Genomic DNA, 55,995 nt, shown 5'->3' with positions numbered 1-55,995 from the left:
TTTCCTTGCCCTGCTTGCTGGTTTCGATGATGCGGTAGGTCGGCGCCTGCCAGCCGTCGGCGCTGATCAGATAGGCGTCGTCCTGCATGGTCGCCACCCAATAGTCCAACAGGTGCTGGTAGAGGTCGTAGGCATCGACCAGCGGCTTGTCTTGGTAGTGGGCGAGCAGGCTTTCGCCCAGTTCGACGATCAGTTCCTTGGGGTGAAAGCCGGCTTGCAGGGCTTTCAGGCGCGGCGCCCAGGCTTGCCGCCAGGCGGCGAAGTGGGCGTTCATGCCGGCGAGGAAGGCGGCGAACTGCGGGTGTTCCTGGATGCGCCGCTTGATCTCGGCGGGCGTTCCCCGGAGTTGCAGGTAGCCGGGGCGCAGTTCGGAAAAGAGGGCGTCGCGCAGTTGTGGGCAGACCGCCCAGTAGGCGGCGAGCGCGTCGATGTCGGCGGTCGGGATGCCGCCCTTGAGGTGGGCTTCGATGTCCTGCCGGTCTTCGGTCTGGCTTGCGTCGATGTAGCGCGGCAGGTTGAGGTTGTAGTCGTTCTTCTCGATCTCGTCGAAGCCGACCAGGCGGGCGTAGCGGGGATCGCTGCCGTCCTGGCGGGTGAAGGTATCGACGATGCGGTGGATGTCCTGCTCGCGCAGCCGGTTCTTGGGGCCGTCCTTGGCGTAGCCCTGACTGGCGTCGATCATGAAGATGCCCTTCCTGGCAGCGGCGTCTTCCTTGTCGATGAGCAGGATGCAGGCGGGAATGCCGGTCCCGTAGAAGAGGTTGGCCGGCAGGCCGATGATGCCCTTGAGGTAGCCACGGCGGACCAGGTTGCGGCGGATTTCGGCTTCGGCGTTGCCCCGGAAAAGCACGCCGTGCGGCAGGATGCAGGCGCCCTTGCCGTTGGGCTTGAGGGAACGGACGATGTGCAGCAGGTAGGCGTAGTCGCCCTGCTTGGCCGGCGGCACGCCGAAGCCTTCAAAACGCTCGAAGGGATCGTTGAGGGCGTCGAGCCCGTTGCTCCAGCGCTTGTCGGAAAACGGCGGATTGGCGACGACGTAGTCGAAGGTCTTGAGTAACTCATGATTCCGCTCGTCGCGGAACTTGGGGTCGGTCAGGGTGTTGCCCTGCATGATCAGCGCCGTCGGGTTGTCGTGCAGGATCATGTTCATGCGCGCCAGGCCGCTGGTGGCGGCATCCTTTTCCTGGCCGTAGAGCGTGACATCGGCCTTGGCCTCGTCGCCGACCTTGAGCAGCAGCGAGCCGGAGCCGCAGGTCGGGTCATAGACGGTGGTGTCGTTGCTGGTGGCGGCACTGCCGATGCCGAGAATCCTGGCCATGATGCGGCTGACTTCGGCCGGCGTGTAGAACTGCCCCTTGCTCTTGCCCGATTCGCTGGCGAAGTGGCGCATCAGGTATTCGTAGGCGTCGCCGAGGATGTCGTCGCCGTCGGCGCGGTTCTTCGAGAAATCGAGGGCCTTGTTCTCGAAGATGGCGATCAGGTTGCCCAGGCGCTCGACCTTTTCCTTGCCGCTGCCGAGCTTCACGTCGTCGTTGAAGTCCGGCATCTCGGAGAGTTTGTTGGCCTCGGCCAGCGGTCCGACGATCTTCTTGTTGATCTGGTCGCCGATATCGCTCCTGCCCTTCAGCGCCACCATGTCGGCGAAGGAGGCGCCGGCCGGAATGACGATGGGCGCGAAGGGCTGGCCGGCGTACTTGTCGGAAACGTACTTGATGAACAGCATCACCAGCACGTAATCCTTGTACTGGCTGGCATCCATGCCGCCGCGCAACTCGTCACAGGAAGCCCAGAGGGAGGAGTAAAGCTCGGATTTCTTGATGGCCATGGGTGGTGCGTTTCACCTTGGGTCGAAGACGACCGGCGGCATTTTCAGAGGTCGGAAAAAAGGCCCCACGCGGGGGCCTTTCTGTTGCGAATTGTACGGTCTCATCCAGACTGAGATATCCCTACTGAGAGATCTTGAGGTTAGCTGTTCCCGTTTGAGAGGGATCCAGCCAAATTTCCCAACAGTTGAGATTATCCTACAGAATCTACGTACTTGCTGTCGGCGTTTACCTTGATCTTCGATTCTACCTCCGATGGCGCAACCCCCATCAAGTCTGCCAAAAAACGCCTAAGCTCATCCGTCGCAGGATAGATTGCCAGACGTGGCGGCATCACCGTGTGCCCTCGAATTGGAAAAATCCCCGCCTCCTCAAGAAGATTCCCCATTTTCTTAGAACTGGTCCGCAAACTTGCTGCGATATCACGCCGATACACATGAGCCTGCCGAAATCGCTCGACGTCTTCGATCCGCACGCGGGAGCCCAACTCCTTGTTGGTCCCGAGCTTCTCAGCGGATACGTAACCATTCTGGCAAAGCCAATAGGCCATCTGGTCCTTTATAGCGAGGTATCTAGCCATTTCCGGGATGCTGATCCAAGTCAGCTTTCCACTGTTCAGACCAGACCACCAATTTTTCAGCTGTGCGCGCTCGAACACCCAACTGGATAAACCCACCGCTCCCCCCAAAACAGAGTGTGGTTTGATTTGTCCAGCCTTCACCGCTTCCACCAAAGTGGCCACCTGTTCAGTAGTCCAGGTCCAGTAGCGCAAGACATGACCAAAGGCGACTTGTTCTTCCTCGGGGATCGTCACCACTGGCAAGCCATCCGTCAAAGAAAGAATTTCATCCACCTCGTTCCTGGGCACACACCATGGCATCGGTCCTAGTCGAGCCACCCTTCGTGCGCTCGGAAACAAGAGTTTCAATATGCGACGCATGCGCATCTTCCCCAGGCCCAGCATCTCCATAGCCCTGCCCATTGTGATCTCGTTGTCGAGCTGGGCAAGAACCCATTTCAACTGATCACGGCGCACTACCATGAACCGCCGTCCAGTACTGGTGACTGACTCCTGCCCGTCCAGAAAGCCATCCTGCACCATTGCGCGCAGCTTTTTGGGTGAAACGCCGATTTCCCGAGCTGCAGCCTGTGCTGGAATCCACTGGGCATTGGCTAGCAATTGTTCAGCAAGACGATTGCGTTTACTCAGCCCGCCTTTCCAATCCTGGCTAAGCCACTGCTCAAAGGCATCCCGAACTAGAATGAAAGCACTCTCCGAAAGCCCCTTGTACAGATAGGTATGGGCCTGTTTGAAAACCCCCTTCAGACCGCTTTTGTTCCCTTCCCCCAGTCCTTGCATCCTCGCCCACCCGTCCTGAAATGCTTGAGGCCACCGGACCAAGATCTCCGCAGCAAGGGACGACACCGGCCAAGAGGACTGCATCGAAAAGGCCTGTCGGAGTTTCAAGGGCTTGGGCCCAGAGACTGGGTCCATATAGCCGCCCAAGAAACGGATCAGACGTTGCACCTGTTCGATGGTCATTCCAGCCAGAATTAGGAAATCCTCACCTTCTTCCCGACCTAGTAACAGCTTCTCCAGATATCGGGCCATCCGGTGCACACTGTCGGGAGCTGCTTGGGGAGATTCATGTCGGAGATCGGAACCACAGGGGCACCGCAGCAGATGTCCACGCCGCCAAGGCACTGGTTGTCCGCAGGAGCTGCACTGGTCCACCAGCCAGACACCGTGTTGTGGGCAGGCATCATGGAACATCAACTCCCAACTGGCCTTCCAAACAGGCTCCTCCATCAAGCAGAGGGGGCAAAATCTCGCTTGGCGCTGATTCCAAACCCGCCCCTTGTCTTGAACTAATTCTGCCATACGGTTGATATGAGCGTGGAGGTCCGGATCCAAGGTATGACTGGGCAACAAATGGTTCTGCCCTAGCCAACCCGGGTCATAGCGAGCCCCCAGTTGCTTCAATTCATACAGACTCAGGCAATTGGCTTCGGCCAATCGGAGCATGTAGCCTTGGGGCCCTTCAGTGCGGCTCGGCGCAGGCCGTACCAGGAGATGGGGGATAGTGAAAGGGTCTGCAAAAGGGATTCTGTTCTTCGTCATTTAAGTACTTCCTTTGGCGAGATTCATGCCGAGCTTTCTGGCCACGGGGGAGCCGACAAGCTCTTGGCGGGTGTGTAACTGGAATACCTCACCAGAACGGTCAAGGGGACGCAGCACCGACTCAGGATGGAAAGGATTGATACGGTCAGGCACGTCCCGCCAGACCCGATTGCGAAATCCCGCCGCCAACGCCGACAGATCAATTTTTTCCAATCCTGCTGCGGTGGCGACCGAAACAGCCCCTTCCAGGATCTTGATCACATAGTCCATGAGTCCATAACTGCCCACATGGAAGCGTCGAGCCTGATTGCTTTCGTGCAGAGGCGTTTCCATAGGGATGGGCAGATAGGTCTCCAGTGCCTTGAGAACACCGCGGAATTCCTGAAAATCATTCGCTTGGTCGAAGGCAAATGGGGCCACCCGTATCCGCGCAGAAAACCGCCTTGCCAGCTGCTCGTTACTGTTGACCACCGACTCAGCCGCCGGCAAACCGCAAGCCACCATGCCCACCTGGGTGGCTTCCAGTAGATTCTTCAACCAGTCAGTGATGTCTCGGAACGCGTTAAGACTGGGGGCATAGAAGAGATGCTGGAACTCGTCGAGCAGCACGATTTCCACACCACAGCGCCTAAATAGCTCGGCGGTTTCAAATCCCAAGTGCAACACTTCATAACCGGAGGAGTTGCATGACGAGAACGTATCAACAATTGAGTGCGGAAGAACGCGGCGTGGTAATGGCGATGAAGGAGCAGGCCAGTAGTGCGCGGGCGATAGCCAAGGTGCTTGGCAGATCGCCCAGCACCATCACGAGAGAACTTCGCCGCAACGGCTACCAGAGCGAAGAGGAGCAATGCGTCATGGGACGCCCCCGAGTGGCTGGCGGCTACGATGCAAACCGCGCCGGCAAGCGAGCCCGGCGGGTGCGACGTGCGGCCTGGCCGGTGCGCAAGCTCCACCGCCAAGGCGCCTTGTGGGCCGAGGTCAGGGCGTTGCTGGAACGCAAGCTCTCGCCCGAGCAGATTGCTGCCAAACTCAAGCAACGCCACCCTGAGCAGCCCCAATTGCAAGCCTCCCACGAAACCATCTACACCGCGATCTATGCCATGCCCAAGGGCGATCTTCGCCGCGAACTGGTCGTCCTGCTGCGCCAGGGGCGAGGCGCACGCAAGCCTCGCACGCGAGGCAAAGATCGGCGGGGATCGCTGCAGGACATGCTGAGCATCCACGTACGCCCGCCCGAGGCCAGCGACCGCTTGCTGCCTGGCCACTGGGAGGGCGACCTGATCAAGGGCAAGGCCAACGCTTCGGCTGTCGGCACCCTGGTGTGCCGCAAGTCGCTGTTTGCCATGCTGGTCAAGCTCGACGGCAGTACGGCGATCGATGCGCTCAACGGATTCACGCAGGCCTTCAGCGGGCTGCCGCCTGAGATCCGACAGACCCTCACCTATGACCAAGGCAAGGAGATGGCGCTGCACAAGAAGCTGGCCGAGAACACCGGCCTGAAAATTTACTTTTGTGATCCTCACAGCCCGTGGCAACGTGGCATCAATGAGCACACCAATGGTTTGCTGCGCCAATATTTGCCGAAGGGCACTGACCTGAGTGTCCACTCCCAGCGCGAACTCGATCACATGGCCTGGGAACTCAATATGCGGCCGAGAAAAACCCTGGGGTGGCGCTCTCCCGCCGAGGTGTTCTTCGATAACATCTTCATGGACAAAGCAGGGCTGATTCCAAATGTTGCACTCGGTCTTTGAAACCGCCCTCATGGATTCGAGCTGTCATTTCCGGCGCGGTACCCCGGTGAGCCTTGGGGTACCCCAAAGCTTCCAGAATGGCACTGGCCAAGCTACGGCTAGTCGGCGACGAGGGTACCGAGACAAGAAGTACGGGAATGTGCGTACGCTCGGTCTCGTAAACCCTGGGGAAGCTCTCCAAGTACGCTCTCACCATGGTGCTTTTGCCAGCCCCCGAGGGACCGGAAAGCAGCAGTCCGCCACCAGCGCCGTACTTGCGACGACGCACGTGAAGCTCAGCCATAGCGTGCATGGCTTCACGGTGGCGCCGATGTGGCAGGGGATCCAAAACCAGCTTGAACCCCTGGCCAAGAAAATGGGGAACGATCTGGCCGTTTGGTGCCGATATATATTGCGAAAGAATGGTGACCGGATCCATCGTCAGCCCTCCTTTCTGACAACCGAAAAGTCAGGCAATTCATCATCTAGGCCCGATGGAAGCACCTCGGGTGGCTCTGTTTTGGCCCTCTTAACCGGCTTACGCGCCTCAGCCAGCGGATCTTGACTGTGCAGTACGGCCTCGGAGTCATGCATCGCAACTCTTGCGCCGCTCTTCCGGTAACCCATTTTCTTGGCCCTCAGGGCACCCTGAATCAGTTCCTCAATTTCCGCCTTGGCCTGTAGCAACTGATCTGACAACACATGGTCACCGAAACGCTTACGGGCCTTCTCCCGCACAAGACGATGAATCTCCCGGGGCAAGTCTTGAGCGTATTCCATCAGCTTCGCCGGCACCTTCAGATATTCCTTAGTGACCGGATCAAAGACGTGGATGTGGGCAACCGTGTCCTCGTAGTACTTGAGTTGAACAGGAAGGTTCTCACCAGTGCGACGACGCAAGACCTGAAGTTGCTCGGAGTTGTACTGGAGGCCGTCAAGCTCGATTCCGTAGTGGAACAAGGTGCGCTTAGCTGGAATGCCAGTGATCACCTCCAATTGCTGGGGATAGACCGGCAACTCGATGATGCGACGATTAGCGGAGAGTATCCATTGGTCGTTAGGTCGAGCGCCGATGCCACGGTGAGTCGTGACGTTGTAAACCTCAACCACCCACTTGGTCAGAAGATGCACCAAGGACTGCATGTCGATAACTGCCTTGTCCTCGGCAGGGTAATCTCCCCGCTCGTCCACCGAACTAAACACGGTTCCGGGCAAACGATGGATCAGGCCCATGTTCATGGTCCGGAAAAAGCGCTCAATGGCTCCCTTGTGCTGCGGCGTCTTTGAACCACAGAACAGAATTTGAATGCCCATCTCCATACATGAGGATTCCAAGGCCTCAGAGTGGAGGTCGGTGCCGTTATCCACGGCAATCAATTCGGGGATGCCATGGGCAAGCCAGGATCCCTTGATATCTGGGAAGCGAGCCAACCACTCATCTTTGGGCAGGATGGCCCGGCGTAGGCACTGAAGGACGCTATGACTAGAAGGCGCGTTGAAGGAGATGTAAAAACCAACCACCATGCGTGAGTAGTGATCGATGGCCAAGGTCAGCCAAGGGCGCCCCAATGGCAGCATCGTCAGGCTATCGATGACAATCAGATCAAGGGGGGTGTGGTCAATCTCAATGCGTTCAAGCACGCTGCCAACTTTCACATTCCCTAGCGCAGCCCGGTACTTTACGCGTGCCGCCTCGGCGCCTTCCCGTGCCTTGTCTACGAGATCTTGCTGAAGATTGTCTAGCCAGCGGTAAATTGTGGCTCGAGCCGGCTTCCTGACCCGCTCATCGGTTGGCAGTCCATTGTTCACACCATCGATACGCCGGAACACCTCTTCAACCACTTTGAGCTTCGGCAACTTCTGGTTAGTGAGATAAACCGAAGCGATAACCTCCTCAAATATCTGATAGCGCCTCTTGGCCCTCGGGCCGGATGAGGGTTTGTTCCGTGGGATGAGGCAAGTAATGCTCTTGGTCGCCCGGTATCGGCGCCACCAAGCCTGGACGGTTGAAGGAGCCGGGGGATAACGATCCTCTAGCTCCCTGGCCGCGTCCTCAATAACGGGGCGCCACCGACCCGGCTGGTAGGGGTTAGCGTCGGGATCGAGTTTGTCCAGATAATGCTTGCGACGCTTGGCTTCGTGCTGCTGACTCTCGGGGTAGCTCCCCAGATCACGGGGCACCGTGATGTAGATGGCATCCTTACTGAAACCAATGGATGCGACGTCAATCTCCCATTCGTGCGACAACCACTTTCGATGGAGTTCGGAATCGGTCAAGTTGAGAATTTCGCCCTTGTCCGATAACAACTGGAGTTTTCCCGTGGCGAGGCGGCGCGAGATTACGTAGCCGATCTGTGTCGCGACCTCCAACAGGCGCATACCAACCTTAAAAGAGCAGCGTTGCATTGCGCTCTCCATTCTCTACAAAAACGAGCGTATCGGACGTGATCTCAGCACGTAGGTCGCAGTGAAGGCGTCCCAAGGCCAAAAGCCGCTGCGTAACCGCAACCCCGAAGATCATTTCCGAGGAGGCCAGGGTGGTTGTCGTTTGTCCAAGCAGACGGCTGATTTCAGTCGAAGAAGGCAACGGCTCCGCCGTCAGTTTTGTCCGCACATAACTGAGCCGCCGCAAATTGCTCCGCAGTGGTTCGCACTGGCATTCGAGATCCGTGACGATGCGAAACTGGATGGATGTCTGCTTGTAATGGGTAGCAATCGCTCGGTACTTCTCTACAATCTTCGGCTTGGTCAGCTTTTTGAAGGGCTTAACCTCAAGATGGACACGAGATCCATCCAATAGCAGAACCTCAAAATCCGGGTAATAGGCTCGCATCTCCTGTCCATCCCAATAATGGGTCAGAGCGGGTTGTTCTTGGTAGGACAAAACCCCTGGCGAGTATTCCAATAGAAGGACAACATCTCCTTCCAACATCGATTCGCACTCGACCATACGGCCGAGCTTAATGGACGGTATCCGCATCCGGAATCCCCGCCCGCTGCGTGTTAGCGCGTTACGTGACAGCATTTATGCTCCTCAAGCAGAGGGCAAATGTGCCCCCTACGCCAGTCGCGTATTCAAAATGACCCGTAAAAAGTACGCCCGAAAGAAACCCTCGCCGAGTTCAAAACCAGCGATAAGTTGATGGATCAGGGGAGTAATGGCCTTGACGCTCGCGATGGAGCAACAGATACTGAGGTTTCGTGACCGGTCGCAATCCGTTGCTACCAAGAAGGAGCGGGCCCTTGCGGCTCGCTTTTTCGTTTACCTCATGGTTCGGGCCTCCGTGCCATAGGGGGTTGACCGCTCGCCACCAAACGCGTGCGGTATCGCTAGAGCTTGTCGGATCAGTTGTATCTGAATGGGGTGGAGTTGGCCGAGTTGGCCGCTCAGTTCATGGAGCAACTCATACTCAGCGAGCGGCGCATTGCAGGGCATCGCAACCTGATGCTTCGATTTGGCCAAGCGGTCCAGCAGTTCAATTTTTTCTTGGTCACTCAGGTTGAAGCACCTGATAACTCGATCCACAAAATACTGCCGTGGCGGCCCCTTTTGCCCTCGCTCTACCGCAGATAAATAGCTTGGCTCAAACCCCAGCAATTCGGCAGCAACCTTCTGATTCAGTCCGCGTGCTTGCCGGATCTCTCGGAGGTAGATAGCAAAGGGGCTCACGAGGATACCCTCTGTTCAATAATTATCAGAATCGATGTCAGGCAACCATCTTGACGCACCACACTCCCCCACCTCTCAAAAAAGAGTCACTGGAGCGTATCAAACGCGGCAAGAAATATCAAATTTTCCTTTGTTTTCAAAGGACTAATATATCAACCTCAATGCCAAAACGCAACTTTCAGGTGTTCTTGACCCATTCGAATGGAGACTCATCGGTAATCATGGATTAGAGAGGAGCCGCCCTACAGACCATCACGCCTCCCAATTGCGCACGCCATGTGCAAATAGATGTCAGTGCAAAATCACATGACATCATGTGCCGTCATATCAGCCGGGCTAGCCGAGGCGATCTATATCCCGGCATACTTATATGACCTAATCCTACCCGATAATAATGAGCACCCCGCACAACATCGAACCACGCGTCGCGGTCCTAGTCGATTGCGATAACACGAGCCCCGATATCCTCGATCATGCCCTGCGAGTCGTAGCGCAGTTCGGTCGCGTTGTCCTTCGTCGCGGCTACGGCAATCTGCAAACTCTGTCCAAGTCATGGCAAGAAGCCCTGGTTAGTCAGGCATTTACGCCGTGCCTGCAATACCAGTATGCCGCCGGAAAAAATACCGCCGACATCGCCATGGCGCTTGATGCACTGGAGGCCATGTTCGACCATCGCGCCGATAAATTTTGCCTGGTGACCAGCGACTCCGATTTTGCCTACCTCTGCCGTAAGCTGCGGGAACGCGGAGCCACCGTATGCATCGTGGGCGAGGCCAAGACTCCTGACGCCCTGCGTAACGCCAGCGACCAGTTTTTCGAATGGGCGCCAGCCGTGAAAGAAACGGCGGAACCTACCGAATCAGCTAGCACAGTGGCGAAAAATGGCGCGACCAAGGCACCGGCGGCCTCTACCCCGGCGCTAATAGTCAAGCGCCGTCCGAAGTTTGTTGTAGATGCAGTTGCGCTGCTGGCGGGGTCAAGCTCAGATGGACACGTCCACCTTGGTGGGCTAGGGCAATATCTCAAACGAATGGACCCGGGATTTTCGCCAGCCGACTACGGGCATTCCGGCCTGCTCAGCATGCTCCGGACGTACGATCTGTTAGTGCTTCGCTTAGAGCAAGGCGGACACTACACGGTCGGCTTGGCAGAGGTAGCGCCTGCAGGGGCTGAGTGACCCCCTTGGGCGGTTGCCCGCGCTGCGGCCGAAGTCCTCTTGTTCTCCCCGGAGAGGCCATCGACTGCATCGCAAAATGGCAGAGCAAACCACACCAACTTTGAAGCCTAGGTTGCAGGTGTAAAAACACTAGCAGGAATAGCTGCCATCCCAAAAGCAAGTTATAAATGACGGAAATAGCTGACTAGCCGTCTTTCGCCATAGGCCGGTGATCGACCTTATGTGGACCTCTACATAAGGCCGAGTAGTGTGATTCGTAAGCGCCCGGCGAACCCAGGTTGATTTCTGATTCAGGCGGCGGTTTCTGGCTTCCAGCGATGCGGGAGCAACTCGCCGATCCGACTGTTGGGCTGCGTCGGCAGGCGAGTCAAGATGTCTTTGAGATAGAGGAAGGGATCGTGGCCGTTGAGCTTGGCGGACTGGATCAGACTCATGATGGCCGCCGCCCGTTTGCCGGCGCGCAGGCTGCCGGCGAATAGCCAGTTCTTCCGGCCCGTGGCAATCGGGCGGATGCGGTTCTCGATCCAGTTGTTGTCGATCGGCACCTGACCGTCGTCGGCGTAATGAACGAGCGCGGTCCAGCGTTTGAGGCTGTAATCGATCGCTTTGGCCGTCGATGAGCCGTTGGGCACCTGGCATCGGTGCCGGGTCAGCCAATCGTGAAATTCATCGAGAATCGGTTTGGCCTGCGCCTGACGGATTCGTTGCCGTTCGTCAGGGCTCAGTTCGGTCACTTCCCGCTCCACCTGGTAGAGCTTCTGAATGTAGGCCAGCGCCTGCTGGGCGATCTGGCTCTGGTTGCTGGCGTGCAGGTCGAAGAATTTCCGGCGTGCATGCGCCATGCAGCCGGCTTCGGTCACGCCATCGGCAATCAGCGCCTTGTAGCCTGCATAATCGTCGCAGACGAGCGTGCCGCGCCAGGTGTCGAGGAATTCCTGGGCATGCTTGCCGGCCCGGCTGTCGGCGAAATCGTAGATGACGGCCTTGATCGGCTCGAAGGCGCCGATGCTGTAGGACCACAGGTAGGCCCGATGCGTTTTGCCGGCGCCGGGGTCGAGCATCGCCACCGGTGTTTCGTCGGCATGCAGTACCGGGAAGGTCAGCATCTCGGTTTTCAGGGCATCGACCAGGGGTTGCAGGGTGATGCCCATCCGGCCGACCCACTCGGCCAGGGTCGATTGCGGGATCGGCAGACCGGCCCGGCCGAAGATCCCTTCCTGACGGTACAGCGGCAGGTGATCCAGGTACTTGGCGATCAGCACATGGGCGAGCAGACCGGCGGTCGGGATCCCCTTGTCGATCACTTGGGCGGGCACCGGGGCCTGGATCAGCGTTTCACATTGTTTGCAGGCCCATTTGCCGCGGATGTGGCGTTCGACCGTAAAGGTGCCGGGCGTGTAGTCCAGCTTCTCGGCGATATCTTCGCCGATGCGTTGCATCTGGCAGCCGCAGGTACAGGTGGTCGAGTCCGGTTCGTGGCGGATTTCGGTGCGCGGCAGTTCCGGCGGCAAGGGCTGGCGCTTGGCCTGGCCCTTCGGTTTCGATTCGGAAAGCTGCTCGAGTTCTTCGGTGATCGCCGCCATGTCGGCGGCGAGGGTTTCTTCAAACAGTTGCCCTTGTTCAACCGGCATGCGTTCAGCCTTGATGCCGAAGTAGTGGCGCTTGTAGTACGCGACTTCATGCGTCAGCTTGTCGATCTTGATCTTGCGCCAGTTGAGTTCGCGATCCTTGTGCGTGATGGCTGCCGCTTGCTGGCGTACCAGTTCGCGCAGTTCGTCGGCGGTCAGTTGATCGAGGTTGGCGGGCAAGGTCATGACCGACATCATGCCGCCAGCAAGACGAACTGACTATCGTGGACTTCCCCAATGGTGGACGGTCATAAAACCCGGATCACCCCGCCATCGGCCAGACGTTCCCACGGCAGGCCAAGCATCAGCGCATCGAATTGCCCCCGGGTCAGGGCGACGCGGCCATCGCCGGCGCGAAGTTGAAACCGTCCCTGGTTCAGACGACGGTTGGCCAGCCAGACGCCGTAGCCATCATGCACCAGCACCTTCAGACGGGTTCCGCGGCGGTTGGCAAAGAGATAGGCATGGTGTGGCTGCGCCTCGCCGAAGGTCCGCACGACCTGGGCCAGGATCGTTTCCGTTCCTGCACGCATGTCGAGCGGCCGGGTCGACAACCACAAGGCATCGACCCGGATCATCGCAGCCAGTCGATCAACCAGGCGGCACAATCGCCGGCGGCCTGGGCCGGCCAGTCGAGCTTGATCGCGGTGTTGCCCCGGCGGACTTCGATTCGGATATCGCCCAATGTCGGCATGGCCGGGGCCATCGGCAATTGCACGAAAGCCGGTGCCGGCGTCGCTTCGAGCACAGGCATCGCTACGCGTCGCGTCGGTGGTTCGATACCGCGCTCACGCATCCAGCGGCGGACCTGATTGGCGTTAACGCCATTGGCCATGGCAATGCCGGCGACCGAGGCGCCAGGTTCGCAGCACGCCTCAATCACCGCCAGTTTGAATTCCTCCGGATGATGCCGCCGGCGCCGACTTGGCTTCTGGATTTCCATCGAAAGTGTCCACCATCGTCTTTAAGGGGACACGATCTTCGCGGTCTAACGCGTCAATTTACAGATGGGTTTGCCGGGCGCTTACTGTGATTCGGCTCAACGGCAGGTTACAAAGTGACAAACGGCAAAAGCTGGCCGGGAATATGCGCTCAGGCGTTTGCTACCAAGCAGCCACTTGCTTGCTTATTACGTTTCTTTGCCCTTCGTCTTTAGGTCCAAATTTTCGATTCGCTGATTAGCCGAATCGATTGCGGCCAACGTTTCGTCAATCGATGCCACGCCCCTTGCTGTCGTCTGGTTCATCTAGATAGTCATGGCGTCAAAAATCTCATCACCAGCGCGACCGTCCTCAATCAGTGCTTTCGAATCCAGTTGTTCAACACAAGGTGCCGTCGTCATAAAGTCCTGCATTTGCCTTGCCGCGAGCCTCTTGTCTTCACCATCTTCAGTTCGAGCGAAATCGGAATCCTCGCCGACATCGGGTATAGACATAAATAATTCTGTAAGGGATGGCTTAGTGTTTGGCATAAATTTAGTATGGCTCAAATTACCGCAGGGACCAAACCAGCCTTGATAGGCCACCTCGACGGCAGCAACCTGCGCGACAACAGTCAATCAACTGAGCCATTCCCAGCGACAACTTTGGCCGAACAGCGGAAATCGGATCGAATCCCTTTCACTACTTCCTTTGACATTATCCCTAAGCGTTCAATTTATGAGGGTGAAATGCTTCTAGCCGTATCCAGGGCGCCAGCCAAATCTAAGCAAAGGGATGCGAATGAGCGCCGCCCTATTGTCTCTGGCAACGCCCAATCCCATTTTTCACGTAAGGTGTTTTTGGCCCCGTTTAATAGAAAAACAGGATCTATATTTTCGAGTTCGGCTATCTCACCCAAAGCCTCAAGAACGTGCTCCTTTGTGCTTCCAGTGATATTGACCACCAGTCCTTCGTTGCTGGCTTGCAAACCATATCGAGCGAGCAACAAAGCCAGGGTGTCATTGACCCAGTCGCCACGCCAAGTAATCAGGCAAATTTCGTTACCTCGCTCTAAGACCTGATTGGCATCCAAGGCTACGTGCTGATAATAGTTCCGCCCTTCCTCCAATAGCGCCTGAGCTCCTTCATCAAGGAATGGCACCCTATCGCTACTCGCCAGGACTACCCGCATTTCCTGCCGGACTCGGTCATGCACCATTGCTCCGCTGCCATCGAAGGCCGGTGGCGCCCCACCTTTGTCCGGGGCGACCACAATGAGCTTCTTGTCGCCGTCCACCTCCAAGACCCTCCAACGACGGCCCGCAAAGATGATCCGCTGCTCCGGCACGAGAGGCCGGGTCACGGGCAGAGAGCCCAGCGCCTTGCCGTCGCAGACCAAGCGGAACTCTTCATCGCTGGAGAATGCGGCAAAGAATTCATAGTGATTGACAAGCTTCTCACCGAGCTCTCCATGCAGGAGAAGGCCAGAACTGTCCTGGATCAGAAGATGTAGTTCCCCCATACGCTTCAACAACAGCAGAAAATCTTCCCGCGACAGTCCCTCAAATGCCCCCCCTGCAGCAGCCAACGTCCCCCATAGTTCGCGGACATGCGCACCGCCACGCTCAGCGATGATCGAGAGTATTTGCTGGACCAGGGTTGAGGCATGTATGCCACCGACCCGAGGAGGTTCAAACCACCCGCCGATCAATAAGCGGATCATGGCCACGGACTGCACCAATCCTTCCCGCAGGTTGTCCGAAATGCTGGATTTCGGTTCAAGGTTGGGTTCAATGCAGTAGCTATGGAGAATCGCAGGCTCTCCCTTTCGGCGTCCCGATCGACCGAGCCGTTGTCGAAGGCTCGCGACTGATGGTGGCGGCCCGACCTGACAGATGCTCTTGACCGAGCCGATATCGATCCCTAGTTCCAAGGTCGTCGTGCAGATGGCCGTCGCCGCGCGAGCTCCATCCTTCAAAGCCCGCTCCGCTTCTTCCCGATAGTCCTTAGCCAAGCTGCCATGGTGCGCCCAGAACTCATTGGGGAGGCACTCTCGTTCGCAGTGACGGCGCAGCAAGTCGGCGTAAATCTCAACTGAGCGCCGGCTGTTGGGAAACACTAGGTTGTTTGAGCCGCGCAGCGCTTGGTAGAGGTGAGCTGCCACCGCCACCACGCTGCCAGGTACCACATCTTCCAACTCCGGATTCTCTAGCTCTGGTTCGCTTTCGATCCGCGGCGGCGTTTCCGTATAGCCTTTCAACAGGATCTTCAGTTCCTGACCACCGCTTTGGGCCACGATCAAGTGCACCTTGTCTCCGGCTGACGGGCGAAGAAAGCGCGCTGCCAACCTCATGTCGCCCAAGGTGGCCGACAAGCCTACGCGTGGCACCGACCGGCCCGCCACCCGCTCGATGCGATGCAGCAATGACTGTAGCTGCTTGCCACGCTCCGATCCGATGAAGGCGTGCAACTCATCGACCACGATGTATCGAACCCCGGTCATCAGCCCAGGCATGGCCGAACCGCGCATGACGAACAGGGCCTCGAGCGATTCCGGGGTAATCAGCAGGATACCCTGGGGATTCTTGAGAAATTGATGCTTACGGTTGGTGGCTACATCACCGTGCCAACCAACGACCGGCACCTCCAAAGACTCACACAGATCGTTCAGCCGTCCCCACTGGTCGTTGATCAGCGCCTTTAGGGGGCTGATATAGAGGACCGAGCCAATGTCCGGCTCGTGACGCAGCAAGTGCGTCAGGATCGGAAAGAAGGCCGCCTCGGTTTTCCCTGCCGCCGTGGCGGCCGCCACGATGACGTCCCGGTCGGCATCGATTAGTGCAGGAATCGACAGCTCTTGTGCGTCCCGCAGCGTGGTCCAGCCTTCGCTCCAGATCCAGCGCTGGATGCGCTCGTCAAGCCGTGCGAATCCTTGTGAGTCAGAGCTGGAAGCTGGCGAACTCATCGTCATTCTCGACCGCCATGTCGGCTGCGCCACCACTGTCGGCGATCACGTCGGTAACCCCGATGAGTTCCTTCCAATCAGCCCCGGGATTCTGCTCGAGCACCGCCAACAGGTTGATGAAGGCCGTAATCGTGGTCCGCGGCGTCCTGAAATAGGCATCTCCCAACCGCTTGGCGCAATGCTCCATGAAGGCGGGAATGGCGGGCTCCGGTAGCAGATATTGTGCGACCTCGCCCGACGCATAGACATGCCGCAGCTTCTGCAGCAGGACGAAGAAATCCTCCGGGGTGAGACTGGCCAAACGCATCACTGGCCCCGAATAATCAACCATGCCAGCCTTGGCGAAGGTGTTTTCTGCCAAGCGGGACTGCAGCGCGGCATAGCTGTAGAGCCCGCGCCGCGTGTCCATGAGGAACTCTGGTGTGCCCCCCAGCACGAACCCTAGGCCCTCGGCCGAGCCTTGCAGTGAGTCGTTCAGGATGCGCAGGATCTGCTCGTAATTGGAGTTCCTGGCCTGAGTGTTCGAAAGCTTGTAGAGATTGACCAATTCATCGAGGCAGACCATCAGGCCGCTGTAGCCTGCCAGGCGGACAAAGCGCGCCAGCAGCTTTAACTGATCATAGAAGGAAGCATCGTCGATAATGGTCCGCACGCCCAGCGCCGCCCGGGCATCTGTCTTGGTAGTGAATTCGCCGCGCAGCCAGCGAATAGCGTCGGCTTTGAGTTGCTCGTTACCCTCTTCAAAGCCACGACAGTAGGCGGCAATGACTTCGGCAAAGTCGTAGCCATTGACCATCTCTGTCAGGTGATCGAGCCGTTGCCGGATTGCGGCCTCGGTGGTGATGCCGCCTGCCTTGGCCTCCGATTTTGCCTGCGCCACAAACTTCTCGACGATGCCGGCCAACGCACCGCCTTCGGGTTTGGTGCGGCTGGCGAGGTTCTTGGTGAGTTCGGCGTAGAGCGAGCGTGCCTGACCTCCGGTGGCATGCAGTCGGCGGTCAGGATTGAGGTCGGCGTGCATCGTGACCAGCTTCTTCTCCAGCGCAATGGCGCGAACGAGGTTTAGGAAGAAGGTCTTTCCGGAACCATACTCGCCGATGACGACCCGGAATCCGGAGCCACTGTCGGCAATGCGCTCCACGTCCTTCATCAGCGCCTCCAACTCCTTTACGCGGCCAACCTGGATCAGGTGCTGGCCCGTGCGCGGCACGACGCCGGCTCGCAGGGATTGAATGACGGCATCACGGTCTTTAGCGCGGATGGTGCTCATAGGGAAGTTTCTCCAGAAGCTCTTGGTTGATTTCGATGGGGTCGTCGCCTTCGGCGAGCGGCACCTCGAATGAATCCAGCATGGTTTCGTTGATGTGCTCCAGTGCACCGTCCAGCATCAACTCCATATCAGCCGCCATGTCGGCCAGCTCGTCTCGGGACCATACGTGCCGGCCAATCAATAGACGCAGGAAGGCGGAATGGTCGTGATCCAGGCCCAATACCCCGGACGCCATCTCGGGCGCCTCTTCGGCTGATGTAGCCTCGTCGACGGCCGCTTCGGCGGGCGCTTCCTCCGCGAAGACATTCGCCAGCAGCGCGGACACCGCTTCTGTTTCCTTCTGTAGCTGGGCAATACGCTCGACGTCGAGAGTAAAACTGGAGGACTCGGCCTGGGCGACGGAGGCACCAATGGCTGGAGCAGCCACGGAGACCCCAGTCGCAGCCTGGACATGCAGATCGGAATAAACCAGTTGGGCTTCGATACCCAGCATCTTGTAGACCCGCTCGAGGAACTTCACCTCCTCGGGGGTGACCTTGCCGTCAGCCTGGGTAAGATGCGCCAAGAAGCGGACGATTGAGCGCTTGGCGTCCGCCGGCAAAGGCTCAAGCTTTTTCTTCAGGGAAGTCAGGGTGGCCGGCTGGTCAACCCCGAGCCGCAGATGGGCTTTGAGGCGCTTTCGGTGCGCTTCGCTCAAATGCCCCCAGGAGTCCACCTGCTTCGAAATGTGCAGTAGTTCGTGGGCCGACGCCTCGCCATCGGCCAGCGCCGCCACGCAGGCGAGGTCGAGCGTTACCGCAGCCGCTGAATAAGCCGGCCCCGCACGTACTGCCCCATCCTCCGGGTGGGTGGCGAACAGCGCGATTTTTTCCTCTGCCTTCGGTGTCTTGGCGCCCGCCAAGACGTCGGGCTCCATGCCGAGGTGAAGACTCTCCAGCGCCCGGGCGAGACCCAGTACCTTATCGCGCGTTAAGCCGCCCGCGCTCTTCAAGCGTCCGGACAGTTCGCCAAAGCCCATGAGAATCAGGCCATCACCGACTCGCTTCTTGAGATCATCGAGCTCCGCCCTTACGGGTGCCGGCCAGAGTTCGGCAGGCAGTTGTAGGAGTCCCTCCAGCGCTTGCGCCTTGTCGGGATGGCGGCCGATATACCGGCTGTAGGGATCGAGCGCGGTTGTGCATTCGTTAACCAACTCCTGCAATTTAGCGACCGGTGTCTTCACCGCTGAGACGTCAGGTAAATCCGCGATCGTGCGGGTGAAATCGAAGGAGCGAAGACCTGCCGAGGCGGGTGTGTAGCCGACCTTGAGCTTGGTCCGATTAACTTTGAGGATGAAGCCTTCGCCATAGGCCTTGGAATACTTCTGCTTGAACAAGCTGGCGAACAAATCGGCGCAGCGGGTGGTAGCCGTCCGACGTGAGATGTTCGGGTCTGCCTGTGCCCATGCCAAAGCCCAGTCGGCGGGTACCGGTTTCTGGTCGACCGCCAGCTGTCCGAGACCAACGCGTAACGCTAGGGGAAGTACAAAAGAGTATTCCGTGATGATTGGCGGCTGTCGGAGATAGGACTTCTCGCTGACTCCGTCGGAAACTATATAGCTCAGGAATTGGCTCGCGTAATTCCGAAACGAGTGATTACCGCCGTAGATATCCAACAACCGCTGAACCTCGGCTGCAATGGCCGGGATATCCGCCTTGGCAACAGGATCAGTTTGCGCATCTAGGAGAACTCGGCGTTCCAATCCATAGAAGAAGAGAAAGACGTAGCCGATGTTGGCTTGCGGCGCCTTGCGTTCGCTGGAATGCCACTGCAGATAGCCCTTTCGGGCATCCGGCGAAATGCTCGAGTAGCTGGGCCAGTAATCGGTCAGCGCCAAACTGATGTCGACATCAGTGGTGGAGACCTTGAGGCTCGGATTGATCAGTGCAGGATCGACATCGTAGTAACCCGACTTCAGGGCGGTACCGACATAAATCATTCCTCCCGAAAAAGTGACTCCGGCGACGGTGACGGTTTCCCCGCCCGGAATCCAGCGTGCTTTTACCTGAGTACCGGCCGGCGGCGTCGGGATTCGGTACTCATTGCTTCCAGGCGTTCCGGTAAAGTTAACGGTGGCAAATTCCTCGGATTGCCTGGCGCTGTTGGTGGAAGTCGCGGCTTGAGGTGTGACCGATCGTGCAGGCGTGGTTGTCCGAGCTTGAACCGGTGTGGGCTTAGGCGGAACGGCGGCGTCCTTGGTTTTCGTGTATTTCAAGACGATCCAGACGGCAAGCACGAGGACGACGAGGCCAATCCAAATCTCTTTGGGGACTGAGGCCAGGAGCCCGATGATGAGGGCCACCCCAACAATCAATCCACTCCCTGCTGAATTCTTCTTCGCCACGATGCGCTTGTACTCCCCTCAGATTCCTCATTACCCCATATGTATGATCGTAAGTCGCTTGGCATGGCGAGGCAACCACATGTTTTTACGTCTGTGGACTTTGACCATAGCAAGGGTGAGGCACTTTAGTTGCGCGTCCTTCTCTAAAGCCGAATTCGCTTGACATTGCCTCCAGCAGATCAAGAGTTCGGCCTTAGCAGCCATTGGCCCATCAGTTGGCCTCGGGTGGCAATGTGGAGGTAAGGGGTCAGTCATGAGTTGACTGCCGGTGAACCTACAAAGAAAGGGCTGGTCGATGCCAACTCTCCTGTCCAGATTGATGCGTGGCTTCAGGCCCTGTCGAAAGCTGCACTGAGCCGTGCTTGAGCGGCATCCTGAGCCTGCTGTATCAGCGGGGGAAGTCCGCATCTCTGAATGTACGGCCGCAAGAAGTCAGCAAAGAAGAATTTCGACGACTCGGGCCTACTGTTCATTGCTGCAGCGGACTTCACCACCTCGGACAAATTCACCAGTCCTTCTCTGAGGCAACACATCACTCGCTCATAGTCTTCGATGCTGATGATGAAAATGTTCCCGAGCGGCAACCGATGCTCAGCATCCGGATCGTTCTCCGGATAGGTGAATTTCCCCTTTGGGAATATTCTTTGCAGCTTGTCGCCGCTCCCAAGCAACAACTCCCTACTGGTCACTACGAGCAAGTAGTCCACGGGCTGGTTGAATCGCTGCCGCAACTCAGGGTTTTCACGGAGCTGCCGACTAACCTGCCACCCTTGACTAATTGCCTCCCGGACACGCTTTGTCTTCTGGAACACCTGGTGATCGTTATCCACGACCAATACATCGTCGCCAAAAAGAGACATCTTCGCTTCAAGCAGGATGTTGCAGCCCTCGCCTTCGAAGACCACCTCGACGGCCGACGAAGAAGCGCCCATCAGCTGCTTGTACTGTGACTCTGGCATGAGTGGCAAACCTGACTCGTGAGCTAGCTCGGTAACGTAGGCCTCGAACACCTTGCTGAAATTGGTCGAGTAATCACCTTCGAACTGCTCCGACAGTCGAAGGTGAACTGCCTCCTCGACCCCCCGCGCAAAAACAGTCCGGTGCCAGCAGAAATACCGCCCGTCTGGGCCTCGCAATAACGGGAATCGCTTAAGGTACGGGAACTCGTTGAGCTCATGCTTCCCACGAAGCCGCTGAGCTCTGTCTTGCTGAAGCTCCTTGCGCAGTGAAGCTAGGTCTCGCGCAAACAGCGCATAGAGTTGGTCCACCGCATCCCCGTACTGTGGCCTGCACGGAGCCAGCGGGTCCGCGGGCATCGGTGCCTTAGTGCTCAAAACCGTTGCGTAGAGCCCGAAGACCAAGTCCATGAAAATCTCTGGTTCCATCCCAATGGCCTCTCGAAACTGCTTTCGAGCCTTGCCTTCTGGGAGCCGGACGTACAGCGCTGGCCAACGCAAGAATGACCAAGAGAATTTCCGTTGGAACTCAATCTGCGGATGAAGCAGGGGGCGCAACATGAGAAATACGTTTTGCTCAGGACCACTTTTCTCTTCTTTGGCCGCGCTGTCCCAAAGCTGCTGGCACATGAGGTCCAGCTCGGAAGCTCGCATCGGCGTTGTACCTATCAAAGGCACTGCAGTATCCTGAAAGGCCCATTTGACGATAAGTAACTTCAACCACGGAAAAGCGCCAAGTTCCTCCTCAATGCAGGAATGCTTGATTGACATAGCCTGTAACACAACATTGGCAACTGCGACAGCGCTGTGCTTGCGTAGCCTATTGCGAATGGACTTGTAGGTTTCTTCGATACCTACCTTGGTCCTCAAGATGCTATCGGCCGACTGAAACGAGAGGGGAATTGGTGTTCGGAGGGAAAGGTCTTGTTCGCTCATGCCATTATTCTAGTGCTATGGGTGGAACAGCCTGAGCAAAAAAATCGACCAGTCGATCTGCACCGCCTTGTTTGCTACGCCGGCTTGGGGTCCGCGCTCCCTCTCAATGTGAAAATAGCGGTCTGACCAGCGTTATCGGACAGAACTTCAGTATCCGTCTGATGGTACGAATCCTCAAATTAAATACCTGCTGTTACACTTAAAGCTATAAAAGCAAGATCACCGGCGCATAAGACAGAGGAATATACGTGTCACGTTCCCTCCGCAAACGCAAGCTCGACGGTACGCCTTATTTGAGGCGAGACGTGGTCGAATCCGAGATTCAAGGTCTCGCTGACATCAGTGCATCAGAATTTGAACGCCGCGCAGGCCTGTGGTCGAGTAGCGAGCTTGGTTTTATTTCCCCCGAAGCACTACTGTACTTCGTTCGCAACGCGGCCCCAGACGCTTACCGAGAGAAGCTGACCGAGAAACTTCTTGGTCGCGTGGCCAGCCGAGTCCGGGCTATCACCAATTCGGGCGGCGATACCGTCTCTCTGACTGGGTTGAACATCCGAGAGGAAGTCGTTGACCACTTCGTCGACCTGCTGCTCAGCGACCGGAACGAGTATGACGAGCGCCTCGACTACTATGAGGTCAACTTCAACGCGGCCATCGCGGCAGATCGCCACGATGCGAACGTTCGCCACTGGAAGCTTGAGAATCGGAACGATGAGCTGGAGACCGAGGACGGCGAAATCACTGCCCAGGTGGAATCCGCCGTCGGCAGCTACGACCCGTTCGAGTCCGACGAATTTGACAAGAAAGATTACCGGCTCCTACTAGACGACGCGATTGACAGGCTGCCTGAACTTCAAAGGAGAATCGTCGTGATGTGGCGCCAAGGTATTCCCATCGAGTCCAATGACCCCTCGATCGAGTCCATCAGCAAAGTGCTGGGAAAGTCGGAAAAGACCATCCGCACGCATCGAGACAAGGCCTTTGCATCGCTGAAGCGATTCCTTGAGCGAAAGGGGATGGTGCGATGACTCAGCATTCTCAACTCTCGGCAGACGACGTTCTGAGAGCGTTTGCCATGGACTTCCAGCCAGGAACAGGTGTTCTGCAGCGATACCTCGCCGAGTACCCTGAGCATTCCGTGGCCCTGATAGACCTCTCCATGGAATTGACTCGGGAGTTTGATGACAACATTCCTCTTGGTGCCGCCGAGTTTGACCTCGTGGCCGCAGGTATGGCGCGCCTCCGGGAAAACGCTTCAACGCTGCAGTCTCTGGAAACTGCCCCAGCAAAGGTGTTCACCGAGGCCAGCAGTGCGCTGGCCTTGCCAATGCAAGTTGGCCTCGCGTTCCGAGAGCGCCGGATCGAGGTCGCAACCTTGCCCCATCGCATGGCCGCGAAGATGGCCGAGGCGCTGAAAACATCGACCGAGACGCTGCTCTCATATCTCGCGCTTCCTGCCGTAGCCCCGATGGCTCGCGCAAGGAAATCGGCTGTCAAGCCAGTAGCACCTGAGAAGGTGTCGTTCGAGCGAGTCTTGCAAGACGCTGGTGTTGACGAACAGAGCATTTCAAACCTACTCCGCGAGGAGTAGCCATGGACCCGATAGAGCTGGCTCGGCAGCACGCGCGGCGGCTGCACGATGAGGCCGTCCAGCGCGGGCGCAATCCATGGAGTCCATACGAGTTTGCTGTTGGCATAGCAAACGATCTCAGGATCACCGTCGAGACCTGTGCTCCCAATGCCGCACTTCTCGATGGCGGCCGAGCCTCCTTTGACCCGGACGTTCCGCTCATCATCCACGAAGCCAACGGTTCGCCGTTCGACCAGGCGTTTCTGGTGGCGCACGAAATCGGGCATGCTGAACTGGGCGATGGTGAGGAGGAGTCCGAGCAAGCGACAAACATCGACCCGGCCCGTACCTCGGAAGCAGCACCCGTCGGCATGGACCGCGTAGTGGACTACAGCAGGCGTCAGCGGAGAGAGGTCCAGATGGATCTCTTTGCGCGGGAGCTTCTCCTCCCACGACACGTCGCGGTAGACCTGCACGTGACCCAGGGCCAGACGTGCTCCGCCGTGGCTGCGCGCCTGGGCGCCCCGTTCGAGGTTATTGCCCAGCAGATGCTGGACGCCCTGCTGCTTCCCGCCTTTCCGGTAGCTGCAGCTACAGAGCTGATCGAAGTCCCGCTAAACCTAAAGCAGCAAACCGCCGCGGCCCACCGTGGCGCCGCATTTCTGCTCCAGGCCGGGCCGGGCACTGGCAAGACGCGTACGCTGGTGGCTCGCGTCGAGAGCTTACTTGACGATGGCGTTGACCCCAGGCGCATCCTCCTCCTTACTTTCTCAAACAAGGCTGCAGGCGAGATGGCCGAGCGGATCGCTCGGAGACGCCCGCAACAGGCGGCTGCGCTGTGCATCGGCACGTTCCACAGCTTTGGCTTAGACATCCTCAGACGGTTCAGCGAAAGGTGCGAATTGCCGACGGATCCTCGGCTGATGGACCGTACTGAGGCCGTTGAACTACTCGAAATCGAGTTCCCACGGCTCGGCCTGAAGCACTATCGAAACCTTTACGACCCATCGCAGACTGCTGCCGACATTTTGACCGCAGTCTCCCGAGCTAAGGACGAGGTCGTTGGTCCTCCGGCCTATCTCGCCCTGGCTCAGACGATGCGCGCGGCTGCGACCGACCCTGCAGCTATCGAAGCTGCTGAAAAGGCTGAAGAGCTCGCAGGGGTCTACGCGCGCTACGAGGAACTCAAAGCCGCCTCAGGGTGCGTCGACTTCGGCGACCTGGTCATGCGGCCGGTGCTCCTCCTCGAGGGCGATGAAGCGGTGAGGACCCAGCTCCAGAATGACTACGAGCACGTTCTAGTCGACGAGTATCAGGACGTGAACCGAAGCAGCGTCCGGCTCCTTGCCGCCCTCAAACCCACCGGAGAGAACCTGTGGGTGGTTGGAGACGCCAAGCAGTCCATCTATCGCTTCCGTGGCGCCTCGTCCTTCAACATGGCGCGTTTTGGCCGTGAGGACTTCCCTGGAGGGGTTCGAGACAATCTGGACATCAACTATCGCTCCACGTCAGAGATCGTCAGCGCCTTCTCCAACTTCGCGGCCGGCATGAGTGCCGCTGACGGGCCAACGTCCCTCGAGGCTGATCGGGGCTCCGGTGGCGCGCAGCCGGAGGTCATCACCGTTGCTGATGGTTCGCTCGTCACTTCGGCACTGGTCGACAGCATTGAGCAGTTCCGAGCAGCGGGCTTTCGGTATCGCGATCAGGCAGTTCTGTGCAGGGGCAACGATAGGCTGTCCGATACCGGGCAGGAGCTTGAGCGTGCCGGCGTGCCCGTCCTATTCTTGGGCAGTCTCTTCGAGCGCACCGAGATAAAGGATCTTGTCGCTGTCCTCTTGCTCCTTCTGGACAGGCGCGCCATGGGCCTGATTCGCACCGCCTGCTGGCCCGAATTCGCTATGGCGCTTGAGGACGCTGTACGCATATTTGAACGCCTTCGCGGCGCTGAAGTGCAGCCCGGTGCATGGCGGCAAGGAGCACCGGACATAACTCGAGCCGGGCAGGCCGCCCTGTCTGCCTTAAGTACCGCGCTCGATGGCTTCGACGCCACGGCTCAACCCTGGGCAGTGCTAGCAACCTTGCTGCTTGACCGAACGAGGCTGGCAGCGCACATCGCCTCGTCGTCTAGCGTTCCTGAACAGGCCCAAGGCATCGCCATCTGGCAGTTCATGAATTTCGTGCGGGTCCAGCCCAACGGGCGGGGTCTTCCGATCCAGCGGCTGGCCGACCGCGTGCGCAGGCTGCTGCGCCTCCGGGACGACAGGGATCTTAGGCAATTGCCAGCCGCAGCCCAAGGTATCGACGCTGTTCGCCTGATGACGATCCACGGCTCCAAAGGTTTGGAATTTCCGGTGGTCCACATAGTGGGCGTGAATCAGGACTCCATCCCTGGTGCTATCCGCCCCTCTAAATGTCCGCCACCGAATGGCATGGTCACGGGAGGGGCGGGCAGCCCGGAGGACATCGCGCGGGCCGCGCACAACGAGGAGCAGGAGTGCCTCTTCTACGTGGCGATGTCGCGGGCAAGGGACCGTCTGACGTTCTACGGCGCCACGACGAAGTCCAACGGCACCTCCAGGCCACTGTCGAAGTTCCTTGACCGCATCGGCGCCGCCAGCCAGCGATCGGTCACGCCATTGACCGTCCTGCCTCCAGCCTCAGACGCTGCACAAATACCCATGATCTTTTTGGGCGCGCCATGCTTCAGTTCCGAGGCGCTCGCGCTCTACGAGTCGTGCGGGCGGCGGTTCTTGTATACACATCTGCTGCAAGTCGGTGGGCGTCGACGCACGAGCGCCTTCATGCAGATGCACGAGGCGATCCGGGAGGTCTATCGAAAGGTAGTTGCCAACGGAGTTGCCTCGACTGATCAGTGTGATGCACTTCTTGCGGAGGCCTTCGTCACCCACGGGCTTCACGACCACGGATACGTCGAGGACTACCGTGCTATGGCCTCCACGATGCTGGGCTATTTCCTGGAATCGCGGGCTGGCGCCATGGTTGAAGTGCCCACCGCGCTACGCATCACCTTCGACGACCACGAAGTGGAGGTCAGGCCGGACGAAGTCTTGGTGCGTGATGGCATTCGAACGCTGCGCCGGGTCAAGACCGGGCACGCATCAAGCACAGAAGGTAAAGACGTCGGTACCGCAGCGTTCCTCTTAGCAGCTCGAGCAGCTTTTCCAGACGCGATCGTGGAACTGGTGCATTTGGCTGACGCCGAAGCTAAGCCCCTAGTTTTGTCGGCCAAGGAGTTGAGTAACCGTCAGGTCAAGCTGGGCAACATCCTACGTGACATTCGCGAGGGGAACTTCCGGGCCAAGGCGTCGGACGTGACGTGCCCCAACTGCCCAGCTTTCTTCGTATGTGGCGCCGTGCCTCCTGGCGCGCTTATAAAAAACTTCTGAAAAAATTTACCGGCATCGTTCGGTGGGTCCGATTAGACGGTTGTAGGCGAGAAAGCTTCGCCACAACAACCTTGAGGACCCTATGAAATATCCTGATATTGACGACGTTGGCGACGCGATCCGCGAGGGTCGCGCTTTGCGGGAGGCTGTCGCCTATCGTATCCGCTTCGGCCTGGATGGGCTGAATTTTCGCAACATTAATGTACCGGACCCAGTTCCCACCGGCAGGCAAATCCTGGCTAGTGCTGGTTTGGACCATCGCACTGACTACATCCTGTACGCCTACCTGGACACGGGCGACTTCGAGGACGTCCGCCTCGACGAGACCTTCGATCTGCGCGGGAAGGGCGCTGAACGCTTCATCGCGTTCAAGTCGGACCGCGACTTCAAGTTCTCGCTAAACGACCGCCAGCTGGCGTGGGGGCACGCCAACATGCTCGGCAGCGTTCTGTACGACCTCGCCGAGACATCCCCGGACGATTCCGTTTTCTTGGAGGTCCGCGGCGGTGAAGACCTACTCATCGAGCCGGACGATCGGATCAACCTCGACGCGCCGGGCATCGAGCGTTTCATCACTGCCCCCAAGCCGCAGACGGGTTACATCATCTTGGTCAACTCTGTCGAGGAGAGCGTTCCGGACAAGCACGTCACCTTCGAGCAGGTGGTCAAGTTGTCGCACCCGAACGCGCCGCCCGAGAGCAACGTGAAGTTCTCGATAACCTACCGCAATGCGGCATCGCTCCCTCACGCTGGCGAACTCGGCGAGGGCGGCTCTGTTGAAGTTAAAAAGAAAGGGACCATCTTCAATGTCACGCGCACTGTTCAGTCTTAATCCCGATCTGGCTCGGCTCCGCTCGGAGGGCTACTTCATCCGCATCAAGGGAAACTTCCTTGTGATGCTGGAAGTACCCTACGTGGACGCCCAGCGCCAGATCCGTTTTGGCACCCTGGTCTCTACTCTTGACCTTGCAGGTGACCGTACCCGCAAACCCGAAACGCATGTCATGAACTGGGATGGCGACTTCCCGTGCAATGCCGACGGAACGCCTTTGCAGGGCATCTCGCATGCCGCGCCGAACAAAGACCTCGGCTACGGGCTCACGGCGCGGTTCAGCTTCTCCAGCAAGCCGAGCGACCAGGGTTATGCGGACTACTACGCCAAGATGTTGACCTACGCGACCATCGTATCCGGGCCGGCCGCAGTGCTGCAGCCGGGCATCAGCCCGCGCGTATTCCGCGGCGGCGAGGAGGAAGATGAGGCCAGCGTGTTCAACTATCTCGACACTGCCTCCAGCCGCGTCGGGATTGGCGCGTTGGCCAGCAAGCTAGAAGAGGAGGTTGTAGCCATTATCGGCCTGGGTGGCACCGGCGGCTACATCCTCGACTTCGTCGCGAAGACACCCGTGAAGCGGATCCGCCTTTTCGACAGTGATGACTTCCTGTCGCACAACGCCTTCCGCGCGCCTGGGGCACCGTCACTGGAGGAGCTGCGGGATGCACCGAAGAAGGTGGACTATCTAAAAGGCATCTACAAGCGCATGCACCGTAACATCGAGGCGCATCCTGTGGAGATGAACGCGGATACGCTTGGCCTGCTGGACGGCATCACGTTTGCGTTCCTCAGCATGGATGCTGGCGAGAAGAAGCGTGCTGTCGTGGCCAAGCTCGAGGCGCTGGGCGTGCCGTTCATCGATGTCGGCATGGGCCTGGAACTCACTAACGGCAGCCTCGGCGGCATCTTGCGCGTGACAACCAGCACGCCCATGAAGCGCGAGCATGTACACCAAGGGCGCATCTCCTTCGCGGGCGGTGGCGGCCAGGACGTATATGCGTCCAATATTCAGGTGGCCGACCTGAATGCCTTAAACGCTTGCCTAGCGGTCGTGAAGTGGAAGAAATTGCGCGGGTTCTATCGAGACCTTGAGCAGGAGCACCACAGCACCTACACCACCGACGGCGGCATGCTGCTGAACGGAGACCAATTGTGATGCGGCACCACACCTTGGAGCACCGGTTTGTCCGGAACGTACCACGTGAGCTGGAACTAGGCGTTCTGTACATCTCGATGGAATACGCGACCGCGGTGCACTCGTGCTGCTGCGGTTGCGGGGAACGCGTGGTAACTCCTTTCACGCCGACGGACTGGCGGATAACGTTCGACGGCGAGTCCGTGACGCTCAATCCCTCGGTGGGCAATTGGAACCAAAATTGCCGCTCGCACTATGTGATCGAAAGAAATCGCGTCATCGAGTGTGGCCGGTGGTCTGATGCGCGCGTTGAGGCCGAAAGGCTCCGTGACAAGCGGGCGAAAGCCGCGTATTACGAACGTGAAACGGATTCTGCGCGACTTGACGCGCAGTCGATTGCCCCCGCCGTTGAAACGGAGAATACCATCGGCTTGTGGTCTCGCTTTTGGGCATGGTTTTCGAAGTAATCCAACCCTACCTTTACGACAGCCTAAAGACTTCTGTTGCTGCTCCAACGATAGCTGCTTCAGGCCACTGAGAGTGAGTTCGCCTGCGGCGAGCGGAAGGGTAGCATTTACTGTTAAGCGGTCGTTAACTTAAGGCAGCAATATCATCCGCAAAGGCCGAAAAACCGCCAGCTAACTCTGGCCCAAAAATCAAAGAGGCTACCCTATGCGAGTAGCCTCTTTGTTTGAACCATTCCCGCCAAATCTAGACTTTTGGGAAAAATCTAGACGATCATGGGATCCTACACGAATCGACGCTTTAGATGTCGATCCGCGCATTCAGCGCGTTGGTTTCGATGAAGGCCCTTCTCGGCTCAACCAGTTCACCCATCAACGTCGTGAAGATCTCGTCGGCGGCAATCGCGTCGTCGATCTGCACGCGCAGCAGGCGGCGGACCTTGGGGTCCATCGTGGTTTCCCAGAGCTGTTCGGGGTTCATTTCGCCGAGACCCTTGTAGCGCTGCTTGCTGATGCCGCGCTCGACTTCGTTGAACAGCCACTTCATCGCGTCGCCGAAGCTGGCAACCGGCTGCTTCTTCTCGCCGCGGGCGATGACGCCGCCGTTGCCGAAGAGGTCGGCGAGGGTTTCGGCGGTGCGCTTGAGCTGGATGAAGTCGCCGGAGAGCAGCAGATCTTCGTCGATCAGGCCGACCTTGAGGTTGCCGTGGTGCATGCGTTCGACGCGTAGCGTCCAGCGTTCCTGGATGTCGTCGAACTTGGGCACCAGACGGGTGCCGGCCGGGATGCGGGCGGCGATCAGCTCGGCGCTGGCGCGGGTTTTCTCCTCGCTGGAAAGATCGACCGCGAGGTTGTGGCGAACGATGACCTTGAGGACTTCCGGGTTGATCAGGTGCGACAGGCGCTCGATGATCGCTTCGGTGGCCAGCCAGGAACGGGCCAGGCCTTCGAGCGCCGGGCCGCTGACCGGGTTGCCGGTGGTCGGCATGAGTACCGCTTCGTCGAGCGCCATGTTGAGCAGGAACTGGTTGTATTCCAGATCGTCCTTGAGGTAGCGCTCGGTCTTGCCGTGCTTGACCTTGTACAGCGGCGGCTGGGCGATATAGACGTAGCCGCGCTCGATCAGTTCGGGCATCTGGCGGTAGAGCAGCGTCAGCAGCAGGGTGCGGATGTGGGCGCCGTTGACGTCGGCGTCGGTCATGATGATGATGCGGTGGTATCTGAGCTTGTCGACGTTGAAGTCGTCCTTGCCGATGCCGGTGCCGAGCGCGGTGATCAGGGTGACGATCTGCTCGGACGAGATCAGCTTGTCAAAACGCGCCTTCTCGACGTTGAGCACCTTGCCGCGCAGCGGCAGGATCGCCTGGAACTTGCGGTCGCGGCCCTGCTTGGCGGAGCCGCCGGCGGAATCGCCCTCGACGATGTAGATTTCGCAGAGCGCCGGGTCTTTTTCCTGGCAGTCGGCGAGCTTGCCGGGCAGGCCGACGCCGTCGAGGACGCCCTTGCGCCGCGTCATTTCGCGGGCCTTGCGGGCGGCTTCGCGGGCGCGCGAGGCTTCGACGATCTTGCCGCAGATCATCTTGGCATCAACCGGGCGCTCAAGCAGGAAATCGGCGAGTTTCTGGGCGACGACTTCCTCAACGGCGCCGCGGGCTTCGCTGGAAACCAGTTTCATCTTGGTCTGCGAGGCGAACTTGGGATCGGGCATCTTGACCGACAACACGCAGGCCAGGCCTTCACGCATGTCGTCACCGGCGATATCGACCTTGGCCTTCTTGGCGATCTCGTTTTCGTCGATGTACTTGTTGATGACGCGGGTCATCGCGGCGCGCAGGCCGGTCAGGTGGGTGCCGCCGTCCGATTGCGGAATGTTGTTGGTGAAGCAGAGCACCTGTTCCTGGTAGGAGTCGTTCCACTGCATGGCGACTTCGACGCCGATGGTGATGCCGGTGTCCGCCGCGCCCTGGCCGACCTTGGCATCGCCGGCCGAGTAGAAGATGTTCGGATGGAGGACCGATTTGCTGCGGTTGATGTATTCGACGAAGCTCTGCACGCCGCCGGCAAAGGCGAACAGCTCTTCCTTGCCGGAACGTTGGTCGACCAGCTTGATGCTGACGCCGTTGTTGAGGAAGGACAGTTCGCGCAGGCGCTTGGCGAGGATTTCGTAGTGGAATTCGATGTGGCCGAAGATTTCGTCATCGGCCAGGAAGTGCACTTCGGTACCGCGCTTTTCGGTGTCGCCAAGGACTTTCAGTGGCGAGACTTCGAAGCCGTCACGGGTTTCGAGACAGCGGTCAACCGGCACGCCACGGCAGAATTCCATGAAGTGCTTCTTGCCGTCGCGACGGATGGTGAGACGCAGGAACTTCGACAAGGCATTGACGCAGGAGACGCCAACGCCGTGCAGACCGCCGGAGACCTTGTAGGAATTCTGGTTGAACTTGCCGCCGGCGTGCAGTTCGGTCAGCGCGATTTCAGCGGCGGAACGCTTGGGTTCGTGCTTGTCGTCCATCTTGACGCCGGTCGGGATACCGCGGCCGTTATCGCTCACCGAGATTGAATTGTCGGTGTGGATGGTAACGACGATGTCGTCGCAATGCCCCGCCAGGGCTTCGTCGATCGAGTTGTCGACGACTTCGAAGACCAGGTGGTGCAGGCCAGTACCGTCGGAGGTATCGCCGATGTACATGCCGGGCCGCTTGCGCACGGCCTCCAGGCCTTCGAGGATCTGGATGCTGGCTTCGCCGTAGGCCGGTTGGCCGCCTTGCGGGACGTTTTCTTCACTCATTGTTCTGGGTTCCACATGAAACGATGCCGGCCCGCCGGATGGGCGGGCCGCTTGCTGCTGAAGGGAAAGATGCGTCAGATACGCATCGGCATGACCACGTACTTGAAGCGGTCGTTGCCCGGTACGCTAATCAGTGCGCTGGAGTTGGCGTCGTTGAAGCTCCACTGGATTTCGTCGGCGTGCACGTTGTTGAGCACGTCGAGCAGATAACCCACGTTGAAGCCGACATCGATGGCATCGCCCGCGTACTGTACCTCGATTTCTTCCAGGGCTTCTTCCTGTTCGGCGTTGGCGGCGATCAGGCGCAGGCTGTTTTCACCGAGTACGACACGGACGCCACGGAATTTCTCGTTGGTCAGGATGGCGGCGCGCTGCATTGCCTGCACCAGAAGCTGACGCGACACGCTCATGTGATTGCGCAGGCTCGGTGGAACAACCCGTTCGTAATCCGGGAACTTGCCATCGATCAGTTTGGAAACAAGAACGATGTTGCCAAAGGAAAACCGGACCTGATTGGGCGCCAGCGAAATGTTCAGCGCGTCGTCGGTATCGACCAGCAGGCGGTTGAGTTCGAGTACCGTCTTGCGCGGCAGGATCATTTCCTGGCGGGGCAGTTCGGTTTCCAGTTCGACGCTGGCAAAAGCCAGGCGGTGGCCGTCGGTGGCGACAGCGCGCAGCTCACGGCCATCGACCTGCAGCAGCAGGCCGTTCAGGTAGTAGCGCACGTCCTGCGCCGCCATCGCGTACTGGGTTTTCGCCAGCAACTGACGGAAGGCCTTCTGCGACAGCGAGAAATTCCTGGTTTCGCCTTCGCTCAGCGTCATCCGCGGAAAATCGTCGGCCGGCAGGGTCTGCAGGTTGAAACGGCTCTTGCCGCCCTTGATCTGCAGACGCTTGTCTTCCAGATTGACCGTGATTTCCGTGCTGTCCGGCAGCGAGCGCAGGATGTCCTGCAGCTTGCGGGCACCGACGGTAACGGCACCGTCACCGTCGCCGCCTTCGCAGGTGGCGGTGGTGGTGATCTGGATTTCGATATCGGTCGCCAGCAGGGTCAGCTGATTGCCCTTCTTTTCCAGCAGGACGTTGGAAAGAATCGGCAGCGTGTGACGACGTTCGACAATTCCCGAGACCGACTGCAATGGGGCCAGAAGCGTGTCTCTTTGGCTTTTTATAAGAACCATAAATTAAATTCCTTTGAATACGATATCAGGAACAGTTCTGTGGATAACTTAAAAACATCGTTTTTATTCAGTAATCTGTCGCAGAAATTCAGGTCTTGGAAAGCCTCTGAATTGGCTGTGGATGAAATCCGGATAATTTTCCCACAAAGCGGAAAAGACGGCTTGATCCCCAGTTCGTTCGACAGTTTGCCCACAGGGTTGTTGACAGCCTCATCCCTTGAGTACCTGCAGCAGTACGTGGAGGTCGTGATTCAGTTCGTTATCCTTGAGGCGCAGCGCATCGATCGTCTTGACCGCATGGATGACCGTGGTGTGATCGCGTCCGCCGAAGGCATCGCCGATTTCCGGGAAACTGTGGCTGGTGACTTCCCGGCACAGCCACATCGCCACCTGGCGCGGCCGGGCGATCGCCCGCGTGCGCTTCTTGGAGAAGAATTCGGCGACCTTGATCTTGTAATAGTCGGCGACGGTCTTCTGGATGTAGTCGATACCGACGTTGCGTACCGAACCGATGACGTCCTTGAGCGCTTCCTTGGCCAGGTCGAGCGCGATGGCGCGGCCGTGGAAAGAGGAATAGGCGAGCACCTTCTTCAGTGCGCCTTCGAGTTCGCGCACGTTGGAGCGCAGATGTTTGGCGATGAAGAAGGGAACCTCGTCGTCGAGCTGGATGCCTTCCGCCTCGGCCTTCTTCTTCAGGATGGCGACGCGCATTTCCAGTTCCGGCGGCTCGATCTGCACCGTCAGACCCCAGTCGAAGCGGGTCACCAGCCGGTCGTCGAGACCGTTGATGTCCTTCGGGTAGGTATCGCAGGTGATGATGATCTGCTTCCTGGCCTCGATCAGCGCGTTGAACAGGAAGAAGAATTCCTCCTGAGAGCGGTTCTTGCCGTTGAAGAACTGGACATCATCGAGCAGCAGCACGTCGAGCGAACGGTAGGTGCGCTTGAAGGTATCGAAGGATTTCTGCTGGTAGGCGCGGACGACGTCGGAGTAATAGTCTTCCGCGTGGACATAGCGGACGATCTTGTCCGGATTGTCGCGAACGATGTGATTACCGATGGCGTGGATCAGGTGAGTCTTGCCGAGGCCGGCGCCGCCGTAGATGAACAGCGGGTTGTAGGCGCCGCCGGGATTGTTGGCGACCTGCACGGCGGCAGCCCGGGCCAGATCGTTGGCGCGGCCGACGACCAGATTGTCGAAGGTGAAATTGGAAAACAGCCGCGATTTCTCGTAGACCGACGCCACCTTGCTGCGCGCTGCGGGTGGCGCCGCTTCCGGTGCCGCAACGACCGGGGCGGACTGCGGATGGCCGCCCGAAGAAGCGCTGGCAGCACGGGGAGCGGACGGTTTGCCGCTACCGATCACCAGCGAGATGTTGACCGGCGCCGAGAAGAAGGTGGCACCGTAATCTTCAATGCGCGCCAGATAGCGGTCGCGTACCCATTTCAGGATGAAGCCGTTTGGCGCGATCAGGCGCAGGCCGTCTTCCAGTGCCGTGTTTTCCCCTTCCAGGCGCAATGGCTTGATCCAGGTGTTGAACTGCTGCGCTGGCAGTTCCTGTTCGAAGCGCTGCAAACAGGATTCCCAGAAACCAGTCATTGAAGGAAAAACTCCATACCCCACTGCCGCCGTCATGGCGGTCAGTATCTATTAATTCTATGATTGGAAATCGGATTTCCAATGAAATCGGCGGCTGGTCGGCCGCCGAACGAGGGCTAATTCTACTCCCCCGGGAACAGGTTATCCACAGCTCCCGCAAATAATTCAAGTTGACACCACCCATTGAAACAAGGTGTAATCACGCGTTTTTCTCCGCTCACTCAAGGAATTACGACATGAAACGCACGTATCAACCTTCGGTCGTGCGCCGCAAGCGCACCCATGGCTTCCTGGTCCGTTCGCGCACCAAGGGCGGCCGTGCAGTCCTCGCTGCCCGCCGTGCCAAGGGCCGCAAGCGTCTGGCCGTTTAATACCGGACCATCGGCGAGGTGGCTGCAAACTTCGCCAGACGCTATCGCCTGACCAAAACGGATGAGTATTCATCCGTTTTTGGTTTCCGGAAGGCAATTCGGGGCAACTGGCTGATGTTGCATTATCTGCCCCGCCCGGAAGGCGATACCGATGCCCGGCTCGGTCTGGTCATCGGCAAGAAACTGCTCAAGCGGGCGGTTGACCGCAACCGGGTGAAGCGTATCGTCCGCGAACAGTTTCGTCTGCGTCGAGCCGCACTGCCGGTTTGCGACCTGATCGTCAGACTGGCGACCAAACCGCTGCCACTCGACGGCAAGGCCATCGCCGCCGACATCAATACTCTGCTCGACCGTCTGTCGCGGCCGCGCGCAAAAAGGGAAAGTGCATGAAGCTGGTCCTCATTGCACTGGTTCGTTTCTATCAGTACGCCATCAGTCCGTTGTCCGGACGGCGTTGCCGCTACTTTCCCACCTGTTCCGAATATACGGTCGATGCGATCAGCAAGTACGGCGCCATCAAGGGCGGCTGGCTCGGCATCAAACGTATTTTCCGTTGTCACCCCTGGCATCCGGGCGGTTATGATCCCGTACCCTGAACCCCAAACAAATCACGTAGGCAGCCCATGGATACTCGACGCCTGATACTGGTCATGATCTTCGCCTTCTCCAGCTTCATGCTGTGGGAAAACTGGCAGCAGTACAAGCAGCCGAAACCGGCAACCGATGCGCCGGTTGCCATCGCTCCGGCCCCGGCCGTCGCCGGCAGTGCCGCACCGACGCCGTCGGTCAGCCTGCAGCCGGGCGCGGCGGCGGTTGCCGCCGCACCGGCAGCAGCGCCATTGAACAATGCCGAAACTTTCGTCATCGAAACCGACCTGATCAAGGCCACCGTTTCCACTCAGGGTGGCGACCTGCTCGGCCTCGAACTGAAGAATTACAAGGAAAGCGACAACAAGGAAAGCAGTTTCCATCTGTTCGACGCCAAGCATCAGTATGCGGCCCAGAGCGGTTTGATCGGCGATGGTTTGCCCAACCACCGCAGCCTGTTCCGCCGGGTGGACGGTCCGCTGCAGCTGGCCGAAGGCAGCGACGAACTGAAGGTCCGTCTCGAAGCCGACGGCTCGCATGGCGTCCGCGTCGCGAAAATCCTGACTTTCAAACGCGGTACCTACCTGATCGACGTCGCCTGGGAAATCACCAACGGTTCCGACAAGCCGCTGGCCCCGCATGCCTATTTCCAGATCCAGCGCGACGATGTCGATCCCGCCGGCGGCAATCGCATGATGCAGACCTACACCGGTCCGGCCGTTTATACCGAAGCCGACAAGTACCAGAAGGTGAAGTTCGGCGATGTCGCCGACAACAAGGCCAAGTTCGCCAAGACCGCCGACAACGGCTGGCTGGCGATGGTCCAGCACTACTTCGTCGCCGCCTGGGTGCCGGCCCAGGGCGTGCAACGCGAGTACTACATGCGCAAGATCGACGGCAGCCAGTTGTACCAGACCGGCATCATCCTGCCGGTCAGCGCGATCGGTCCGGGCACCAGCACCGTCGTCAACGCCGCCTTGTTCGCCGGTCCGCAGGAGCAGGCAGCGCTCAAGGCCGTCGCGCCGGGGCTCGACCTGGTCGTCGATTACGGCTGGCTGACGGTGATCGCCGCACCGATCTTCTGGGCACTGCAGTTCATCCATGGCCTGGTCGGCAACTGGGGTTGGGCCATCGTCCTCTTGACGGTGGCGCTCAAGGCCGCGTTCTTCCCGCTGTCGGCCGCGTCGTACAAGTCGATGGCCAAGATGCGCTTGGTCACGCCGCGCCTGATGCAGTTGAAGGAACGCTACGGCGACGACAAGGCCCGCCTGAACCAGGAAATGATGAAGCTCTACCAATCGGAAAAGATCAATCCGCTGGGCGGCTGCCTGCCGATCCTGGTCCAGATTCCGGTCTTCATCGCGCTTTACTGGGTACTGCTCGGCGCCGTCGAAATGCGCGACGCGCCCTGGATCGGCTGGATCACCGACCTCGCCTCGGCCGACCCCTACTACATCCTGCCGGTGATCATGATCGTCTCGATGATCATTCAGATGAAGCTCAACCCGACGCCGCCGGACCCGATCCAGGCCAAGGTGATGATGGCCATGCCCTTCATCTTCGGCATCATGTTCCTCTGGTTCCCGGCCGGTCTGGTCCTTTACTGGGTGGTTAACAACATCCTGTCGATCGCCCAGCAGTGGCAGATCACGCGCATGATGGAAGCCGGCGGCAAGGCGGCCAACGACGCCAAAGCCTGAGGTGTGAAACAGGACACCATCGCCGCCATCGCCACGGCCCCCGGCCGTGGCGGAGTGGGCGTCATCCGCATTTCGGGCAGCAACTTGCTGCCCTTTGCTTTTGCGCTGACCGGCAAGACGCCCAAGGCGCGCTACGCGACGCTGGCCGATTTCCGGGCAGGCGATGGCGCAACCATCGACAGCGGGCTGCTGCTTTACTTCCCTGCCCCACATTCCTTCACCGGCGAAGATGTTCTCGAACTGCAGGGCCATGGCGGCCCGGTCGTCATGCAGATGCTGCTCGGCCGTTGCCTCGACCTCGGCGCGCGGCTCGCCGAACCCGGCGAATTCAGCCGGCGCGCCTTCCTCAACGGCAAGATCGACCTCGCCCAGGCGGAAGCCGTCGCCGACCTGATCGACGCCGCCACGGCCAGCGCCGCGCGTTCCGCAGTACGTTCGCTGCAGGGCGAATTCTCGCGGGCAATCGGCCAACTCAATGAGGAACTGATCAACCTGCGCATGCTGGTCGAAGCGACGCTCGACTTCCCGGAAGAGGAAATCGACTTCCTCAAGGCCGCCGATGCCTTCGGCCGCCTCGAACGCCTGCAGCGCAAGCTGGCGGAAATCTTCGACCGCGCCGGCCAAGGCAAGCTGTTGCAGAGCGGCCTGCACGTCGTCCTGGTCGGTCAGCCGAACGTCGGCAAGTCCTCGCTGCTCAACCGCCTGGCCGGCGACGAGCTGGCCATCGTCACACCGATTGCCGGCACCACGCGCGACGCGCTGCGCTCGACCATCCAGATCGAAGGCATCCCGCTGCACATCATCGATACCGCCGGCCTGCGCGATACCGACGACGAGGTCGAGAGAATCGGCATCGCCCGCACCTGGCAGGAGATCGAACGCGCCGACGTGGTATTGCTGCTGGTCGACGCCCGCGCCGGCATCGCCGATGCCGACCGCGCCATCCTGGCCCGCATGCCGGAACGTCTGCAGCGGATCACCGTACATAACAAGATCGACCTGCTCGAGCGGGCCCCGGAACGTCATCCGGAGAGCGATGGCATCGCCATCTCGCTGTCGGCCAAGGCCAATCTCGGCATCGACCTGCTGCGCCAGGAACTGCTCCGTGTCGCCGGCTGGCACCAGGCCGAGGATGTCTTCATCGCCCGCGAACGCCATCTGCGGGCACTCGCCAGCGCCCAGGATCACGTCGCTGCGGCGCGCGCCATCGTCGAAGGCAAATTTCCGGCGCTCGAACTGTTTGCCGAAGAGTTGCGTCTGGCTCAGCAGGCACTCGGCGAAATCACCGGCGAATTCACTGCCGACGACCTGCTGGGCGTGATCTTCAGCCGTTTTTGCATCGGCAAGTAAGGCTGTCGATAAGACTGTGCACAACCCCTGCGCAGGATGTGCACGACTCGCCGACTTTTCCTTTCTGGCAATTCTGTCCCCATTTCATCCACAGGCTGCGCAGGTACTTCTCCGCAATTGAAAATTGCTTTCAATATTCTGATTTGTTTCGGTAAACAAAAGTTATCCACAGAGTTGTCAACGCTGTAGTTAACATAGTCTTTTTATTTAATCTATTTATAGGTAAACCGAAGGTCGTAGTCAGCGCTGATCGCCGACGATGCGCGACAGGCGCCGTTCGATGACGGCAGCGCCTTCGGCATCGCCACCGCGCTGGCGGCGTTCGCGTTCCACAGTCAGCCAAGCCAGCAGCGGACGTCGCCAACCCTGGACACTCGCTGTATCGATCGCCAGCGCGATACCTTCCGGCGTCAGGCGGCCAGCGCGGAACAACAAGGCGGCCGCCAGCAGGCGCGACAACGGGTCGGCAATCTCTTTCAACGCGGCCGGATTGCGCCAGGCCATCGCCTGCGCTTCCGGCAGCAGGCCAAGGTCGGCATCGACTAAGTGGCCGCCAAGATAATTGCCGTAAACCTGTTCGCGGCGATCGGCATCGTCCGCCAGCACCGTGAAATTCGGACAATCATCGGCGGCCAGGGCAGCTATACGGACGGCGCAGGCATGCAGTTCGATGCGGGCCATCACGCTGGCGTCGCCGGTACGGCGGACGGCTTCACGAGCCGCGGCAAGTTGCCCGTCGGCCAGCTTGTCGCGACCTTCCAGCCAGAAACGGGCATGCGCGTCGCGCGCCGCGTCGGCCCTGAGCAGCCAGTCCGGCGGCGGCGTGTGGCTGGCGCAAGCGGCGAGCAGGGAAACGGCGAAGATCAGGGGAGCGCGTTTCATGGCAACTCCAGCTTGCGTTCGCGGGCGAATGGCCATTTGCGGTTGAGGTCGTCGATCAGGCCGGAAACCTTGCGCAGGTTGAGGTCGACCTCGCTGCGCAGGGCCTCGAGATCTTCGGTGGCAGCGCGGGTATTGCTGGTGATCGCCTTGACGTCGACCAGCGCCGCATCGACTTTCTGTAGGCTGGCCCGGGCATCGGTCAGTAATTGCCGGCTCTGCTCCAGCGCCGCGATGACGCGGCCGACATCCTTCTCGTTGCCGAGCAACGCGCCGAGCGCGCCATGGCGGCCGTTGAGGGCGGCGGTGAACTGGCGCAGGTTGTCGAGGGTCACGGCCAGCGCGGCATCTTCCGCGGTCAGGCGTTCGACGTTGGCGATCAGGCGATGCATCGTGCTGACCAGTTCGGGAACGCCGGAAGACGCGTCGCCGATCAGCACCTCGCGGCGCGCTCCGTCTTCCAGCGCAGGATCGTCAAGGAGGCCGCTGTAGGCGCGCAGGCGGGCGCCGCCGACCACCCCCCGCTCGAGGGTGAACACGGAGCTGCTACGCAGCCAGCGCGCGTCGCGCAGGGGGATATCCAGGTGGATGTGGGCCTTGCCATCGTCGCCAAGTTCGATACGGGTCACCCGACCGATCGGAAAGCCGGAAAAGGTCAGGTCCATGCCGACCGCGACGCCCTCGGAATTTTCGGCGACCAGGAGCAGGTGCTGGTTTTCCTCGAAGACGCCGCGCGCGTTCATGACATAGACGACGAATGCCGCTACCAGGGCCAGGGTGAGCAGCAGCAAACCGATTGCCTTGGCTTCGGGATGGGCGATCGGTGAAACGGGCGGCGGGGTCGACATCACTTCAAAATCCTCTCAACATCAGGAAGCTGGCTTCGATCAGGACCAGGACCAGCAACAGGCGGACCATGACGCGCATTTCGCGCAGGCCGGGATCGCGCTGTCGTGGGTCGAGCGCGACGGTGGTCGGGGCAATGCCGACGGCAACGCCGAAGAGCGCGATCTTGGCGGCAAAGCCGATGGCCAGGATGGGATCGAAGACCTGACCGATCAGCCGGCCATAGGCCGGCAAGGCCCAGGGGCTGAAGCCATGGACGACCGGGTAGGCCACCAGCAGCGCGACGAAGCCGCCGATCACGGCGAGGATGACGACGGCGCTGGCGTTGCCGATGGCGTAGGGCAAGGCGTCGCGCAGCACGGCGTCACTGCGGCCCGCCTGAGCGGAGGACAGGCGTTGCATTGCCATCGGTACCGCGCGCATGGCGACGAACAGCGTTGACGCCAGGGGCAGGACTTCGACGACGAAGACGCGCAGGATGGCTTCCAGCGCCAGGTGAGTGAGGCCGTAGCTGTCGGCGGTGACGGCGACAATGCGCGTCATCACGGCGCTGATCAGCAGGCTGGCCAGCAGATAGCCGGCGAGCGGCTGCCAGGCGGCGGCGCACAATACGCGGGCGGTATGGTTGCGGGTGGCGCGGTCGTGAATGCGTGGCGAACAGGCGGCAATGAAGAGCAAGGCCGCGAAGCGCAGATATCGGTATTGTCCGTGTATCCAGACTGCCGTCCGGCGCAGGAAATTCGGCGTAGGCACGGACCCGGCCGGTATCAGGTGCGTTCTGCCTCCAGCCGCTTGCGGCGCAGGATGGCGTCGGCGATTTCACGGCTGATGGTATCGGCCTCCGGCAGCTTGTTCGGACGGAAGACGATCAAAGGAACCCCCAGGCTCTGCAGCGCGACGCGCTTCACTTCCTCGGAGTTGTCGGTTTCCTGAGCACTGGTCGGCCAGGCGAGTTCGATGGCGGCGACGATCGAGAAATCCTCGTCGCAGATCACGAAATCGACGCCGCGGCCGGCCATCCGGTTCAGCCGTTGCGCTTCCTGGCGGCCGCGCGCCAACGCCAACTGGGCGACGCCGACCTGTGCGAAGACGCGCAGGTTGGGCACGGCTTCGCACAGGCGATGGTAGAGTTCCTGCTCGCTGTCGTTGAGCAGTCGGTAGTGCTTGCGTTTCGGCGATTCGACAAAACGGGTTTCCGGATCGATGTTTCTTGCCGGCCTCGGTTCGAGGCGGTTGTCGGTTTCCAGGCGGGTCGGCGGCAATTCGGCCGGGCCGGCCGTTTTGCCGCGACGTGCGACAATCAGCAGGAAGCCGGCAACGACGGCAGCGGCGATCAGGATGCCCAGGGTCAGAGAGTCCATTCAACGTATCCTTGGTTCGATGCCGCATTATAGCGACATGACATCCCGACTGATCACCCCGGATTCCGCACATTCCCCTTTGGCAATAACGCGATGGAACTGATTTTTTCTCCTCTCGGCTGGCTCATTCTTGCCGCTTTCGTCGCCGGTCTGGTCGATGCCGTGGTCGGCGGCGGCGGCCTGATCCAGATTCCGGCGCTGTTTGCCGCCCAGCCCGGGGTGGCGCCGGCGACGCTGTTCGGCACCAACAAGTTTTCCAGCGTCTTCGGTACCGCCAATGCCGCCTGGCGCTACGCCCGCCGCGTCAACATGCCCTGGCGCACCATCCTGCCGGCGGCTATCGCCGCCTTCGCCTTTTCCTACGCCGGCGCGGCGGCGGTCGCCTGGTTGCCGAAGGAAGCGGTGCGGCCGCTGATCCTCGTGCTGCTGATTTTCGCCGCCGCCTATACCTTGTGGAAAAAGGACTTCGGCCAGTTGCACCGGCCAGCCCACAGCGGCCACCGCGAACTGCTCTACGCGGTCGTGCTCGGTGGCGTGATCGGTTTCTACGACGGCTTTTTCGGACCGGGAACCGGCAGTTTCCTGATATTCCTGTTCATCCGTTTCTTCGGTTTCGATTTCCTGCACGCCTCGGCCGGTGCCAAGGTGGTCAATGTGGCGACCAACGTCGCCGCCCTCGCCTTCTTCGTACCGGCCGGTCACCTCCTGCTCGGGCTGGCCGCCGGCATGGCCTTCGCCAACGTCGCCGGCTCGGCCACCGGCACCTGGTTGGCGCTGCGCCACGGCAGCGGCTTCATCCGCATCGTCTTCCTGCTCGTGGTCGGTGTGCTGATCGCCCGCTTCGCCTGGGATACCGTCGTCGCCGTCAGCGGATGACGAGTCGGCCGTCTTCGCGCTGCACCGGCAGCGCGAAATCGAAACGGTTGACGCTGGCGCACAGTTCGAGGTCGGCAAGCGGCAGGTTGGGCCAGTTGACGTCGCCGAAGCGGCGGCCGAAATCCGATTCGCGCACGCGCCGGGCGTAGCGCGCCGGGTCCGGCCGGTCGCCGGTGAGCAGCGCCTCGATGTAATCGGCACAGGCGATGTCCTCGTCGCCGTCGCGGTCGACCCATTCGCCGGTGATGACGAAGCAGACTTCCCGCGCAGCGCTGGCCCGGATTGCTGCCGCGGTGGCGGCGGCGCATACCAGGCTGGCGGCGAACAGCCGGCTGGCGCCGTGAAAGCGCTGCAGGCCGCGCACGCCGGCGGCGGTGCTCATCACCACCGGCCGGCCGTCGAAGCGGGCGGCGGCGAGGCGCGACGGCGAATTGCCGAAATCGAAACCGGGAATCGGATCGCCGCCACCGACGGCGCCGATCGATAGCGCGCCGGGCAGGCGCGCCGCCAAAACAGCGGCGGCCGCCGCCCCATCGACCGGGTGAATCGCCGCCGCGCCGTTGGCCAGGGCGACGGCGGCCGAAGTGAAGGAACGCAGCACATCGATGACGACGACGGTGTCGGCATGCGCCGGCGGCGTCTGCAGGCGGTTCAGATAGAGCCGGGAAAAGCGCATGGCGGTAAGCGTCACGGGTAACCGGATGCGGCCGATTCTAGCAAGCCTTGCCGGCCGCGTAGCCGCCCTGCTCGAGCTCGGCGATCACCTGGGCGCCGAGCAGCAGCAGGATGGCGGCAACCTCGAGGCAGAAGAGGAGAACGACGGTGCTGGCGAGCGAACCGTAAACGACGCCGATGCGCGATGCCGAGGCGAAGTACCAGGCCAGCCCGTAGCGGACGATTTCCCACAGCAGGGCGCCGGCGAAGCCGCCGATGAAGGCGTGCGCCAGGCGGGTGTGGCCGACCGGCACGATCAGGTAGAGCAGGCCGAGGACGCAGCCGACGAGAACGATGCCGGGCAGCGGCAGCAGGTAGCCGGCAACGGCGGCGAGCGAGCGGCTGTCGCCGAACAGGAACAGCTCCCGGGCGCCGAGCGCCTGCAGCGCGCTGACGCCGAGGGTCAGCGGCAGCACGGTCAGCACCAGCATCAGGACCAGCAGGTAGGGCAGGACCGCCGAGACCAGGAAATGGCGCGGCCGGTGCTCGCCGCGATGGGCGAAGATCACCGCCAGCGCCTTCTCCAGCACCGAGAAGGCGGAAGCACTGAAGAACAGGAGGGTGCCGAACATGGTCACGCCGATCGTGCCGCGATGGTCGAGAAAGGCGCTGACGTCGGCGAGCAGCAGTCCGGCCTGGTTGGGCAGCAGCCAGTCGAGGTTGCGGCCGATGACCTCGAGCAGCAGACCGGGTTCGACCAGTTGCGAGAGGCCGATGATGCTGAGGATCAACAGCGGCAGCAGGGAAAGCAGCGCGTAATAGGCGAGCGCGCCGGCCATCAGGAAACCCTGGTTGCGGTAGAAGGCGACGGCGACCCGGCGCAGGAAGGCGAACAGGGTGGCGCCGGGCATCGCCGGGGATCAGCGGTTGAAGCGCCGGCTGCGGCCGAGGCAGCCGAGGTAGCGCTCTTCGACCCGCTTGGCGAACCAGCCGGTGGTCAGTTGGCGGGTGATCTTCGGACTCTTCAGCTGGATTTCCGGCAGTACCTGGCGCGGCAGCGTCTTGCCGGTACCGGCTTCGGCCAGTTCGAAGACCTTCAGGAAGAGCGGGCTGCGCGAGAAGGTCTCGCTCTTTTCCAGGAGCAGGTCGCGGCGGATCTGCGGCCGGCTCATGTCGAGCCGCTCGGCGAGTTCGAGGGTCAGCGTTTCCACGTCGCTCGGCGTGCCGGACGGTTTGCCGTCCTCGTAGCGCAGCAGGTCGCCGTCGAGCCCGAGTTTGCGGCCGGTCAGCACGCCCAGGGCAGCCTGGAAGGCGGCGTTGCGGCTGCTGTAGCGACCGGCGTTGAAGTCGGCGAAGCGATAGACGATGCGATCGTAAGGCACCGCGTAATCGAGCAGGATGGCGGCGCCGAAATAGACGCCGCCGCGCCGGGTGAACACCTCGTTGCGCAGCTTGCCGTCGTAGGCGTACGGGTACTTGCGCTGGCGCACGTGCTGTTCGGCGAATTCGATCGACACCTGCATCGGTCCGCCGGTGCGTACCGGGTTGAAGCCGCCGAGCAGTTTCCGGCCGAACGGCAGTTCGCCGATCATGTCCTCGAACAGCGCGTTGAGCTGGGTCTCGGTCTTCAGGGCGGCAATCCGCGCCTCGTAGGTCCGGCCGTCGGGCGAGGTCTTGCGCAGCGCCGTATCGACCACCAGCTTCGGGATGCGGTAGCGCTCCTCGCGTTCGGCCAGCTCGCGGCGGACGATGCGGGGCAGGCCGGGAACCGGTGGATCGGCCTGGAAACTCGACTCCTGGTCGATGATGGCGATTGCCGCGCAATAGGTCTGGGTGGCGTGCGGTACGCCGAGGTGCTCGTAGGCGGTGTACAGGTCCTCCGCCCAGCCCTGGCGATCTTTGGCGCGGGCGGGAATCAGGCGGACGATGCGGCGCAGCCGTTCGTCGCGGTCCAGGGTTTCCGGCCAGGCCGACGCGGTCTTGCCGTTGGCCTGGCGTGCCATGTCCGGCGGCAGGGCCGGTCCTTCCTTTTCGCTGTCGAACAGCGAGCAGCCGCCGAGCGCGGCAAGCAGGGCGAGAGGCAGCCAGCGACGCAGGGGATGCACGATGGGATTCAACCGGAAACGCGGTTCAGGCTGGCCAGGAAATGTTCGGCGTCCTGGAAGCCGACGACGCGCACGCCCTTGATTTCCTGACCCGCCGGATCGAAGAAGATGATGCCGGGCGGGCCGAACAGGCCGAAGCGGGCAAGCAGCGCCTTGTCGTCGGGACTGTTGGCGGTGACGTCGGCCTTCAGCAGCAGGAAACCGGCGAGCTTCTGGCGCACCGCCGGGTCGCTGAAGGTGAATTTCTCCATTTCCTTGCACGAGACACACCAGTCGGCGTAGAAATCGAGCATCACCGGTTGCCCGGCGCTCGCCAGGCGGGCGTCGAGTTCGGCCAGCGAGGCGACTTTCTGGAACGGCAGGGCCGGCGTTTCGGCGGCGATCGCGCCGCCGCGCAGGCCGGCCAGTGGTTGCAGCGGGTCGCGGCCGCCGGCCAGGGCACCGACCAGTAGCGCGGCACCGGTGAGCAGCATGAGGATGCCGATTCCCTTCCAGAAGCGCTGCCAGCCGCGGGCGTGCGGCGGCAGCGGATCGAGCGCGTGCAGGTAGATGGCGGGGACGATCAGCAGCACCGCCCAGCCGAGCATGCTGGCCAGCGCCGGGATCACCGGCGACAGCAGCCACAAGGCGGTGGCCAGCAGCAGCACGCCGAAGGCCCGGCGCACGCCTTCCATCCACGGTCCGGCCTTGGGCAGCAGCGAACCGCCGGCGACGCCGACGGCGATCAGCGGCGCGCCCATGCCGAGCGCCATGACGAAGAGGGCGACGCCGCCGAACAGCGCGTCGCCGGTCTGGCCGATGTAGAGCAGCGCGCCGGCGAGCGGCGCGGCGACGCAGGGACCGACGATCAGCGCCGACAGCGCGCCCATCAGGAAGACGCCGATGCCGCGCCCGCCCTGCAGGTGGCCGGTTTCTTCCGAAAGTTTGCTCTGCAGCGCGCTCGGCAGTTGCAGTTCGTAGAAGCCGAACATCGAGAACGAGAGGATCACGAAGACCAGCGCGAAACCGCCCAGCACCCAGACGTTCTGCAGCGCCGCCGAGAGCAGCGTGCCGGTGAGGCCGGCGGCGATGCCGGCGGCGGCGTAGGTGACCGCCATGCCCAGCACGTAGGCGAGCGATAGCGCCAGTCCCCTGCCCTTCGACGCCCGGTGGCCCTGGCCGGCGATGATGCCGGAGAGGATGGGGATCATCGGGAAGACGCAGGGCGTCAGCGAGAGACCGAGGCCGGCGACGAAGAAGAGCGCCAGGCTGGTCCAGAAACCGGCGTTCTTCAGCGTTTCGGCGATCATCCCGCTTTCGTCGCCGGCCGCCGCGGACGGCGCCTCGCCCATCGCCGGCGCGGCCGGCGTGCTGTCCGGGTCCGGCAGGTTGAGCAGCACAGTTTGCGTCTGCGGTGGATAGCAGACGCCGGCATCGGCGCAGCCCTGCGAGACGAGGTCGAGGGTCAGCGGCAGCTGACCGGAACTGTTGCGCTCGACCGGCACGCGGAACGCCACTTCCTTGTAGAAGACCTCGACCCGACCGAAGTTCTCGTCCTGCTTCTCCTTGCCCGCCGGCAGTTGCAGCGGGCCGAGGACGACCGTTTCGTCGGCGGCGCGGACGCGGAACTTGTCCTTGTACAGGTAGTAGTCGGCGGCGATCTCGTAGCGGACCTCGACCGTCCGGCCGTCGAGCGCCCGCGCCGTAGCCTTGAAGGCGACCGCGGGATCGAGGAATTCCTGGGCGTGGACAGAGGAGGCCAGGAAGGCGAAGAGGAGGAACAGGAGGCGCATGGTCATTGGACGGGTTTTTCCGCCAGCCAGTTCAGATAGGCCGGCAAGCCCCGCGTGATGGGCAGGGCGATGATCTCGGGAAGCTCGTAGGGATGCAGTTCGGCGATTCGCTGTTCGAGCGCCGGGTAGTTTGCCGCGCTCGCCTTGATCAGCAGCGGGACTTCCGATGCCGACTCGACGGCGCCCTGCCAGCGGTAGATCGACTGCACGCGCGGCAGGAGGTTGACGCAGGCGGCGAGTCCTTCTTCGACGACGGCCAGGGCGATGGCGTTGGCGACGGCTTCGTCGGGGCAGTTGGTCAGGATGAGCAGGTTTTCCATCGGCGGATTTTACTTGAGCAGGCGGCGCCGGGTCAGGCGCAGGGCGATGGCGAAGGCGAGCGCGCTGGTCGCCAGCAGCACGCCGACGTGCAGCGCCGGGTCGGCCGGCCAGTCGCCGGCGAGCAGCGGACGGATCAGCGCGACGCCCTGGGCCAGCGGCAGCCAGCCGCCGACGGTGGCGAGCCAGGGCGGCAACTGGTCGGTCGGGAAGAAGACGCCGGAAATCAGCGTCATCGGCGTGATGAACAGCGTGAAGTAGTACATGAAGAAATCGTAGGACGGCGCCAGCGCGTTCCAGATCAGGCCGAGCGCGGCGAAAGCCAGCCCGGTGAGGACGATCGCCGGCAGGATGAGGAGCGCCAGCGGGCCGTGGCTCAGGCCCATGACGGCGACGACGGCGAGGACGGCGCTGCCGGAAAACAGCGATTTGGTTGCGGCCCAGATCAGTTCGCCGGCAACGACGTCGGTCAGGCCGAGCGGCGTGTTGAGAATGGCGTCCCAGGTCTTCTGCACGTGCATGCGCGAGAAGGATGAATAGAGTGCCTCGAAGGTCGCCACATTCATCGTCGAGGCGCAGATGGTGCCGCCAGCGAGGAAAGCGATGTAGGGTTGGCCGTTCAGCGCCGGCAGCAGCGTACCGAGGCCGTAGCCGAGACCGAGCATGTAGATCAGCGGATCGGCCAGGCTGCCAAGGATCGACGGCAGCGCGAGCTTGCGCCAGACGAGGAAATTGCGCTGCCAGACGGGGATCCAGCCGATAACGGCCAGGGAGGAGGCGGACATGGTGCGGGCCGGGAAGGCGGAAGGCGCATTCTACCGCCGGGCGGCAAACTTTTCGCGCTGTCGGCGGTCATCGCCTATGATGGATTTTCTTGCCGGGCAGGAGGAAAGCATGCATTTACCGACAAATCCGAAAGCGGTCCTGATCGACCTGGCCGGGGTCCTGCATACCGGCGACGACGCCTTGCCCGGCGCCGTGGCGGCGCTGGCCCGATTGCGCGGCAGCGGACTGGCGCTGCGCTTCCTGACCAATACGACGCGCACGCCGGGCAGCGTGTTGTTCACCAAACTGTGCCGGATGGGCTTCACGCTTGCCGCCGGCGAGATTCAGACCGCCGCCCTCGCTGCTCGCACCCTGGTCCGCGAGCGCGGCCTGCGCCCGCACTGGATGGTGCATCCCAACATCGCCGCGGAGATGGGAGTCAGCGATCCCGACCCGGATATCGTCGTTCTCGGCGACATGGGCGAGCATTTCACCTATGCCGGTCTCAACCACGCCTTTCGCTTGCTGATGCAGGGCGTGCCGCTGCTGGCCATGGCGCGCAACCGCTATTTCATGGAGCCGGAGGGACTGGCGCTCGACATGGGGGCCTTCGTCGCCGGGCTGGAATATTCGGCCGGGGTCCGCGCCGAAATTGTCGGCAAGCCGGCGCCGGCCTTCTTTGCCGCGGCGCTCGCCGAGCTTGGCGCTGCTGCCGGCGACGCCGTGCTGATCGGCGACGACCTCGCCGACGACATCGGCGGCGCGCAGGCGGCGGGCATCGCCGGCATTCTGGTGCGCAGCGGCAAGTTCCGTCCGGGCGACGAAACGCATCCGGAGATCCGCCCGGCGCTGGTCGTTGACGATTTTGCGGCGGCGGTCGAGGTGCTGGTCGGCTAATCGCGCAGTTCGCGGCCGGTCAGCTTGATGAAGACGTCTTCCAGGTTGGCGGCGCGGTGCAGGTAGCGCAGGCCGTCGGCAGCGGCGAGCGCGGCGAGCAGCGGCTGGGCGTCGCGGCAGTAGAAGAAGGCGGTCTCGCCGCTGGCCTCGACGCGTTCGGCGAGCTGGCGGTGGGCGTCGACGAAGGCCGGCAGCTTGCCGGCGGCTTCGTCGAAGACCTCGATCACCTGCGGTTCGATGTGTGTGGCGATCAGCTCGCGCGGGCTGCCCTCGGCGATCTTGCGCCCGTGGTCGATGACGATCAGGCGGTCGCACAGGCGCTCGGCCTCGTCCATGAAGTGGGTGGTCAGGATCAGCGTTTTGCCCGCCGACTTCAGTTGCTTGAGGCGTTCCCAGATCAGGTGGCGGGCCTGCGGGTCGAGGCCGGTGGTCGGCTCGTCGAGGAAGACGATGTCGGGGTCGGCGACCAGCGCGCGGGCCAGGGTCAGGCGCCGCTTCATGCCGCCGGACAGCGTGGTGATCTTGGCGTCGGCCTTGCTCGCCAGGCTGGCGAAATCGAGCAACGCCGGGATGCGAGCGCGCACCTCGGCATCCTTCAGACCGAAATAGCGGCCGAAGACGCGCAGGTTTTCGGCACAGGTGAAATCCGGGTCGAGGTTGTCGAACTGCGGCACGACGCCGACCTTGGCTCGCGCCGCCTGCGCATCGACCGGGATGCTTCGTCCGCGCAGGGTGATTTCACCGGCATCCGGCGCGGTCAGGCCGAGGCAGAGGCGCAGCGTCGTCGTTTTGCCGGCGCCGTTGGGGCCGAGCAGGCCGAAGCAGGTGCCGGGTTCGACGGCGAACGAGAGCCCGGCGACAACGTCGTTGTCGCCGTAGCGTTTGTGCAGTCCGGCAACCGCTAGTGCCGCCATGCGCGGGTGACGATGTCGCGGATCTGGTGCAGCCGCCGGTGGAAGAAGTGGTCGGCGCCGGGGACGACGACCACCGGCAGGTCGAGCGGCTGCGCCCAGGCGAAGACGTTGGCCAGCGGTACCGTTTCGTCGTTTGATCCGTGGATGACGATGCTGTCGTGCGGTACCGCCTCGGTGTCGTACTGGCGGGTGCCTTCGACGTAGCCGGCGGCGGTGCCGACCAGGACCAGGCGCTGCGCCGGGTGACCGCTTTCCTCCAGGCGCCTGGCGACGCGCGTCTGGCAGTAGGCACCGAAGGAAAAGCCGGCCAGGGCGACCGGGATGTCGCCGCAACGCAGCTTGGCGTCGTGCAGTACGGCGAGCAGGTCGTCGGTCTCTCCCCTGCCCTCGTCGTGCACGCCTTGCGTGCCGCCGACGCCGCGGAAGTTCGGGCGGAAGGCGGCGTAACCCAGGCTGACGAAGGTCTTGGCCAGCGTGTAGGCGACCTTGTTGGTGTTGGCGCCGCCGCCGATCGGGTGCGGATGGGCGATCAGCGCGATGCCGCGCGGCGCGTCCGGGCGCTCCATGATGACTTCGATGTTGCCGGCCGGGCCGGCAACGTTGATCTTTTCTTCGGGGGCTCTCATAGCTTCAGGCGTTCGACGACGCGTCCGTTGATCAGGTGTTCCTGGATGATTTCCTCGACGTCCTCGTTGTCGACGAAGCCATACCAGGTCTCTTCGGGATAGACGACCATCACCGGTCCCTGGTCGCAGCGGCCGAGACAGCCGGCCTTGTTGATGCGGACGGCACCGGGGCCGTTCTTCTTCAGCGCGCCGACGCGGTCCTTGGCGTAGGCGAAAGCCGCGCTGCCGCCGACGTTGTTGCAGCAGGCCTCGCCGTTTTCGCGCTGGTTGGTGCAGATGAATACGTGCTGCTGGAAATAACTCATGGGGGAAACCTCCTTGTTTGTCGATTATAAAGAGCGGCGCCGGTTTCACATGGAACGACCCGGTCCATTGCGCATGGCCAGCAACAGGAAAGGAAGCGTCAGGATCGGCCAGAAGTTCGCCACCAGGCGGGTCAAGCCGTTGAAATTGAGGAAATGCCCCTGGCGCCAGGCGGCGAGCGCCGCTTCGGAATACGGGTTGGCCGGCGCGGCATTGACCAGCAGCATGCCAGCCAGCAGGGCGACGATGGCCAGCGGCAGACTGAACCGGGCCGGCAGCCACAAGGTCACGGCCAGGCTGGCGGCGGCAATCAGCAGTCCCTGGCGGGCGCCCGGGGTGAGCCAGGCCATGGCCTCTTCCGGGCCGACCAGGATCGCCGCACCGAGCATGCGGACGGCCAGGCCGCAGAGCAGGAACAGGGGGACCAGCAGGTAGGCGGTCGACGCCCGGGCCAGCAAGCGGCGCAGGATCAGGCCGACGGCGAGCGCATTGCAGGCAACGACGCCGGTTTCGACCCAGGTGTGATGATCGGCGGAAAACGGCAGCAGCGGCTCGAAATCGAACCATAGGCGCAGGTCGCCAGCGCCGAACAGCAGGGTTTCCGGCGACAGCGGCACCATCAGCCAGAGACCGAGCAGGGTCAGCCCGAGTTCGCCGTGAGCCGCGGGGGCCAGCAGGCGTTGGGCAGCGGCGTCGAGGCGGGCGAAGACCCGGGGGCCGACATGGTGCGCCCAGATCGCGCCGAACAGGCTGCCCAGCGTGTTGCAGGCGAGGTCGAGGTTCGACGGAATGCGGCTGGGCAACCAGTTCTGCAGCGTTTCGAGGCCGAGGCTGAGGCCGCCGCTGAGCAGCACGGCGCAGCAGACCGCGGTGAAACGGCCGGGCAGACGATAAAGTGCCAGGGCGACGAAGAAGCCGAGCGGCAGGTAAACCGCGACGTTGGCGGCGAGATCGAAGGCCGTCCAGTAACGCGGCCAGTCGCCTTCGAGGAAGATCCACGGCGAAACGCCGTTGTCCCGCCAGCCCGAAAAGGGATGCAGGCTGCCATAAACGATCAGCCCGCACCAGGCGAGTGCCAGGTAGCGGGCCAGGATGAGCGGTCGTCGGCCATGTTGGAACATGGCTGAATTCTAGGCGCAGTCGGGAATTACGTCAGCCTTGCGCGGTTTTTTCCATCCCCGGACGGGGGCCGAGCCAGGCGCCGAGCAGCATGCCGATGGTACTGGCGATCAGGCCGTACAGCTGCGGCTCGATGTCGCCTTCCGGAACGAAGACTTCCAGGAACAGCCAGGTGCCGATGCCGAAAATGATCGCCAGACCGGCGCCGAGGTTGTTGGCCCGCTTCCAGAAGAGACCGGCGAACAGCGGGACGAAGGCGCCGGACAGGGTGATCCGGTAGGCGCTTTCAACCATGTGGTGGATGGTGGCGTTGGACGAAATGGCGTAGGCGGCGACCATGCCGGTGAACACGACGACGGCGGCGCGCGTCGCGAGCAGGAGCTGGCGGTCGGTCATCTGCGGGTAGTGGCCGCGCAGGATGTTTTCGGAAAAGGTGACGGCCGGCGCCAGCAGTGTGCCGGACGCGGTACTCATGATCACCGAGAGCAAGGCGCCGAAGAAGATGATCTGAGCGCCGATCGGCATGTACTGGATGATCAGTTGCGGCAGGATCAATTGCGAATCCTCGGCCATCAGGCGCGTCACCAGCGCCGGATCGATCAGCGTAGCCGAATAGGCGAGGAAGAGCGGGACAGCGGCGAAAAAGAAATACGACAGGCCGCCCAGCGTGGTGCCCCAGACCGCAACCCATTCGTTCTTCGATGCGTTGACTCGCTGGAAGACGTCCTGCTGGGGAATCGAACCGAGCGCCATGGTGAGCAGGGCGGCGATCCAGGAAACGATGTCGAGCAGGTCGGCGGTGGGCAGGAAATTCAGCTTGCCGTCAGCGGCAGCCTTGCCGACAACGGCCGAGAAACCACCGGCCATGTCGCCGGCCAGCCAGGTGACGTAAAGCAGGCCGAGGACGATGACGATCATCTGCACGAAGGTGGTCATCGCCACCGACCACATGCCGCCGAACAGCGTGTATAGCAGGACGACGCCGGCGCCGATCAGGGTGCCCTGGGTAAGCGAGATGCTACCGTCGCTGAGGACGTTGAAGACCAGGCCGAGGGCGGCCATCTGGGCGCCGACCCAGCCGAGGTAGGAAATGATGATGGCCGTTGACAGCGCGACTTCGACCTTGCGGTTGAAACGGACCCGGAAGAAGTCGCCGAGGGTCAGCAGATTCAGGCGGTAAAGCCGCTTGGCGAAGATCAGCCCGAACAGCATCAGGCAGATCGACGCGCCGAGCGGGTCGGAGATCAGGCCGCGGAATCCCTCGTCGATGAAGGTCGCGGAAATGCCGAGTACGGTTTCGGCGCCGAACCAGGTGGCGAAGACCATGGCCAGCACGATGGGAAATGGCAGGTTGCGGCCGGCGACGATGTAGTCGCGGGCGTTGTGCACCCGGGTTGCGGCGTAAAGGCCGATGCCGATGGAAACGGCGAGATAGATGACGACGAACCAGATCAGCATGATGGCGGGTCGGCTACGGCAAGGGGTTGAAAATGCGCGGAATTATAAGGTTATTGCGGCTTTTTCTAGCGGGATAAATGGCGCCGGGCAGCGAAAATCTATGGCTTTGCCATCCAGCGGGTGCGGGAAGGCAATTTCTGCCGCGTGCAGCAGCAGTCGCGCTGCCCGGCCGGCGGCTGCGCCGGCGTACAAATCGTCGCCGAGGATGGGGTGGCCGAGGGCCGCCAGATGGACGCGCAACTGGTGCGAGCGGCCGGTTACCGGTTCCAGTTCGACGACCGTCGCATCCCGCGCCGGATCGCGGGCGATGACCCGGAAACGCGTCAGCGACGGTTTGCCGAGTTCGTGGCTGACCATTTGCCGTGGCCGGTTCGGCCAGTCGCAGATCAGCGGCAGGTTGATTTCCCCGCTATCGTCGGCGATCAGGCCGGCGACGGCGGCGACGTAGCGCTTGTCCACCGCCCGTTCCCGGAACAGGCGGTACATCTCGCGCTGCACCGCTTCGCCGCGGGCAACGACGAGTAGTCCGGAGGTGGACATGTCGAGGCGGTGGGCGATCATCGCCTCCGGCCAGCGGCGTTGCAGGCGGCTGATCACGCAATCCTGCTTGTCCGCGCCGCGTCCGGGAACGGAGAGCAGTCCGCTGGGCTTGTCGACGACCAGCAACTGGTCGTCCACGTGGACGACGACGATATCTTCGGCGGGCGGGCGGTAATCGGGCATGTTCAGGAACGCCGGTCCGGGATGCTGCAGCGGGGGTCGCGGAACGGTCCGCCGCCATGGGTCCAGCCGGCGCCGGGCGAGGTCTGCAGGCAGACTGTCGTGCCGTCGATCTTGCTCAGCCAGCGGTGCCAGCTTGCTGGGCGAGCCTGGGTGCCGAGGATGGCGAGACCGAGCAAGGTCGGGATGAGGTAGCGGAGAAGACGATATTTCATGGTCGATATACTGTATAGTTGTACAGTAAATGCCGTCGTTCGGGCAGGGGCGCAAAGCATACACCCCTGGCCGCGGCATTCGGCAGCGAACGGAATCGCCATTGGCATGTTTGCTGCCGATGGCGCATCATCATGCAGCCAGCAATTTTTGTTCCATCCCTGGCCCCTGTGCCATAATCCGCTCAACGTTTCGAGGTAAGAACATGGACGACAACAAGGCAAAGGCGCTCGCCGCAGCGCTGCAACAAATCGAAAAGCAGTTCGGCAAGGGCTCCATCATGAAGATGGGCGATGCCGAGATCGACGAAGGGATCCAGGTCGTTTCCACCGGCTCGCTCGGGCTTGATCTGGCGCTGGGCGTCGGCGGCCTGCCGCGTGGCCGTGTCGTCGAGATCTACGGTCCGGAATCTTCGGGCAAGACCACGCTCTGTCTGCAGGTCGTCGCTGAAATGCAGAAGCTGGGCGGCGTCGCCGCCTTCATCGATGCCGAGCATGCGCTCGATCCGCAATATGCGCAGAAACTCGGCGTCAATGTCGGCGACCTGCTGATTTCGCAGCCCGACACCGGCGAGCAGGCGCTGGAGATTTCCGACATGCTGGTGCGCTCGGGTTCGGTCGACATCATCGTCATCGACTCGGTCGCCGCCCTCACCCCTCGTGCCGAAATCGAAGGCGAAATGGGCGACCAGATGGTCGGCCTGCACGCTCGCCTGATGTCGCAGGCGTTGCGCAAGCTGACCGCCAACATCAAGAAGACCAATACGCTGGTCATCTTCATCAACCAGATCCGGATGAAGATCGGCGTCATGTTCGGCTCGCCGGAAACCACCACCGGCGGTAACGCGCTCAAGTTCTACGCTTCGGTGCGCATGGACATCCGCCGCATCGGCGGCATCAAGAAGGGCGACGAGGTGATCGGCAACGAGACCAAGGTCAAGGTGGTCAAGAACAAGGTGTCGCCGCCGTTCCGCGAAGCCATTTTCGATATCCTCTACGGTGAAGGCATTTCCCGCGAAGGCGAGATTGTCGAGATGGGCGTTGCCCACAAGCTGATCGACAAGTCCGGCGCCTGGTATGCCTACCAGGGCGAGAAGATTGGCCAGGGCAAGGACAACGCCCGCGAGTTCCTGCGTAGCCACCCGGATACCGCCCGCGAGATCGAGGCGAAAATCCGTGAGGCGGCAGCGGCCAAGGTGCTCAAGCCGACCCGTTCGTCCGGCGGGGATGACTGAACTGCGTCAGCGCGCCCTGCAGTTATTGGCCCGGCGCGAACATAGCCGGGCCGAGCTGCATGCCCGGTTGGCCGCCCAGGCCGAGTCCGGCGAGGCGCTGCTGGCGGTGCTCGATGCGCTGGAGCAGCAGGGGCTGCTGTCCGACGACCGCTATGCCAGGCAACGGGTGGTCGCCCGTGCCGGCCGCTATGGCAACGCCCGTCTGCGCCAGGAGTTGAAGCAGCGCGGTATCGGCGACAGCGAGATCGCGGCGGCGCTACCGGAGGCCGGCGACGAGCTGGAACGTTGCCGGGCGATCTGGGTCAGGAAGTTCGGCCAGCCGCCGGAATCTCCGGAAGAGCGTGCAAAACAGACGCGTTTCCTG

General features: G+C 61.3%; 52 protein-coding genes and 1 pseudogene (2 of these 53 running past the window's edge). 17 read left to right on the top strand and 36 right to left on the bottom strand.

Features of this window, described 5'->3' with window-relative positions; genetic code table 11:
- The 4 genes and pseudogenes from AC0KWY_RS14040 to AC0KWY_RS14025 all read right to left on the bottom strand — a co-directional run.
- Positions 1-1,825, bottom strand: partial view of a type I restriction-modification system subunit M gene (locus AC0KWY_RS14040; protein WP_474026117.1) — the 5' portion only. It extends 596 nt beyond the left edge of the window; the window shows 1,825 of its 2,421 coding nt (coding positions 1-1,825); the start codon lies at positions 1,823-1,825; its stop codon lies beyond the left edge, outside the window.
- Between the two features lie 191 nt (positions 1,826-2,016).
- On the bottom strand, positions 2,017-3,435 hold the full coding sequence (locus AC0KWY_RS14035; protein WP_474029772.1) for a hypothetical protein: 1,419 nt from the start codon (positions 3,433-3,435) through the stop codon (positions 2,017-2,019).
- A 186-nt stretch (positions 3,436-3,621) separates the two neighbouring features.
- Positions 3,622-3,849 (bottom strand): annotated as a pseudogene (locus AC0KWY_RS14030) (hypothetical protein); the annotation flags it as partial.
- A gap of 96 nt (positions 3,850-3,945) precedes the next feature.
- Positions 3,946-4,611: a TniB family NTP-binding protein gene (locus AC0KWY_RS14025; protein WP_474026116.1), complete on the bottom strand. Its 666-nt coding sequence runs from the start codon at positions 4,609-4,611 to the stop codon at positions 3,946-3,948.
- Positions 4,612-4,631: 20 nt separating this feature from the next.
- Here AC0KWY_RS14025 and AC0KWY_RS14020 point away from each other — a divergent pair, with 20 nt between their 5' ends.
- Positions 4,632-5,702, top strand: a complete 1,071-nt coding sequence (locus AC0KWY_RS14020; protein ID WP_474025629.1) for an IS30 family transposase — start codon at positions 4,632-4,634, stop codon at positions 5,700-5,702.
- Here the strand turns inward: AC0KWY_RS14020 and AC0KWY_RS14015 are convergent.
- The 4 genes from AC0KWY_RS14015 to AC0KWY_RS14000 all read right to left on the bottom strand — a co-directional run bounded on the left by AC0KWY_RS14015 (position 5,656) and on the right by AC0KWY_RS14000 (position 9,351).
- Complete coding sequence (locus AC0KWY_RS14015; protein ID WP_474029731.1) at positions 5,656-5,985, bottom strand: TniB family NTP-binding protein; 330 nt, start codon at positions 5,983-5,985, stop codon at positions 5,656-5,658. The two genes, AC0KWY_RS14020 and AC0KWY_RS14015, sit on opposite strands and share 47 nt — an antisense overlap.
- A 137-nt stretch (positions 5,986-6,122) precedes the next feature.
- On the bottom strand, positions 6,123-8,087 hold the full coding sequence (locus AC0KWY_RS14010) for a transposase family protein (protein WP_474026115.1): 1,965 nt from the start codon (positions 8,085-8,087) through the stop codon (positions 6,123-6,125).
- The gene (locus AC0KWY_RS14005) at positions 8,068-8,706 is read right to left on the bottom strand and encodes a TnsA endonuclease N-terminal domain-containing protein (protein WP_474026114.1); all 639 of its coding nucleotides are present in this window, start codon (positions 8,704-8,706) and stop codon (positions 8,068-8,070) included. Before AC0KWY_RS14005 ends, AC0KWY_RS14010 begins: the two co-directional genes overlap by 20 nt.
- A 237-nt stretch (positions 8,707-8,943) precedes the next feature.
- Positions 8,944-9,351, bottom strand: coding sequence for a helix-turn-helix domain-containing protein (locus AC0KWY_RS14000; protein WP_474026113.1), 408 nt, complete (start codon positions 9,349-9,351; stop codon positions 8,944-8,946).
- 394 nt (positions 9,352-9,745) lie between these two features.
- Between AC0KWY_RS14000 and AC0KWY_RS13995 the strand changes: the two genes are divergently transcribed.
- A complete protein-coding gene (locus AC0KWY_RS13995) occupies positions 9,746-10,528 on the top strand; it encodes an NYN domain-containing protein (protein ID WP_474026112.1) in 783 nt (260 codons plus the stop codon).
- A gap of 290 nt (positions 10,529-10,818) precedes the next feature.
- On the opposite strand, the gene tnpC is transcribed toward AC0KWY_RS13995, so the two are convergent.
- From tnpC to gapS1, 8 genes are all read right to left on the bottom strand, one after another.
- A complete protein-coding gene (gene tnpC / locus AC0KWY_RS13990) occupies positions 10,819-12,342 on the bottom strand; it encodes an IS66 family transposase (RefSeq protein ID WP_474026111.1) in 1,524 nt (507 codons plus the stop codon).
- Positions 12,343-12,404: 62 nt separating this feature from the next.
- Positions 12,405-12,734: an IS66 family insertion sequence element accessory protein TnpB gene (gene tnpB, locus AC0KWY_RS13985; RefSeq protein WP_474026110.1), complete on the bottom strand. Its 330-nt coding sequence runs from the start codon at positions 12,732-12,734 to the stop codon at positions 12,405-12,407.
- Positions 12,731-13,099: an IS66-like element accessory protein TnpA gene (gene tnpA, locus AC0KWY_RS13980; RefSeq protein WP_474026109.1), complete on the bottom strand. Its 369-nt coding sequence runs from the start codon at positions 13,097-13,099 to the stop codon at positions 12,731-12,733. The genes tnpB and tnpA overlap by 4 nt, the downstream gene beginning before the upstream one ends.
- A gap of 303 nt (positions 13,100-13,402) precedes the next feature.
- On the bottom strand, positions 13,403-13,714 hold the full coding sequence (locus tag AC0KWY_RS13975) for a hypothetical protein (protein ID WP_474026108.1): 312 nt from the start codon (positions 13,712-13,714) through the stop codon (positions 13,403-13,405).
- A gap of 98 nt (positions 13,715-13,812) precedes the next feature.
- Complete coding sequence (locus tag AC0KWY_RS13970; protein WP_474026107.1) at positions 13,813-16,041, bottom strand: DEAD/DEAH box helicase; 2,229 nt, start codon at positions 16,039-16,041, stop codon at positions 13,813-13,815.
- Positions 16,016-17,311, bottom strand: coding sequence for an ATP-binding protein (locus AC0KWY_RS13965; RefSeq protein WP_474026106.1), 1,296 nt, complete (start codon positions 17,309-17,311; stop codon positions 16,016-16,018). The genes AC0KWY_RS13970 and AC0KWY_RS13965 overlap by 26 nt, the downstream gene beginning before the upstream one ends.
- Complete coding sequence (locus AC0KWY_RS13960) at positions 17,292-19,694, bottom strand: tellurite resistance TerB family protein (RefSeq protein ID WP_474026105.1); 2,403 nt, start codon at positions 19,692-19,694, stop codon at positions 17,292-17,294. The genes AC0KWY_RS13965 and AC0KWY_RS13960 overlap by 20 nt, the downstream gene beginning before the upstream one ends.
- Positions 19,695-20,023: 329 nt before the next feature.
- Entirely contained in the window at positions 20,024-21,586 is a 1,563-nt protein-coding gene (gapS1, locus tag AC0KWY_RS13955; RefSeq protein WP_474026104.1) for a GapS1 family protein, read from the bottom strand.
- Between the two features lie 248 nt (positions 21,587-21,834).
- Here gapS1 and AC0KWY_RS13950 point away from each other — a divergent pair, with 248 nt between their 5' ends.
- The 6 genes from AC0KWY_RS13950 to AC0KWY_RS13925 all read left to right on the top strand — a co-directional run bounded on the left by AC0KWY_RS13950 (position 21,835) and on the right by AC0KWY_RS13925 (position 28,997).
- On the top strand, positions 21,835-22,614 hold the full coding sequence (locus AC0KWY_RS13950; RefSeq protein ID WP_474026103.1) for an RNA polymerase sigma factor: 780 nt from the start codon (positions 21,835-21,837) through the stop codon (positions 22,612-22,614).
- Positions 22,615-22,661: 47 nt separating this feature from the next.
- Entirely contained in the window at positions 22,662-23,177 is a 516-nt protein-coding gene (locus AC0KWY_RS13945; RefSeq protein ID WP_474026102.1) for a hypothetical protein, read from the top strand.
- A 2-nt stretch (positions 23,178-23,179) separates the two neighbouring features.
- Positions 23,180-26,563 carry a UvrD-helicase domain-containing protein gene (locus AC0KWY_RS13940; protein WP_474026101.1) on the top strand — a complete coding sequence of 1,128 codons (3,384 nt, stop codon included), beginning with the start codon at positions 23,180-23,182 and terminating at the stop codon, positions 26,561-26,563.
- Positions 26,564-26,645: 82 nt separating this feature from the next.
- A complete protein-coding gene (locus AC0KWY_RS13935; protein ID WP_474026100.1) occupies positions 26,646-27,395 on the top strand; it encodes a multiubiquitin domain-containing protein in 750 nt (249 codons plus the stop codon).
- Positions 27,370-28,551 (top strand): ThiF family adenylyltransferase, encoded by a 1,182-nt coding sequence (locus AC0KWY_RS13930; protein WP_474026099.1) that lies wholly within the window; start codon positions 27,370-27,372, stop codon positions 28,549-28,551. Before AC0KWY_RS13935 ends, AC0KWY_RS13930 begins: the two co-directional genes overlap by 26 nt.
- The gene (locus tag AC0KWY_RS13925; protein ID WP_474026098.1) at positions 28,551-28,997 is read left to right on the top strand and encodes a ubiquitination-like system serine protease family protein; all 447 of its coding nucleotides are present in this window, start codon (positions 28,551-28,553) and stop codon (positions 28,995-28,997) included. The genes AC0KWY_RS13930 and AC0KWY_RS13925 overlap by 1 nt, the downstream gene beginning before the upstream one ends.
- Positions 28,998-29,295: 298 nt before the next feature.
- On the opposite strand, the gene gyrB is transcribed toward AC0KWY_RS13925, so the two are convergent.
- From gyrB to dnaA, 3 genes are all read right to left on the bottom strand, one after another.
- Positions 29,296-31,782: a DNA topoisomerase (ATP-hydrolyzing) subunit B gene (gene gyrB, locus AC0KWY_RS13920; RefSeq protein ID WP_474026097.1), complete on the bottom strand. Its 2,487-nt coding sequence runs from the start codon at positions 31,780-31,782 to the stop codon at positions 29,296-29,298.
- Between the two features lie 74 nt (positions 31,783-31,856).
- Positions 31,857-32,963 carry a DNA polymerase III subunit beta gene (gene dnaN / locus AC0KWY_RS13915; protein WP_474026096.1) on the bottom strand — a complete coding sequence of 369 codons (1,107 nt, stop codon included), beginning with the start codon at positions 32,961-32,963 and terminating at the stop codon, positions 31,857-31,859.
- A 210-nt stretch (positions 32,964-33,173) separates the two neighbouring features.
- Positions 33,174-34,562: a chromosomal replication initiator protein DnaA gene (gene dnaA, locus AC0KWY_RS13910; protein ID WP_474026095.1), complete on the bottom strand. Its 1,389-nt coding sequence runs from the start codon at positions 34,560-34,562 to the stop codon at positions 33,174-33,176.
- Between the two features lie 236 nt (positions 34,563-34,798).
- Here dnaA and rpmH point away from each other — a divergent pair, with 236 nt between their 5' ends.
- From rpmH to mnmE, 5 genes are read left to right on the top strand one after another with little or no spacing between them, the layout of a single operon-like run.
- Positions 34,799-34,933 carry a 50S ribosomal protein L34 gene (rpmH, locus tag AC0KWY_RS13905; RefSeq protein ID WP_027457001.1) on the top strand — a complete coding sequence of 45 codons (135 nt, stop codon included), beginning with the start codon at positions 34,799-34,801 and terminating at the stop codon, positions 34,931-34,933.
- 18 nt (positions 34,934-34,951) lie between these two features.
- Positions 34,952-35,323 (top strand): ribonuclease P protein component, encoded by a 372-nt coding sequence (rnpA, locus tag AC0KWY_RS13900; RefSeq protein ID WP_474026094.1) that lies wholly within the window; start codon positions 34,952-34,954, stop codon positions 35,321-35,323.
- Positions 35,320-35,529: a membrane protein insertion efficiency factor YidD gene (yidD, locus tag AC0KWY_RS13895; RefSeq protein WP_474026093.1), complete on the top strand. Its 210-nt coding sequence runs from the start codon at positions 35,320-35,322 to the stop codon at positions 35,527-35,529. Before rnpA ends, yidD begins: the two co-directional genes overlap by 4 nt.
- Before the next feature lie 27 nt (positions 35,530-35,556).
- Positions 35,557-37,221: a membrane protein insertase YidC gene (gene yidC, locus AC0KWY_RS13890; protein ID WP_474026092.1), complete on the top strand. Its 1,665-nt coding sequence runs from the start codon at positions 35,557-35,559 to the stop codon at positions 37,219-37,221.
- Between the two features lie 3 nt (positions 37,222-37,224).
- Complete coding sequence (gene mnmE, locus AC0KWY_RS13885) at positions 37,225-38,571, top strand: tRNA uridine-5-carboxymethylaminomethyl(34) synthesis GTPase MnmE (protein WP_474026091.1); 1,347 nt, start codon at positions 37,225-37,227, stop codon at positions 38,569-38,571.
- A gap of 240 nt (positions 38,572-38,811) precedes the next feature.
- On the opposite strand, the gene AC0KWY_RS13880 is transcribed toward mnmE, so the two are convergent.
- From AC0KWY_RS13880 to AC0KWY_RS13865, 4 genes are read right to left on the bottom strand one after another with little or no spacing between them, the layout of a single operon-like run.
- Complete coding sequence (locus AC0KWY_RS13880; RefSeq protein ID WP_474026090.1) at positions 38,812-39,453, bottom strand: hypothetical protein; 642 nt, start codon at positions 39,451-39,453, stop codon at positions 38,812-38,814.
- The gene (locus AC0KWY_RS13875) at positions 39,450-40,298 is read right to left on the bottom strand and encodes an MlaD family protein (protein ID WP_474026089.1); all 849 of its coding nucleotides are present in this window, start codon (positions 40,296-40,298) and stop codon (positions 39,450-39,452) included. Before AC0KWY_RS13875 ends, AC0KWY_RS13880 begins: the two co-directional genes overlap by 4 nt.
- Positions 40,299-40,302: 4 nt before the next feature.
- A complete protein-coding gene (locus AC0KWY_RS13870; protein ID WP_474026088.1) occupies positions 40,303-41,049 on the bottom strand; it encodes an ABC transporter permease family protein in 747 nt (248 codons plus the stop codon).
- 14 nt (positions 41,050-41,063) lie between these two features.
- On the bottom strand, positions 41,064-41,657 hold the full coding sequence (locus AC0KWY_RS13865; protein WP_474026087.1) for a DUF2726 domain-containing protein: 594 nt from the start codon (positions 41,655-41,657) through the stop codon (positions 41,064-41,066).
- A 93-nt stretch (positions 41,658-41,750) separates the two neighbouring features.
- On the opposite strand from AC0KWY_RS13865, the gene AC0KWY_RS13860 reads away from it, so the two are divergent.
- The gene (locus tag AC0KWY_RS13860) at positions 41,751-42,533 is read left to right on the top strand and encodes a sulfite exporter TauE/SafE family protein (protein ID WP_474026086.1); all 783 of its coding nucleotides are present in this window, start codon (positions 41,751-41,753) and stop codon (positions 42,531-42,533) included.
- On the opposite strand, the gene AC0KWY_RS13855 is transcribed toward AC0KWY_RS13860, so the two are convergent.
- From AC0KWY_RS13855 to AC0KWY_RS13830, 6 genes are read right to left on the bottom strand one after another with little or no spacing between them, the layout of a single operon-like run.
- Positions 42,523-43,224, bottom strand: coding sequence for a 2-phosphosulfolactate phosphatase (locus AC0KWY_RS13855; protein WP_474026085.1), 702 nt, complete (start codon positions 43,222-43,224; stop codon positions 42,523-42,525). The genes AC0KWY_RS13860 and AC0KWY_RS13855 overlap by 11 nt on opposite strands.
- Before the next feature lie 22 nt (positions 43,225-43,246).
- Positions 43,247-44,098, bottom strand: a complete 852-nt coding sequence (locus AC0KWY_RS13850; RefSeq protein ID WP_474026084.1) for a YihY/virulence factor BrkB family protein — start codon at positions 44,096-44,098, stop codon at positions 43,247-43,249.
- 9 nt (positions 44,099-44,107) lie between these two features.
- Complete coding sequence (locus AC0KWY_RS13845) at positions 44,108-45,292, bottom strand: DUF1615 domain-containing protein (protein ID WP_474026083.1); 1,185 nt, start codon at positions 45,290-45,292, stop codon at positions 44,108-44,110.
- Positions 45,293-45,300: 8 nt separating this feature from the next.
- Entirely contained in the window at positions 45,301-47,070 is a 1,770-nt protein-coding gene (gene dsbD / locus AC0KWY_RS13840; RefSeq protein WP_474026082.1) for a protein-disulfide reductase DsbD, read from the bottom strand.
- Positions 47,067-47,384 carry a divalent-cation tolerance protein CutA gene (gene cutA, locus AC0KWY_RS13835; RefSeq protein ID WP_474026081.1) on the bottom strand — a complete coding sequence of 106 codons (318 nt, stop codon included), beginning with the start codon at positions 47,382-47,384 and terminating at the stop codon, positions 47,067-47,069. The genes dsbD and cutA overlap by 4 nt, the downstream gene beginning before the upstream one ends.
- A gap of 9 nt (positions 47,385-47,393) precedes the next feature.
- A complete protein-coding gene (locus tag AC0KWY_RS13830; RefSeq protein ID WP_474026080.1) occupies positions 47,394-48,167 on the bottom strand; it encodes an ABC transporter permease in 774 nt (257 codons plus the stop codon).
- Positions 48,168-48,276: 109 nt separating this feature from the next.
- Here AC0KWY_RS13830 and AC0KWY_RS13825 point away from each other — a divergent pair, with 109 nt between their 5' ends.
- Positions 48,277-49,044, top strand: a complete 768-nt coding sequence (locus tag AC0KWY_RS13825) for a TIGR01458 family HAD-type hydrolase (RefSeq protein ID WP_474026079.1) — start codon at positions 48,277-48,279, stop codon at positions 49,042-49,044.
- Here the strand turns inward: AC0KWY_RS13825 and AC0KWY_RS13820 are convergent.
- From AC0KWY_RS13820 to AC0KWY_RS13790, 7 genes are read right to left on the bottom strand one after another with little or no spacing between them, the layout of a single operon-like run.
- Entirely contained in the window at positions 49,041-49,958 is a 918-nt protein-coding gene (locus AC0KWY_RS13820; protein WP_474026078.1) for an ATP-binding cassette domain-containing protein, read from the bottom strand. The two genes, AC0KWY_RS13825 and AC0KWY_RS13820, sit on opposite strands and share 4 nt — an antisense overlap.
- Positions 49,946-50,584, bottom strand: coding sequence for an alpha/beta hydrolase (locus AC0KWY_RS13815; RefSeq protein WP_474026077.1), 639 nt, complete (start codon positions 50,582-50,584; stop codon positions 49,946-49,948). The genes AC0KWY_RS13820 and AC0KWY_RS13815 overlap by 13 nt, the downstream gene beginning before the upstream one ends.
- Positions 50,581-50,889, bottom strand: coding sequence for a (2Fe-2S) ferredoxin domain-containing protein (locus tag AC0KWY_RS13810; RefSeq protein ID WP_474026076.1), 309 nt, complete (start codon positions 50,887-50,889; stop codon positions 50,581-50,583). The genes AC0KWY_RS13815 and AC0KWY_RS13810 overlap by 4 nt, the downstream gene beginning before the upstream one ends.
- A 45-nt stretch (positions 50,890-50,934) precedes the next feature.
- Positions 50,935-52,008: a VanZ family protein gene (locus AC0KWY_RS13805; protein ID WP_474026075.1), complete on the bottom strand. Its 1,074-nt coding sequence runs from the start codon at positions 52,006-52,008 to the stop codon at positions 50,935-50,937.
- A 31-nt stretch (positions 52,009-52,039) separates the two neighbouring features.
- The gene (locus tag AC0KWY_RS13800) at positions 52,040-53,464 is read right to left on the bottom strand and encodes a high affinity choline transporter 1 (RefSeq protein ID WP_474026074.1); all 1,425 of its coding nucleotides are present in this window, start codon (positions 53,462-53,464) and stop codon (positions 52,040-52,042) included.
- 42 nt (positions 53,465-53,506) lie between these two features.
- Complete coding sequence (locus AC0KWY_RS13795) at positions 53,507-54,187, bottom strand: RluA family pseudouridine synthase (protein ID WP_474026073.1); 681 nt, start codon at positions 54,185-54,187, stop codon at positions 53,507-53,509.
- Positions 54,188-54,189: 2 nt separating this feature from the next.
- Positions 54,190-54,399: a hypothetical protein gene (locus AC0KWY_RS13790; protein WP_474026072.1), complete on the bottom strand. Its 210-nt coding sequence runs from the start codon at positions 54,397-54,399 to the stop codon at positions 54,190-54,192.
- Between the two features lie 203 nt (positions 54,400-54,602).
- On the opposite strand from AC0KWY_RS13790, the gene recA reads away from it, so the two are divergent.
- Positions 54,603-55,631 carry a recombinase RecA gene (gene recA, locus AC0KWY_RS13785; RefSeq protein WP_474026071.1) on the top strand — a complete coding sequence of 343 codons (1,029 nt, stop codon included), beginning with the start codon at positions 54,603-54,605 and terminating at the stop codon, positions 55,629-55,631.
- A protein-coding gene (gene recX, locus AC0KWY_RS13780; RefSeq protein WP_474026070.1) for a recombination regulator RecX crosses the window boundary here: on the top strand, positions 55,624-55,995 show its 5' portion. It continues 63 nt past the right edge of the window; the window shows 372 of its 435 coding nt (coding positions 1-372); it begins with the start codon at positions 55,624-55,626; the stop codon falls past the right edge of the window. The genes recA and recX overlap by 8 nt, the downstream gene beginning before the upstream one ends.

Source organism: Azonexus sp. MM2026_4 (assembly GCF_055901855.1).
Note: the sequence above shows the minus strand (reverse complement) of the source record. Positions and strands in the feature narration are given on the sequence as shown.

What these genes read in the sequence shown, in the direction of transcription:
- AC0KWY_RS13925 (WP_474026098.1), top strand. Translation starts at nt 28,551, where the DNA reads ATGCGGCACCACACCTTGGAGCACCGGTTTGTCCGGAACGTACCACGT.
- AC0KWY_RS13965 (WP_474026106.1), bottom strand. Translation starts at nt 17,311, where the DNA reads ATGAGCACCATCCGCGCTAAAGACCGTGATGCCGTCATTCAATCCCTG.
- recA (WP_474026071.1), top strand. Translation starts at nt 54,603, where the DNA reads ATGGACGACAACAAGGCAAAGGCGCTCGCCGCAGCGCTGCAACAAATC.
- AC0KWY_RS13790 (WP_474026072.1), bottom strand. Translation starts at nt 54,399, where the DNA reads ATGAAATATCGTCTTCTCCGCTACCTCATCCCGACCTTGCTCGGTCTC.
- AC0KWY_RS13815 (WP_474026077.1), bottom strand. Translation starts at nt 50,584, where the DNA reads ATGAGAGCCCCCGAAGAAAAGATCAACGTTGCCGGCCCGGCCGGCAAC.
- AC0KWY_RS14015 (WP_474029731.1), bottom strand. Translation starts at nt 5,985, where the DNA reads ATGGCTGAGCTTCACGTGCGTCGTCGCAAGTACGGCGCTGGTGGCGGA.
- AC0KWY_RS13805 (WP_474026075.1), bottom strand. Translation starts at nt 52,008, where the DNA reads ATGTTCCAACATGGCCGACGACCGCTCATCCTGGCCCGCTACCTGGCA.
- AC0KWY_RS13970 (WP_474026107.1), bottom strand. Translation starts at nt 16,041, where the DNA reads ATGAGTTCGCCAGCTTCCAGCTCTGACTCACAAGGATTCGCACGGCTT.
- AC0KWY_RS13995 (WP_474026112.1), top strand. Translation starts at nt 9,746, where the DNA reads ATGAGCACCCCGCACAACATCGAACCACGCGTCGCGGTCCTAGTCGAT.
- AC0KWY_RS13795 (WP_474026073.1), bottom strand. Translation starts at nt 54,187, where the DNA reads ATGCCCGATTACCGCCCGCCCGCCGAAGATATCGTCGTCGTCCACGTG.
- AC0KWY_RS13800 (WP_474026074.1), bottom strand. Translation starts at nt 53,464, where the DNA reads ATGCTGATCTGGTTCGTCGTCATCTATCTCGCCGTTTCCATCGGCATC.
- AC0KWY_RS13930 (WP_474026099.1), top strand. Translation starts at nt 27,370, where the DNA reads ATGTCACGCGCACTGTTCAGTCTTAATCCCGATCTGGCTCGGCTCCGC.
- AC0KWY_RS13860 (WP_474026086.1), top strand. Translation starts at nt 41,751, where the DNA reads ATGGAACTGATTTTTTCTCCTCTCGGCTGGCTCATTCTTGCCGCTTTC.
- cutA (WP_474026081.1), bottom strand. Translation starts at nt 47,384, where the DNA reads ATGGAAAACCTGCTCATCCTGACCAACTGCCCCGACGAAGCCGTCGCC.
- AC0KWY_RS13940 (WP_474026101.1), top strand. Translation starts at nt 23,180, where the DNA reads ATGGACCCGATAGAGCTGGCTCGGCAGCACGCGCGGCGGCTGCACGAT.
- AC0KWY_RS13945 (WP_474026102.1), top strand. Translation starts at nt 22,662, where the DNA reads ATGGACTTCCAGCCAGGAACAGGTGTTCTGCAGCGATACCTCGCCGAG.
- AC0KWY_RS13865 (WP_474026087.1), bottom strand. Translation starts at nt 41,657, where the DNA reads ATGGACTCTCTGACCCTGGGCATCCTGATCGCCGCTGCCGTCGTTGCC.
- AC0KWY_RS13850 (WP_474026084.1), bottom strand. Translation starts at nt 44,098, where the DNA reads ATGCCCGGCGCCACCCTGTTCGCCTTCCTGCGCCGGGTCGCCGTCGCC.
- AC0KWY_RS13830 (WP_474026080.1), bottom strand. Translation starts at nt 48,167, where the DNA reads ATGTCCGCCTCCTCCCTGGCCGTTATCGGCTGGATCCCCGTCTGGCAG.
- AC0KWY_RS13935 (WP_474026100.1), top strand. Translation starts at nt 26,646, where the DNA reads ATGAAATATCCTGATATTGACGACGTTGGCGACGCGATCCGCGAGGGT.
- gyrB (WP_474026097.1), bottom strand. Translation starts at nt 31,782, where the DNA reads ATGAGTGAAGAAAACGTCCCGCAAGGCGGCCAACCGGCCTACGGCGAA.
- rpmH (WP_027457001.1), top strand. Translation starts at nt 34,799, where the DNA reads ATGAAACGCACGTATCAACCTTCGGTCGTGCGCCGCAAGCGCACCCAT.
- gapS1 (WP_474026104.1), bottom strand. Translation starts at nt 21,586, where the DNA reads ATGAGCGAACAAGACCTTTCCCTCCGAACACCAATTCCCCTCTCGTTT.
- tnpB (WP_474026110.1), bottom strand. Translation starts at nt 12,734, where the DNA reads ATGATCCGGGTCGATGCCTTGTGGTTGTCGACCCGGCCGCTCGACATG.
- AC0KWY_RS14010 (WP_474026115.1), bottom strand. Translation starts at nt 8,087, where the DNA reads ATGCAACGCTGCTCTTTTAAGGTTGGTATGCGCCTGTTGGAGGTCGCG.
- AC0KWY_RS13825 (WP_474026079.1), top strand. Translation starts at nt 48,277, where the DNA reads ATGCATTTACCGACAAATCCGAAAGCGGTCCTGATCGACCTGGCCGGG.
- AC0KWY_RS13810 (WP_474026076.1), bottom strand. Translation starts at nt 50,889, where the DNA reads ATGAGTTATTTCCAGCAGCACGTATTCATCTGCACCAACCAGCGCGAA.
- tnpA (WP_474026109.1), bottom strand. Translation starts at nt 13,099, where the DNA reads ATGGAAATCCAGAAGCCAAGTCGGCGCCGGCGGCATCATCCGGAGGAA.
- dsbD (WP_474026082.1), bottom strand. Translation starts at nt 47,070, where the DNA reads ATGACCATGCGCCTCCTGTTCCTCCTCTTCGCCTTCCTGGCCTCCTCT.
- dnaN (WP_474026096.1), bottom strand. Translation starts at nt 32,963, where the DNA reads ATGGTTCTTATAAAAAGCCAAAGAGACACGCTTCTGGCCCCATTGCAG.
- tnpC (WP_474026111.1), bottom strand. Translation starts at nt 12,342, where the DNA reads ATGACCTTGCCCGCCAACCTCGATCAACTGACCGCCGACGAACTGCGC.
- AC0KWY_RS14020 (WP_474025629.1), top strand. Translation starts at nt 4,632, where the DNA reads ATGACGAGAACGTATCAACAATTGAGTGCGGAAGAACGCGGCGTGGTA.
- AC0KWY_RS13820 (WP_474026078.1), bottom strand. Translation starts at nt 49,958, where the DNA reads ATGGCGGCACTAGCGGTTGCCGGACTGCACAAACGCTACGGCGACAAC.
- AC0KWY_RS13880 (WP_474026090.1), bottom strand. Translation starts at nt 39,453, where the DNA reads ATGAAACGCGCTCCCCTGATCTTCGCCGTTTCCCTGCTCGCCGCTTGC.
- AC0KWY_RS14005 (WP_474026114.1), bottom strand. Translation starts at nt 8,706, where the DNA reads ATGCTGTCACGTAACGCGCTAACACGCAGCGGGCGGGGATTCCGGATG.
- yidD (WP_474026093.1), top strand. Translation starts at nt 35,320, where the DNA reads ATGAAGCTGGTCCTCATTGCACTGGTTCGTTTCTATCAGTACGCCATC.
- AC0KWY_RS14035 (WP_474029772.1), bottom strand. Translation starts at nt 3,435, where the DNA reads ATGGCCCGATATCTGGAGAAGCTGTTACTAGGTCGGGAAGAAGGTGAG.
- AC0KWY_RS13875 (WP_474026089.1), bottom strand. Translation starts at nt 40,298, where the DNA reads ATGTCGACCCCGCCGCCCGTTTCACCGATCGCCCATCCCGAAGCCAAG.
- yidC (WP_474026092.1), top strand. Translation starts at nt 35,557, where the DNA reads ATGGATACTCGACGCCTGATACTGGTCATGATCTTCGCCTTCTCCAGC.
- dnaA (WP_474026095.1), bottom strand. Translation starts at nt 34,562, where the DNA reads ATGACTGGTTTCTGGGAATCCTGTTTGCAGCGCTTCGAACAGGAACTG.